This is a genomic window from Alicyclobacillus sendaiensis NBRC 100866 (genome assembly GCF_001552675.1).
GTDB classification, from domain to species: domain Bacteria; phylum Bacillota; class Bacilli; order Alicyclobacillales; family Alicyclobacillaceae; genus Alicyclobacillus; species Alicyclobacillus sendaiensis.
Window position 1 is genome coordinate 1 of record NZ_BCRQ01000007.1, and the last position, 56,548, is coordinate 56,548.

59 protein-coding genes, 1 tRNA gene and 2 pseudogenes (1 of these 62 cut by a window edge) are annotated in these 56,548 nt (G+C 64.1%); 21 read left to right on the forward strand and 41 right to left on the reverse strand.

The window, feature by feature from the left end:
- Positions 1-680, reverse strand: a 680-nt coding sequence (locus tag AS26_RS14540) for a hypothetical protein (RefSeq protein ID WP_217997424.1), incomplete at its 3' end; no start/stop codon positions are given.
- 179 nt (positions 681-859) lie between these two features.
- On the opposite strand from AS26_RS14540, the pseudogene AS26_RS14585 reads away from it, so the two are divergent.
- Positions 860-979, forward strand: a pseudogene (locus AS26_RS14585) (IS3 family transposase); the annotation flags it as partial.
- A gap of 1,407 nt (positions 980-2,386) precedes the next feature.
- A complete protein-coding gene (locus AS26_RS02405) occupies positions 2,387-3,499 on the forward strand; it encodes a nitric oxide synthase oxygenase (protein ID WP_062305828.1) in 1,113 nt (370 codons plus the stop codon).
- On the opposite strand, the gene AS26_RS02410 is transcribed toward AS26_RS02405, so the two are convergent.
- Both AS26_RS02410 and AS26_RS02415 read right to left on the reverse strand, forming a co-directional pair.
- A complete protein-coding gene (locus AS26_RS02410) occupies positions 3,496-4,392 on the reverse strand; it encodes a slipin family protein (RefSeq protein ID WP_062305830.1) in 897 nt (298 codons plus the stop codon). The genes AS26_RS02405 and AS26_RS02410 overlap by 4 nt on opposite strands.
- 71 nt (positions 4,393-4,463) lie before the next feature.
- Positions 4,464-5,342: a hypothetical protein gene (locus AS26_RS02415; protein WP_062305831.1), complete on the reverse strand. Its 879-nt coding sequence runs from the start codon at positions 5,340-5,342 to the stop codon at positions 4,464-4,466.
- Positions 5,343-5,749: 407 nt separating this feature from the next.
- Between AS26_RS02415 and AS26_RS02420 the strand changes: the two genes are divergently transcribed.
- Both AS26_RS02420 and AS26_RS02425 read left to right on the forward strand, forming a co-directional pair.
- Positions 5,750-5,834: transfer RNA gene (locus AS26_RS02420), tRNA-Leu, on the forward strand.
- 99 nt (positions 5,835-5,933) lie between these two features.
- On the forward strand, positions 5,934-6,467 hold the full coding sequence (locus tag AS26_RS02425) for a transcription repressor NadR (protein WP_062305832.1): 534 nt from the start codon (positions 5,934-5,936) through the stop codon (positions 6,465-6,467).
- A gap of 11 nt (positions 6,468-6,478) precedes the next feature.
- Here the strand turns inward: AS26_RS02425 and AS26_RS14590 are convergent.
- Positions 6,479-7,051: pseudogene (locus tag AS26_RS14590) on the reverse strand (MFS transporter); the annotation flags it as partial.
- Positions 7,052-7,104: 53 nt separating this feature from the next.
- On the opposite strand from AS26_RS14590, the gene AS26_RS14595 reads away from it, so the two are divergent.
- Positions 7,105-7,551, forward strand: coding sequence for a hypothetical protein (locus tag AS26_RS14595; protein WP_245629572.1), 447 nt, complete (start codon positions 7,105-7,107; stop codon positions 7,549-7,551).
- On the opposite strand, the gene AS26_RS02440 is transcribed toward AS26_RS14595, so the two are convergent.
- From AS26_RS02440 to polA, 4 genes are read right to left on the reverse strand one after another with little or no spacing between them, the layout of a single operon-like run.
- The gene (locus AS26_RS02440; RefSeq protein ID WP_062305837.1) at positions 7,548-8,207 is read right to left on the reverse strand and encodes a lytic transglycosylase domain-containing protein; all 660 of its coding nucleotides are present in this window, start codon (positions 8,205-8,207) and stop codon (positions 7,548-7,550) included. The two genes, AS26_RS14595 and AS26_RS02440, sit on opposite strands and share 4 nt — an antisense overlap.
- The gene (gene coaE, locus AS26_RS02445) at positions 8,156-8,788 is read right to left on the reverse strand and encodes a dephospho-CoA kinase (protein ID WP_083515955.1); all 633 of its coding nucleotides are present in this window, start codon (positions 8,786-8,788) and stop codon (positions 8,156-8,158) included. Before coaE ends, AS26_RS02440 begins: the two co-directional genes overlap by 52 nt.
- Positions 8,785-9,642, reverse strand: coding sequence for a bifunctional DNA-formamidopyrimidine glycosylase/DNA-(apurinic or apyrimidinic site) lyase (gene mutM, locus AS26_RS02450; protein ID WP_062305838.1), 858 nt, complete (start codon positions 9,640-9,642; stop codon positions 8,785-8,787). Before mutM ends, coaE begins: the two co-directional genes overlap by 4 nt.
- A gap of 13 nt (positions 9,643-9,655) precedes the next feature.
- On the reverse strand, positions 9,656-12,310 hold the full coding sequence (gene polA, locus AS26_RS02455) for a DNA polymerase I (protein WP_062305839.1): 2,655 nt from the start codon (positions 12,308-12,310) through the stop codon (positions 9,656-9,658).
- A gap of 602 nt (positions 12,311-12,912) precedes the next feature.
- On the opposite strand from polA, the gene AS26_RS02460 reads away from it, so the two are divergent.
- Positions 12,913-13,227: a chorismate mutase gene (locus tag AS26_RS02460; protein ID WP_062305841.1), complete on the forward strand. Its 315-nt coding sequence runs from the start codon at positions 12,913-12,915 to the stop codon at positions 13,225-13,227.
- 69 nt (positions 13,228-13,296) lie between these two features.
- Here AS26_RS02460 and mdh read toward each other — a convergent pair whose 3' ends face one another.
- The 11 genes from mdh to AS26_RS02515 all read right to left on the reverse strand — a co-directional run bounded on the left by mdh (position 13,297) and on the right by AS26_RS02515 (position 26,859).
- Positions 13,297-14,232: a malate dehydrogenase gene (gene mdh / locus AS26_RS02465; RefSeq protein WP_062305842.1), complete on the reverse strand. Its 936-nt coding sequence runs from the start codon at positions 14,230-14,232 to the stop codon at positions 13,297-13,299.
- A gap of 12 nt (positions 14,233-14,244) precedes the next feature.
- On the reverse strand, positions 14,245-15,543 hold the full coding sequence (gene icd, locus AS26_RS02470) for an NADP-dependent isocitrate dehydrogenase (protein WP_062305844.1): 1,299 nt from the start codon (positions 15,541-15,543) through the stop codon (positions 14,245-14,247).
- A 141-nt stretch (positions 15,544-15,684) separates the two neighbouring features.
- On the reverse strand, positions 15,685-16,983 hold the full coding sequence (locus AS26_RS02475) for a sensor histidine kinase (protein WP_062305845.1): 1,299 nt from the start codon (positions 16,981-16,983) through the stop codon (positions 15,685-15,687).
- A gap of 3 nt (positions 16,984-16,986) precedes the next feature.
- The gene (locus AS26_RS02480) at positions 16,987-17,667 is read right to left on the reverse strand and encodes a response regulator transcription factor (protein ID WP_062305847.1); all 681 of its coding nucleotides are present in this window, start codon (positions 17,665-17,667) and stop codon (positions 16,987-16,989) included.
- Positions 17,668-17,712: 45 nt separating this feature from the next.
- On the reverse strand, positions 17,713-18,696 hold the full coding sequence (trpS, locus tag AS26_RS02485; protein WP_083515956.1) for a tryptophan--tRNA ligase: 984 nt from the start codon (positions 18,694-18,696) through the stop codon (positions 17,713-17,715).
- Positions 18,697-18,869: 173 nt separating this feature from the next.
- On the reverse strand, positions 18,870-20,288 hold the full coding sequence (gene pyk / locus AS26_RS02490) for a pyruvate kinase (RefSeq protein ID WP_062305848.1): 1,419 nt from the start codon (positions 20,286-20,288) through the stop codon (positions 18,870-18,872).
- 96 nt (positions 20,289-20,384) lie between these two features.
- The gene (locus AS26_RS02495; protein WP_062305850.1) at positions 20,385-21,344 is read right to left on the reverse strand and encodes an acetyl-CoA carboxylase carboxyltransferase subunit alpha; all 960 of its coding nucleotides are present in this window, start codon (positions 21,342-21,344) and stop codon (positions 20,385-20,387) included.
- Positions 21,334-22,233, reverse strand: coding sequence for an acetyl-CoA carboxylase, carboxyltransferase subunit beta (gene accD / locus AS26_RS02500; RefSeq protein ID WP_062305852.1), 900 nt, complete (start codon positions 22,231-22,233; stop codon positions 21,334-21,336). The genes AS26_RS02495 and accD overlap by 11 nt, the downstream gene beginning before the upstream one ends.
- Positions 22,234-22,275: 42 nt before the next feature.
- Positions 22,276-22,473 carry a hypothetical protein gene (locus AS26_RS02505; protein ID WP_062305853.1) on the reverse strand — a complete coding sequence of 66 codons (198 nt, stop codon included), beginning with the start codon at positions 22,471-22,473 and terminating at the stop codon, positions 22,276-22,278.
- Positions 22,474-22,570: 97 nt separating this feature from the next.
- Positions 22,571-25,546: a DNA polymerase III subunit alpha gene (gene dnaE / locus AS26_RS02510; protein ID WP_062305931.1), complete on the reverse strand. Its 2,976-nt coding sequence runs from the start codon at positions 25,544-25,546 to the stop codon at positions 22,571-22,573.
- 5 nt (positions 25,547-25,551) lie between these two features.
- Positions 25,552-26,859, reverse strand: coding sequence for a DRTGG domain-containing protein (locus AS26_RS02515; RefSeq protein ID WP_062305855.1), 1,308 nt, complete (start codon positions 26,857-26,859; stop codon positions 25,552-25,554).
- A gap of 138 nt (positions 26,860-26,997) precedes the next feature.
- Between AS26_RS02515 and AS26_RS02520 the strand changes: the two genes are divergently transcribed.
- From AS26_RS02520 to AS26_RS02535, 4 genes are all read left to right on the forward strand, one after another.
- A complete protein-coding gene (locus AS26_RS02520; protein WP_062305857.1) occupies positions 26,998-27,888 on the forward strand; it encodes a YitT family protein in 891 nt (296 codons plus the stop codon).
- An 88-nt stretch (positions 27,889-27,976) separates the two neighbouring features.
- Positions 27,977-28,219, forward strand: coding sequence for a hypothetical protein (locus AS26_RS02525; protein ID WP_062305858.1), 243 nt, complete (start codon positions 27,977-27,979; stop codon positions 28,217-28,219).
- Positions 28,216-28,407 (forward strand): hypothetical protein, encoded by a 192-nt coding sequence (locus AS26_RS02530; RefSeq protein WP_062305860.1) that lies wholly within the window; start codon positions 28,216-28,218, stop codon positions 28,405-28,407. Before AS26_RS02525 ends, AS26_RS02530 begins: the two co-directional genes overlap by 4 nt.
- Positions 28,408-28,485: 78 nt before the next feature.
- Positions 28,486-29,157: a hypothetical protein gene (locus tag AS26_RS02535; RefSeq protein ID WP_062305861.1), complete on the forward strand. Its 672-nt coding sequence runs from the start codon at positions 28,486-28,488 to the stop codon at positions 29,155-29,157.
- A 302-nt stretch (positions 29,158-29,459) separates the two neighbouring features.
- On the opposite strand, the gene cysK is transcribed toward AS26_RS02535, so the two are convergent.
- Complete coding sequence (gene cysK / locus AS26_RS02540; RefSeq protein ID WP_062305863.1) at positions 29,460-30,383, reverse strand: cysteine synthase A; 924 nt, start codon at positions 30,381-30,383, stop codon at positions 29,460-29,462.
- Positions 30,384-30,471: 88 nt separating this feature from the next.
- Positions 30,472-30,924: an arginine repressor gene (argR, locus tag AS26_RS02545; RefSeq protein WP_083515957.1), complete on the reverse strand. Its 453-nt coding sequence runs from the start codon at positions 30,922-30,924 to the stop codon at positions 30,472-30,474.
- Positions 30,925-31,114: 190 nt separating this feature from the next.
- On the opposite strand from argR, the gene AS26_RS02550 reads away from it, so the two are divergent.
- Positions 31,115-32,359 carry a DNA polymerase IV gene (locus AS26_RS02550; RefSeq protein ID WP_281176935.1) on the forward strand — a complete coding sequence of 415 codons (1,245 nt, stop codon included), beginning with the start codon at positions 31,115-31,117 and terminating at the stop codon, positions 32,357-32,359.
- Positions 32,360-32,522: 163 nt separating this feature from the next.
- On the opposite strand, the gene AS26_RS02555 is transcribed toward AS26_RS02550, so the two are convergent.
- A complete protein-coding gene (locus AS26_RS02555; RefSeq protein ID WP_062305867.1) occupies positions 32,523-32,816 on the reverse strand; it encodes a hypothetical protein in 294 nt (97 codons plus the stop codon).
- A gap of 133 nt (positions 32,817-32,949) precedes the next feature.
- Between AS26_RS02555 and AS26_RS02560 the strand changes: the two genes are divergently transcribed.
- Positions 32,950-33,201, forward strand: coding sequence for a DUF3243 domain-containing protein (locus tag AS26_RS02560; RefSeq protein WP_062305869.1), 252 nt, complete (start codon positions 32,950-32,952; stop codon positions 33,199-33,201).
- Between the two features lie 114 nt (positions 33,202-33,315).
- On the opposite strand, the gene AS26_RS14155 is transcribed toward AS26_RS02560, so the two are convergent.
- The 3 genes from AS26_RS14155 to AS26_RS02570 are packed head-to-tail and all read right to left on the reverse strand — an operon-like array spanning position 33,316 to position 34,528.
- On the reverse strand, positions 33,316-33,474 hold the full coding sequence (locus tag AS26_RS14155; protein WP_157068431.1) for a hypothetical protein: 159 nt from the start codon (positions 33,472-33,474) through the stop codon (positions 33,316-33,318).
- On the reverse strand, positions 33,471-34,154 hold the full coding sequence (locus AS26_RS02565) for a metal-dependent hydrolase (RefSeq protein WP_062305870.1): 684 nt from the start codon (positions 34,152-34,154) through the stop codon (positions 33,471-33,473). The genes AS26_RS14155 and AS26_RS02565 overlap by 4 nt, the downstream gene beginning before the upstream one ends.
- A complete protein-coding gene (locus tag AS26_RS02570; RefSeq protein ID WP_062305872.1) occupies positions 34,151-34,528 on the reverse strand; it encodes a YlbF/YmcA family competence regulator in 378 nt (125 codons plus the stop codon). Before AS26_RS02570 ends, AS26_RS02565 begins: the two co-directional genes overlap by 4 nt.
- Positions 34,529-34,674: 146 nt before the next feature.
- Between AS26_RS02570 and AS26_RS02575 the strand changes: the two genes are divergently transcribed.
- Both AS26_RS02575 and AS26_RS02580 read left to right on the forward strand, forming a co-directional pair.
- A complete protein-coding gene (locus AS26_RS02575; protein WP_062305873.1) occupies positions 34,675-35,067 on the forward strand; it encodes a globin domain-containing protein in 393 nt (130 codons plus the stop codon).
- Complete coding sequence (locus tag AS26_RS02580) at positions 35,064-35,558, forward strand: helix-turn-helix domain-containing protein (protein WP_062305875.1); 495 nt, start codon at positions 35,064-35,066, stop codon at positions 35,556-35,558. The genes AS26_RS02575 and AS26_RS02580 overlap by 4 nt, the downstream gene beginning before the upstream one ends.
- Here the strand turns inward: AS26_RS02580 and queC are convergent.
- Together queC and AS26_RS02590 are read right to left on the reverse strand one after the other, a co-directional pair.
- On the reverse strand, positions 35,555-36,238 hold the full coding sequence (gene queC / locus AS26_RS02585; protein ID WP_062305876.1) for a 7-cyano-7-deazaguanine synthase QueC: 684 nt from the start codon (positions 36,236-36,238) through the stop codon (positions 35,555-35,557). The two genes, AS26_RS02580 and queC, sit on opposite strands and share 4 nt — an antisense overlap.
- Positions 36,239-36,296: 58 nt before the next feature.
- A complete protein-coding gene (locus AS26_RS02590; RefSeq protein WP_062305878.1) occupies positions 36,297-36,587 on the reverse strand; it encodes a hypothetical protein in 291 nt (96 codons plus the stop codon).
- A 223-nt stretch (positions 36,588-36,810) separates the two neighbouring features.
- Here AS26_RS02590 and ileS point away from each other — a divergent pair, with 223 nt between their 5' ends.
- Positions 36,811-39,939 carry an isoleucine--tRNA ligase gene (gene ileS / locus AS26_RS02595; RefSeq protein WP_062305933.1) on the forward strand — a complete coding sequence of 1,043 codons (3,129 nt, stop codon included), beginning with the start codon at positions 36,811-36,813 and terminating at the stop codon, positions 39,937-39,939.
- 190 nt (positions 39,940-40,129) lie between these two features.
- Here the strand turns inward: ileS and AS26_RS02600 are convergent, their stop codons facing one another.
- Together AS26_RS02600 and epsC are read right to left on the reverse strand one after the other, a co-directional pair.
- Positions 40,130-40,954 (reverse strand): alpha/beta fold hydrolase, encoded by an 825-nt coding sequence (locus AS26_RS02600; RefSeq protein WP_062305879.1) that lies wholly within the window; start codon positions 40,952-40,954, stop codon positions 40,130-40,132.
- A 135-nt stretch (positions 40,955-41,089) separates the two neighbouring features.
- Positions 41,090-41,953, reverse strand: coding sequence for a serine O-acetyltransferase EpsC (gene epsC, locus AS26_RS02605; RefSeq protein ID WP_062305881.1), 864 nt, complete (start codon positions 41,951-41,953; stop codon positions 41,090-41,092).
- Between the two features lie 207 nt (positions 41,954-42,160).
- On the opposite strand from epsC, the gene AS26_RS02610 reads away from it, so the two are divergent.
- On the forward strand, positions 42,161-43,549 hold the full coding sequence (locus tag AS26_RS02610) for a dipeptidase (RefSeq protein WP_062305883.1): 1,389 nt from the start codon (positions 42,161-42,163) through the stop codon (positions 43,547-43,549).
- A gap of 61 nt (positions 43,550-43,610) precedes the next feature.
- Here the strand turns inward: AS26_RS02610 and codY are convergent, their stop codons facing one another.
- The 3 genes from codY to AS26_RS02625 form a co-directional block, all read right to left on the reverse strand.
- On the reverse strand, positions 43,611-44,399 hold the full coding sequence (codY, locus tag AS26_RS02615) for a GTP-sensing pleiotropic transcriptional regulator CodY (RefSeq protein ID WP_062305885.1): 789 nt from the start codon (positions 44,397-44,399) through the stop codon (positions 43,611-43,613).
- A gap of 301 nt (positions 44,400-44,700) precedes the next feature.
- Complete coding sequence (locus AS26_RS02620; RefSeq protein ID WP_062305886.1) at positions 44,701-45,021, reverse strand: YerC/YecD family TrpR-related protein; 321 nt, start codon at positions 45,019-45,021, stop codon at positions 44,701-44,703.
- Between the two features lie 172 nt (positions 45,022-45,193).
- On the reverse strand, positions 45,194-45,745 hold the full coding sequence (locus tag AS26_RS02625) for a sulfocyanin-like copper-binding protein (RefSeq protein ID WP_062305888.1): 552 nt from the start codon (positions 45,743-45,745) through the stop codon (positions 45,194-45,196).
- 261 nt (positions 45,746-46,006) lie between these two features.
- Here AS26_RS02625 and AS26_RS02630 point away from each other — a divergent pair, with 261 nt between their 5' ends.
- Positions 46,007-47,731 (forward strand): multicopper oxidase family protein, encoded by a 1,725-nt coding sequence (locus AS26_RS02630; RefSeq protein ID WP_062305890.1) that lies wholly within the window; start codon positions 46,007-46,009, stop codon positions 47,729-47,731.
- 34 nt (positions 47,732-47,765) lie between these two features.
- Positions 47,766-48,239, forward strand: coding sequence for a hemerythrin domain-containing protein (locus AS26_RS02635; protein ID WP_062305891.1), 474 nt, complete (start codon positions 47,766-47,768; stop codon positions 48,237-48,239).
- Between the two features lie 92 nt (positions 48,240-48,331).
- On the opposite strand, the gene AS26_RS02640 is transcribed toward AS26_RS02635, so the two are convergent.
- Positions 48,332-48,517 (reverse strand): hypothetical protein, encoded by a 186-nt coding sequence (locus tag AS26_RS02640; RefSeq protein WP_062305893.1) that lies wholly within the window; start codon positions 48,515-48,517, stop codon positions 48,332-48,334.
- An 83-nt stretch (positions 48,518-48,600) separates the two neighbouring features.
- The gene (locus AS26_RS02645; protein WP_083515959.1) at positions 48,601-48,861 is read right to left on the reverse strand and encodes a helix-turn-helix domain-containing protein; all 261 of its coding nucleotides are present in this window, start codon (positions 48,859-48,861) and stop codon (positions 48,601-48,603) included.
- Positions 48,862-48,957: 96 nt separating this feature from the next.
- Between AS26_RS02645 and AS26_RS02650 the strand changes: the two genes are divergently transcribed.
- Both AS26_RS02650 and AS26_RS02655 read left to right on the forward strand, forming a co-directional pair.
- Entirely contained in the window at positions 48,958-49,509 is a 552-nt protein-coding gene (locus AS26_RS02650; RefSeq protein WP_062305896.1) for a GNAT family N-acetyltransferase, read from the forward strand.
- Between the two features lie 77 nt (positions 49,510-49,586).
- Entirely contained in the window at positions 49,587-50,063 is a 477-nt protein-coding gene (locus AS26_RS02655) for a helix-turn-helix domain-containing protein (RefSeq protein ID WP_062305898.1), read from the forward strand.
- 74 nt (positions 50,064-50,137) lie between these two features.
- On the opposite strand, the gene AS26_RS14600 is transcribed toward AS26_RS02655, so the two are convergent.
- Both AS26_RS14600 and AS26_RS14605 read right to left on the reverse strand, forming a co-directional pair.
- Positions 50,138-50,566, reverse strand: a complete 429-nt coding sequence (locus AS26_RS14600; RefSeq protein WP_245629570.1) for a hypothetical protein — start codon at positions 50,564-50,566, stop codon at positions 50,138-50,140.
- A 150-nt stretch (positions 50,567-50,716) separates the two neighbouring features.
- Positions 50,717-51,037, reverse strand: a complete 321-nt coding sequence (locus AS26_RS14605; protein WP_062305902.1) for a hypothetical protein — start codon at positions 51,035-51,037, stop codon at positions 50,717-50,719.
- Positions 51,038-52,246: 1,209 nt separating this feature from the next.
- On the opposite strand from AS26_RS14605, the gene proS reads away from it, so the two are divergent.
- On the forward strand, positions 52,247-53,698 hold the full coding sequence (gene proS / locus AS26_RS02675) for a proline--tRNA ligase (protein WP_062305907.1): 1,452 nt from the start codon (positions 52,247-52,249) through the stop codon (positions 53,696-53,698).
- A gap of 45 nt (positions 53,699-53,743) precedes the next feature.
- On the opposite strand, the gene tlp is transcribed toward proS, so the two are convergent.
- From tlp to AS26_RS02700, 5 genes are all read right to left on the reverse strand, one after another.
- The gene (gene tlp / locus AS26_RS02680) at positions 53,744-53,974 is read right to left on the reverse strand and encodes a small acid-soluble spore protein Tlp (protein ID WP_062305938.1); all 231 of its coding nucleotides are present in this window, start codon (positions 53,972-53,974) and stop codon (positions 53,744-53,746) included.
- A 155-nt stretch (positions 53,975-54,129) separates the two neighbouring features.
- Positions 54,130-54,348, reverse strand: a complete 219-nt coding sequence (locus AS26_RS02685; protein ID WP_062305910.1) for a hypothetical protein — start codon at positions 54,346-54,348, stop codon at positions 54,130-54,132.
- A gap of 15 nt (positions 54,349-54,363) precedes the next feature.
- On the reverse strand, positions 54,364-54,951 hold the full coding sequence (locus AS26_RS02690; protein WP_062305912.1) for a hypothetical protein: 588 nt from the start codon (positions 54,949-54,951) through the stop codon (positions 54,364-54,366).
- An 18-nt stretch (positions 54,952-54,969) separates the two neighbouring features.
- Positions 54,970-55,995: an alcohol dehydrogenase catalytic domain-containing protein gene (locus tag AS26_RS02695; RefSeq protein WP_062305914.1), complete on the reverse strand. Its 1,026-nt coding sequence runs from the start codon at positions 55,993-55,995 to the stop codon at positions 54,970-54,972.
- Position 55,996: 1 nt separating this feature from the next.
- Positions 55,997-56,548, reverse strand: partial view of an acyl-CoA dehydrogenase family protein gene (locus AS26_RS02700; protein WP_062305916.1) — the final stretch only. 675 nt of this gene lie beyond the right edge of the window; 552 of the gene's 1,227 nt are visible here — the last part of the coding sequence; the start codon falls outside the window, past its right edge — the gene reads right to left on this strand; the stop codon is at positions 55,997-55,999.

Here is a 56,548-nt window from a genome sequence, read left to right on the forward strand (position 1 = left end):
CGTATAGTTTCAGGAGATAAGCTGTGCAGAGTTCTCTGGTTTAAGTAGATTTGAAATCCTGACAAACATTTTCGACTGAATGCAGGGGGATTCCTGGATGGCCAGACAATGACGTAAGTAGTGATCGGTTGCAAAAACATCTCACTCGAGGCTAAGGCACCACGAGGCATACAGTATGGTTCACGCAGAACCCGAATACTGATTTCTTGGATTCCGAACCAGACCAACAAGTATGCAATGGCCACAGCTGCGTTCTCATAAAATGAAGAAGAAAATAAATAGACCAACATCGTAATTGGAAGCAGCCCAATCGTGCATAATATCAAAAAAGTATCCCAACACGAAGCAGAGACACCAGGCACCGATTGCAGCTTCCAGATTCGCTCGTACATTACCAATTCAACAGGTCTACGCCACGGAAATCGGTCCGCTGGAACCTCAGTCATTAAGATGAGAGCTAACCATCCAGGAATTCTTTTTCGAGCTAGGATGGGCTGAGGTACTTCACACTCTCCGTCATACGCTGAAATTTTTACGAACTTCGAGTCGAGCCTTTTGACAAATGCGAACCCCACCAGCATCGCAACCAATGTACCGATAATGCGCCATTGCAACGGAAGAATCTCAACAAAGAAAAACAACCTCATGCTCTGGCGCAAGACTCGGAATGCCTGAATCATTGTAAACGTGGTCCCCTCGGTGTATTCTACGGTCAGGTAGTTGATGCATGCGATCGGGAGCGGACACTTCCGATTTTTCCTGTGCTTATTTGCTTTCGATAATATCTATATATATACACTGGTTGTCAATACCGAATTTCTTATCCTGCCCTTCGACACCCCGGTTCCAACGCCCCACTGTATGCTCCAACTCGGAGCGTGGAAGCCAGTACGCCTCGCAAGCGTATCAGGACCGGCTCAGAGCCTATGGAATGACGGCGACCATGAGTCGGAAAGGGAATTGTTATGACAATGCTTGTACATAAAGGTCAGCGACACGTGGTAGCAAGTACCCGCAACGCCTCACGATCCCCAAATCATGAGGACCCTACGCTGCTGAACATGAGCGTGAGCATGTATACAGAAAAGCAGCAAACGGCTTGCACAACGAGACCATGCACGCAGAATTTCGGATATAATATCATTGGTCCATAATACCAAATATTCTTGGCGGTGAGATTGTGGGCTTGAAAGTAAAAGGAAAATACGCATGGAGAGTAACTTTGTTTCATTTAGTTATATGTACCTGCTGGGCACTTGTTGCGATAGATTCCATACAAGATAGGGATTTCGATTTTATGTTTTATTATTCCTTATGTATGTCTTTTTTCAGCATTTTAATGCTCTATCATTACTCGAAACCGATAGATATCGAGGTTTCTATGTCAAAATTTTATATTCGAAGAGCTAGGCTTGATGTCACATCGAGAATCAAAGAAATTGAATATAAAGAAAATAACACCATTCGTATAAAGTTCAATCCCCTCTACATACTTATAGTGAAATGCTCGAATCAACCGCAAATGAATGAGTTAAAGTGTCTGCTAGACGGCATGGGCAAACAATAAACATGCAACTGAGGTTTCAGACACGAAGCCGCCTGCCGCGATCGATGCAGCACCGCCGTGCTCACGTTTCCCGTAAACATTTCGGATGAGTCCGTTTCGTTCGTCATGTGCTGTCGCCTACAAGGAACTCTCCTGTTTCTTGGTGAACCCATTTTCGAGGTACCGGGGGCAACGCGATGGCTTGACGGTTACCTATCACGCCCACCGGATCCGAGCGTCTGTCGGACCTCATCTAGAAACCTCACCCATCCAAGGACGAATGTTCCTCATCGCATACCAATCTGTCATGCGAAACTCGACTGCTCCCGACGGTCGGGGTGTCGGTAGCTCCTTGATATCACATTCACTTTGTAAGACCTATTCATATGTGGGTTGAAAATCGTCCGTTTCGAAGACCATTTCCACTCCCGCACCCTTTCGGCTGATCGGTCTCTAAGTCGCGGTCGGGATGGGCCAACTGCAAATCGCCGATAAGCGACCCGTTCTTTGTTGTTTCGGCGGATCGCGTGGCAATACGTGTCCACATCACACGACACATACACATTTAGGAAGTTATCCACAGACAACCGCGTACCTACAAGCACCGGTAGAACATGCGGCGCGTGCCTGTGCATAAGTCCGACAAGGTGCACCGCATTAGAATCCCACATTCATCCATGCGTCTACATGTTCTGTCCAAATGTCGAAGTCGATGTGACAGGCTAACCCGAGATCGGCAGGAAGCGTGACAAAACGCCGACATCCTGCCGCCCCGCCGCTCGCGCCTTTTGAGCCGAGGACGCGCTCGGCTAGAATGGGTGAAGGACGGTGAAGAGGCGGATGAACCCCTTGTGGGACGAAGCGCGCACCTTTATCGAGGCGTGCTATCGAGAACTCGGAAAGTGCGAAGCGGATATTGAGCGTCGGCTGGACGAGGTGCGGCATCAAATCCAGCGCGATGGCACCTATGAGCACACCTTCGAAGAGCTGGAACACGGGGCGCGCATGGCCTGGCGGAACAGCAACCGCTGCATCGGCAGGTTGTTCTGGCAGTCGCTTCACGTCTTCGACCGAAGACACCTGAGGGAGCCGCAAGCCATGTTCGAGGCCATCTGCGAGCACCTCCGTTTTGCGCGAAACGGAGGCAAAATCCGCCCGACCCTCACGGTGTTCGCCCCCGCCTCGCGAGAACGGGAAGTGCGCATCTGGAACCACCAGATTGTGCGCTATGCCGGCTACGAGACGCCGCACGGCATCGTGGGCGATCCGGCCTCCGCCGCCTTCACCCGCGTCTGTCAAGATCTCGGGTGGCGAGGACAAGGCTCGCCGTGGGACGTGCTTCCCGTCGTGATCGCGGACGGCGGGGCGTTGGCTTGGTTTGAGCTTCCGCGCGATCTCGTCCTCGAGGTCCCCATCGAACACCCCGAACATCGGAGTATCGCCGACCTCGGCCTGCGGTGGTACGCCGTGCCCGTCCTGTCTGACATGGCACTCATCATCGGTGGCATCCGCTACACCGCCGCCCCGTTCAACGGCTGGTACATGGTCACCGAGATTGGCGCGCGCAATCTGGCCGATCCCTTTCGCTACAACATGCTTCCGGCCGTGGCCGACGCGCTCGGCCTCGACCGATCGAGCGACGCGACGCTGTGGCGGGATCGCGCGCTGGTGGAACTGAACGTCGCCGTTTTACACTCGTTCCGCAAGCACAACGTCACCATCGTCGACCACCACACGGCCGCGCGCCAATTCGCCTACTTCGAACAGCTGGAGCGCGACGCAAACCGGCGCGTCACGGGCGACTGGACGTGGCTCATCCCGCCGTTGTCGCCGGCGGCCACGCACATCTTCCACAGCGGGTATGACAACGATTTCGTGTTGCCGAACTTCGTGCGCCAGAGGCGACCCTATCCAGCCCCGCACTTGCGCATCGATCCGTCCGTGTTCCGTTAAGTGCGATCCCCGCTGCGGCGCAGCTCCTCCATGCGTTCGGCGTTGGCGACGCCGAGCCACGTGCCGAGATTCATCGCGTCCGAGAGCGCGCTTGGCACGACAATCATGGAGGCTTTCTCCTTCAACCCCTCGTACAAGATGTTCATGGCGCGCAGCTGAAGCGCGACGGGATCGCTGTGATAAAGCCGCGCCGCCTCGAGAAACGACTCGGCCACCTGGACCTCGGCCTGGCCCAGGATGACGCGGGCATTCCGCTCGCGCTCCGCCTGCGCGGCGCGCGACATGGCGTCCTGAAGGTTGCTTGGAATTTTGATGTCGCGGATTTGGACGCTCTGAATCGAAATGCCCCAGGGCCCGGTGCGCTCGTCGAGCAGGCGCTTCAGTTCGGCATCCATCGCCTCGCGGCTCGACAGCATGTCTTCCAGCATCATGCGCCCAATGAGATCGCGCAACGCTGTTTGCGCGGCCCAAGAGAGCGAATATTCGTAATCCGCAACCTGCAGCGCAGCCTTCTCCGCATCCACGACGGCCCAGAACAGCACCGCGTCGATGTTGACCGGGACCGTGTCCTTCGTCAGGGTCTGCTCCGCAGTGAACGTCGTCGAGCGCACGCGCAGATCGATCCAATCCGCAACCGTGTCCACAATGGGCAAAAGGAAGAAGATGCCTGGCCCAGCCAGTTGGCGAAACTTCCCGAGCCGAAGGACAACCGCCTTTTCCCATTGGTTGGCGACGTGGATGGACGCCGACAGGGCCCAACCCACCAAAAGGATCAGCAACCCAAGCGCGATGCCCGTCACGCGATGCGTCCGCCCGAGTCCCGCCCCTGTGGCGACGGCCCCGAGCACAAACACGACAAAAATCAACCGTTGCACACCGGCCACGCGCCGCATGCGCATCTCCTCCTTCCCGGCACAAGCCGGACGGCCTCATGCCGCAGGCCTCGTCTTTCGAGATCCCCGGCTCACGAAGGCGCGGCTTCCACAAACTCCACGATGCCTGCCGCGGCGTGGCGCTGCCACGGCGCGAAGGACCGCTCGATCACGACGGGCGGCATCACCTCGAGTCGCTGGACACCGCCGGAAGCGAGCACGAGCGCAGGTTGAAAGACAAGCCCCTCCTCCACCGTGCCTGGATGCGGCCGGAGCACGTACTCGAGCACCGCCGTCTGCCCAGGCTTCAGCGCGAAGGGCAACCTCACATCGGCCACGCCCCGCGTCCCAGCCACCCTCACTCGCACACCGGAAATGCCATCGTCGCCGGCTTGCCACAGTCCCAGAATGCGGACGGGCGCCTTCGTTCCATTGCGAAGCTGCAGTGCGACAACATTTTCCCGCATCACGAGGGGCTCCTGAATTTCGCTAGAGGCAAACGAGACATCGAGCCAGTCCACCGCCCCCCGAATGACACGGCAGGTCACCCGGCCATACGGAAGTATACGCTTCCATGGCCCGCCATTCACCAGAAAGCCGATTCGCTGATCCCGGTAGCTTCGTGGAAACCGGACGGAAAGGGCGAGTCGACACAGTTGGTACGTGGTCCGGTTTTCCAAGTCGAGTTCGTGCGTGAGCGTCGAGTCGACGACGTCAAACGCACCGGCCGGAACCGGCCCGACGTCCAGCGTATCCGGCGCGGTGGTTGAGGCCGTCCACAGGTTGTACGTGAGCATCAGGGGTTTCCCCGAATCGACGATAGCGTTCACACGCCATCCTCCTTGCGCCCACCACTCCGCCTCGCGGGCCCTCGGCTCCGCCCGTCGCGCCCAAAGCCACGCGCCAATGGCCAGAGCCACGAGCACCGCCACCACGGCCACGGCGAGCGCTCCTTCGCGACGCTCCCTCATGCCACACGCTCCTCGATGAGAAAATCGATGGCCCTTTGCGCATACGCATGCCGGTGATTGTAGATCATCGTAACCGTCCCTCTGCCACGTGTCCAGATCCGCGTTCGAATCCTTCCGCTGAATGGACCGGCGGCTCAAGGCGCGGGTTCATGGGCGGGCGTGACGCTTTGCCCGCGCCGATGGATTCGACGCCCGAGGGTTTTCGGTGGCTCGTCCGACTCGCGTTCAGTTCAGGTGGGATCGCTCTGTCTGTGACGGCAGGTAGATGTTCGCTGGGCGATCGGGCAAGCATTCGAAATGAGTGCGCCATCCTCCTTTCGGTTCGATTTTAGCTTAGTGATCGCGAGAGCTTGACACGGACGTCTTGGGCAACTATAATCATCATCGTGATTTGCTTTTGAAGCCATGTCGAGATGGCGGAATTGGCAGACGCGCACGTTTGAGGGGCGTGTGGGGTAACCCGTGCGGGTTCAAGTCCCGCTCTCGACACCAGATGAACACATGGCGGAAGGGTTCGGAGAGACTCCGAACCCTTTCTTCGTGTGGTAAAGATATATTCGGCATCTGCGTTCCGCAGGGAAGGGGGCAACCATGCCGACCGAGCGACAGTTGCGCCTGTTGAACATGCTTCAACGCGCCGACTCCCCCATACCGGGGCAGGCGCTCGCCGAGGCGCTCGGCGTCACGCGCCAGGTGGTTGTGCACGAGATCGCACTGCTGCGCGCAGCCGGCGAGCCCATCTACGCCACGCCCAAAGGGTACTGGCTGAATCGCGCGTCGTCGGCCCGTGAGACGGTCATTGCCGTCTCACACACGCCGGAACAGACGAAGGACGAGCTCTACACGCTCGTCGATCACGGCGTACGAGTGCTCGACGTGCGCGTGGAACACGCCATCTACGGGGAAATTGTCGGCCAGCTCCTCATCACCTCGAGGCGCGACGTGGACGTGTTTCTCGAAAAGGTGCGCGCGGAAAACGCCGCGCTCCTCTCGAGCCTCACCGGCGGATTTCATTATCATCGCGTGCAGTTTGACCGAGAGGACCAGCTGGTGGAAGCCTGTGAGGCGCTTCAGCGGGTGGGCATTGAGGTGATGACCCATCCCGCGAACGGTGAAGCGCTCTGACCCTCCGAGCCTCACGTCCTCCGGGCGACGTCATAGCCTCGGAAGAAAAGCCCATAGAGCGCCGTGGAGACGAGCTGCAGGCCAGCCGCCACCACAAACGGAAGGGCGAGGCTGCCCTCCTCCAACAGCCAACCCGATATCGTGGGCCCCACGGCGGAAGCCGCTCGAGTAAAAAACGAGTTCATGCTCAGCGAAAACCCGCGGCGCGCTTCGCCGGTGAGGCTCGCGCCGAGCGCGGATCGAGCGCCCTGCGTGCCGCGGCTCAGGGCGGATCGCACGGCGTAGATGACGAAGGCGAGCGCGAACGACGGCATGAATGGGAGCGCACACATCAAGAGCACTCCCGAGAGCCGAAGCCAGACCACCGCGCGGACCATGCCGACGCGATCCGCCAAATACCCTGAGAGGAGCGCCGCGAAGCCGGTGACCACAAAGGTCGCGGCCAATGTCCCGCCGATCTCGCCGCTCGTCGCCCCGAACTTCGTCGCAAACCAATAGGAGATCATCGGACCTACAAAGCCCACGCCAAGCCCGTTCAACAAGTTCACGAAGGCGAGCCGGGCGATGTCTCGGTTTTCGGCCTTGCGCCCGGGAGCGCGCCGAAAGCGCGTTCGCTCGGAGTCCGGCGGCTCTTGTCGTGGCGTGGGCGAGGCTTCCCGGCCCTCCCGCGACGGCTTGCCGCTGGTGCATTCCGCCTCCCGGCGCCAGCCACACCATGCACGCGCAGGCGAGCGACAAGCACGCGATGCCGCAAAACAGCGGCCGAAACGCGAGCGCGCCGGGCAGCGCGCCGCGCCAGACGCGATCCAGGCCTGCCAGCAGGCAGCCCGTCGCCACGCCGAAGAAGCCGATGGCCGTATTCGCGCTGAACACGCGGCTCCGCTGGTTCGGCGGGACGCTTCCGGCCATCCAAGCCTGTTCCACAGGCGTGAAGGGCCCGGCCGCGCCATTTTGTCCCCGACCGAGTCCCGTCAGCACAATGGCCGCCGACAGCAGCGCGGCATTGCGAGAGAGCGCGACCACGAGCGCCGCCTGCAGATACACCACCGTTCGACGCTGGCTCTCCACCTTCACCGCCTCCTAGCCCTTCGCAGGCAAGCGCCAGGCCGGATCTCCCCCGTAGATTTTTTTGTACAAATCGTAGTTGTAGAAGACGCGATCGACGAAGTGGCGCGTCTCCCCGACGGGGATCTCATCGATGTCCTGGAGCTTGCCGTTCCACACCCCGTCCCTGAGCCACTGCGATACGCGCCTCGGTCCCGCGTTGTACGCTGCGACGGCCGCCACGACGTTGCCGTGAAAATCGTCGATCAGGCTTTTCACGTACCAGCTGCCAATGAGGATGTTGTACTCCGGGCTCGCGAGCTTTTTCGCGTCTTTCGGCAGCTTGCGGAGCGCGCCGCCCGATCCCGACGTCTGATTCCGCAGCATCTCCGCGATCCACTCGGCCGTCTGCGGCATCAGCTGCATCAGCCCCACGGCGCCCGCGTGGGAGACATCCTCGGACCGGAACTTGCTCTCCACGCGAATGATGCTCGCGATGAGCAGCGGATCCACGTCCGCAAACCGAGCCGACTGCTGGATCTGGGCCTGGTACTGGATGGGATACATCAGCCGCCAGAATCCGTTTGTCGAGATGGTCACGAGGACGGCGATGAGCAGAACCCCCGCGATCAGCTGGCGAAGGCTCAGCGACAGGAAGAAGGTCCGCTTCGGCTTTCGGCCCGAAGTCTTTGCCATAGCGCCTGCACCTGCTCTCGCGTATATTCCAGCGGTCCATCGTTTTCAATCACGTGGGTGGCCACCGCCCGCTTCTCGTCGATGGGCATCTGGGCCTGGATGCGGCGGAGCGCTTCCTCCTCGTTCAGGCCATCTCGCTCCATCACGCGGCGCAGTTGCGTCGCGGGGCTCGCATACACCACCACGATCTCGTCCACAAATCGCTTCGCCGTGCCCTCGATGAGCAGCGGCACATCCCACACCACCGGCTCCCCCGGATGATCCCGCCAATAGTCGGTGGTCTCCTGCCACATGCCCTGCTGCACGCGCGGGTGCACGATCTGATTAAGCTTCAGCCGCTTCTCCTCGTCCCGAAACACGATGGCCCCCAGTTTTTTGCGGTCGAGCGATCCGTCCGGCTGCAACACACCTTCCCCGAACGCCTCGACGATCTCGCGCAAGCCTTCGCTGCCGGGCTCCACCACGCGGCGCGCCCACACGTCGGCGTCCACGACGTAGGCGCCGAGATCGCGCAGCATTTGAGACACCGTGCTCTTGCCCGTGCCAATGCCCCCGGTCAAGCCGATGATCTTCCCTCTCACGCGTGTACCCCCGTTCCTATCCGTGCGGCGGCTGAGGCTGGTTGACACGCCGGGCACACGTGCGTGCCACGCCCTCCAACCTTGATCTTCTGAATCGCACCGCCACATCGCGGGCAGGGCTGGCCTTGTCGCCCGTAGACCGCGAGCTGAATTTGAAAGCCTCCATGCCGGCCATAGCCGTCCCGAAACGACCGGACGGACGATCCGCCTTCGCGAATCGCGCGCGCGAGGACGTCGCGGATCTCCTCCAGGAGCCTATCGAGCGCTTCGGTGCCGATCCAACCCGCGGGCGTCAACGGGTGGATGCCCGCGGCAAACAGCGCCTCGTCCACGTAGATGTTGCCGAGTCCCGCAATCTGCCGCTGATCCAAGAGCAGGCTCTTGATGGGCGCGCGCCGCCCACGCCATCGGCGGCGGAGCACCTCGCCAGAAAGCGCCGGATCGAACGGCTCCGGCCCGAGCTCCACAAGCCCTTTCGGCAGAGGCTCGCCCGCCAGGACGGCGTCCATGGTGCCGAACTGCCGCACGTCCGCATAGCGCAGTTCGCGGCCCGAAGCGAGGCGAAAGACGACGTGCGTGTGCGGATCCTCGGGCTCCGACGGATCCGCCACGGCGTAGCGCCCCTCCATGCGCAGGTGAGAGACGAGGAGCCCGCGGTCCAACTCGAACAACAGATACTTGCCGCGCCGCCCCACGCGCCGAATGCCCTGCCCCTTCAACCGCTCGGCGAACATCTCCGGCGCCGGGTACCTCACGATGCGCGGCAGGCGAACGTCCACGCCGCAAATGACATCGCCCTCGACGCGTTCCGCGAGGTGGCGCCTGACCGTCTCGACCTCAGGCAACTCCGGCACGCCGCATCCCCCCTCACTTGGCGTCGTACCACGTCGGGCCGTAGGCGGTATCCACCTTGAGTGGCACCGACAGCGTCATGGCGTTTTCCATGTTGTCTCGGACAAGCACTTCGAGCGCGGCCAGTTCGTCCTTCGGGCATTCGAAGATCAGCTCATCGTGCACCTGGAGCAGCATGCGCGCGTCCATCTGCGCGTCGCGCATGGCCCGATCGATCCGCACCATCGCGAGCTTGATCAGGTCCGCGGCGCTTCCCTGAATGGGCGAGTTCATGGCGGTGCGCTCGGCGAAGCTCCGGAGCTGATAGTTGCGGCTGTGGATGTCCGGCAGATACCGCCTGCGGTTCATGAGCGTCGTCACGTAGCCGCGCTCGCGCGCCTGCTTGACGATCTCGTCCATGTACCGCTTGACGCCGGGAAACTTCTCGAAATAACTCTCAATGAATCGCTTCGCTTCCTTCTGCGGGATGTTCAGGTTCTGCGCGAGCCCGAAATCGCTGATGCCGTACACAATCCCGAAATTCACCGCTTTCGCCTGGCGGCGCTGAAGACTGGTCACCTGCTCTGGCGGCACCTCGAACACGTCCGCCGCCGTGCGCGTATGGATGTCCATGTCGCGGCGGAACGCGTCGATGAGCGCTTCGTCTCCGGACAGGTGGGCGAGGATGCGCAGCTCGATCTGCGAGTAGTCGGCGGCGAAAATCAGCCAGTCCTTGTATGTTGGCTCGAACACCTGGCGCAGCCTCCGCCCTTCCTCGAGCCGGATAGGGATATTCTGTAGATTGGGCTCGCTGCTCGACAGCCGGCCGGTCGCCGTGAGCGTCTGATGAAACCGCGTGTGCACGCGTCCCGTCTCTTTGCGGATGACTTTGAGCAGTCCCTCGACGTACGTCGACTGCAACTTCGCCAGCAGGCGGTAGTCCAAGATCTTCTGCACAATCTCGTGCATCGGAGCCAGCTTTTCGAGCACGTCGGCGCTCGTGGAGTACCCGGTCTTCGTCTTCTTCATCGCCGGCAACCCGAGCTTGTCAAACAGGATCTCGCCCAGCTGTTTTGGCGAATTCAGGTTGAAGGATGTACCGGCGAGATCGTAGATCTCCTGCGTGATCCGCTGAATGCGCTCCGCCAACTCCTGTCCAAACGCGATGAGCTTCTCGCGATTGACGTAAAACCCCGTGATCTCCATCTTCGCGAGCACAAACGCGAGCGGCAGCTCGACCTCTTGGTACAGCTGCTCCATCTCCTGCGAGCGAATCGTGTACGCCAAGGACTCGAAGAGCGAAGGCAACTGCGAGGCCGTGTACACCAGCCACTTCTCCCGCTCACCCTCCTTCATGGCGGGCAGCTCCTGGCCGCGCTCGCGCGCGAACACTTGGTTGAGCTCCACGTCGCCGTCTTGGGGATTGAGCAGATACGCCGCGAGTTTGGCGTCATGCCAGCCGCACTGCGACGTCAGCCCAATGCCGTGCGCGTCCAGCGCGAACGCCATCGACTTCAGATCGAACGCCACCTTCGGCCGATCCGACACGAGCCACGGCCGGACGTCGCTCAACTCCAGCCGCTCGCCGAAGCGAACGTAATACGCGCGCTTCGGCGTTGCGACGGCCATGCCGCGGATTTCCGCCCGGTGATAGTCCGGATCTGCAAGGTCCATCATGACGCCGACCGGTTCGGAGAACGCCGAGATGGCCTCCTGCCAGGCGCCCGCGTCCTCAATCACGTCGTAGGTGAAGGCATCCCAATCTGCGGCCGCGCCGTTCGAGGCTGCCGGCGAAGCGGGTGGCGTCGAATCGTGGCTCATTTCCTCGGAAATTTTGTCGACGAGCGAGCGAAAATCGAGTTCCCGGAACCAGGCGGCGGCGCGAGCGGGATCGGGCCCTTCGTATCGCAGCGCCTCGAGGTCCACGTCGACCGGCGCGTCGCACGCGATGGTGGCGAGGCGCTTCGAGAGGAACGCGTCCTCCCGGTGTTGCTCGAGGCGCTCTCGCAGCTTCTGGCCCTGGACTTCGTCGAGGTGATGGTACACGCCCTCGACCGAGCCGAAGGCCGACAGCAGTTTGAGCGCCGTCTTCTCGCCCACGCCCGGTACCCCAGGAATGTTGTCGGACGGATCGCCCATCAGGCCCTTCAAGTCGATGACCTGTGCGGGCCTGAGCCCTGGATACCGGCGGGCGACGGCCTGCTCGTCGAAGTGCTCCATCTCCGTGATGCCCTTGCGCGTGAGCAGCACGTGAATGCGGTCATCGACCAACTGCAAGAGGTCCTTGTCTCCCGAGACGACGCGGACGTCAAAGCCGGACTCCGCCGCGCGCTTGGCGATGGTCCCAATCACGTCGTCGGCTTCGTATTGGTCGATCTCGATCATCGGGATGGACAGCGCCTCCAAGGTGCGACGAGCCAGCGGAAACTGCTGCACGAGCTCATCGGGCGTCTCCTGGCGCGTCCCTTTGTACGCGGCGAAGTCCGCGTGACGAAACGTCGTCTTGGATTTATCAAACGCAACGGCCAAGTGCGTCGGCTTTTCGTCCGACAAGAGCCGCAAGATCATCGTGGTGAAGCCGTACACGGCGTTGGTGGGCGTGCCGTCTCTCGCGGTGAGCGGCGGCAACGCGAAGAATGCGCGATACAAGATGCTATTTCCATCGATCAGCACGAGTTTCGACGCTGGCATAGGCCACCCCAGACTTCGCGCCGTTTGGCGCACTGTTGTCCCGCTCCATTCTATCACATTCCCTTTGTCGGCCCGCGTCGTCTTGTGGCAGCGCGGAGAAGGTGATGGGCCCGACGCGTTGACACACTTCACCGAATTGATTATGATATTCTCAAAATTGATCGAGCGAAGGCCATGAAGGAGAGAGTACGTCCGCCGGGCGGTGCAGAGAGCCAGTGGAAGGTGAGAACTGGTCCGCGCGGCGGACGGAAGTTCACTCTGGAGCCGCCTGGTGAACCGGACGCGACGAGCGCTTCGCGCGGTCCGCAAGTAGCCAGCGCCGGTGGGCAAACCCCCACCGTTATCCCAAGGAAGTGAAAGGCGGGTGCCAGGCGCCCGTCGCAGGGTGGTACCGCGAGCGAGGCTCGCCCCTCACGGGGCGGGCTTTTTTCGCTTCATTCCCTGGACCCGAGGCCACGCGCCGCAGGGATTTCAGACGGTCCCTGCGCCGACGGCCCGCCTTTCGAATCAGGGTGGTACCGCGGGCGACGCCCGCCCCTCACGGGGTGGGCGTTTTGCGCGTTCATCCACGCCTATCTCACGCGCGAAGGGAGAGAGCCGAAGTGCAGGGCCCACACAGTGAGGACATCGGCGAGCTGCGCCAAGCCATTGATCGCATCGACGAGCACATCCTGACGCTCCTCGCTCGGCGATTTTCCATCGCGGACGAGATCGCCGAGCACAAGGCGCGGCAGGGTCAAGCCATTGTGCAACCCGAGCGGGCGCAACAGGTCCGCGCGCGGTACCTTCAGTCGGGAGCGCTGCTCGGCCTCAGCCCGACATTTCTCGCCGCGCTCTGGCAACTGGTGCACGACGAATCTTGCCGGCGGCAGGCGGAGCACATGAAGGCGCTCGAGCGCTCGGAGCAGAGCGGTTGATACAAAGCGAAGGGGCCGTCCCCGAAGTGCACTCGCACTTTCGGGACAGCCCCTTTCCAGGCACTCCCGTCACGAGATGACGGCGATCAGCTTCCGCACGGACTCGGCGGACTTGTCGAGTGCCGCCTTTTCCTCCGGCAAGAGCTCCAGCTCCAGGATGCGCTCGATGCCGCCCTTGCCAAGCACGGTGGGCACGCCGAGCGTCAAATCCCGGTAGCCGTACTCCCCTTCGAGGTACGCAATGGCGGGCAGGACGCGCCGCTTATCCTTCAGAATCGATTCCGCCATCTGCAGAAGTGAGGCGGCCGGGGCGTAATACGCGCTCGCGTTGCCCATCAGGCTGACGATCTCGCCGCCGCCGTTGCGAGTGCGCTCGACGATGGCGTCAATCCGATCCTTCGGGAGCAACTTCTCGAGCGGCACGCCGCCCACGTTCGCGTAGCGGACGAGCGGCACCATGTCGTCGCCGTGCACGCCGAGGACGAAGCCGTGCACGTCCTCCACCGACACGCCGAGTTCCATCGCCACGAACGTGTTGAAGCGCGCCGTGTCGAGGACGCCGGCCTGGCCGATGACGCGCTGCTTCGGAAACCCACTCGTCTTGTACGCCACGTAGGTCATGGCGTCGACCGGGTTGGAGAGGACGATGAGACAGGCGTCCGGCGAGTGCCGCACCACCTGCTCGGTGACCGACTTCACGATGCCCGCGTTGGTATTGACGAGATCGTCCCGGCTCATCCCGGGTTTGCGCGGGAGCCCCGCCGTGATGATGACGAGGTCCGATCCGGCTGTGTCCTCGTAATTCGACGTCCCCACCACGCGCGCGTCGCTGCCGAGGACAGGCATGGCCTCGAGCATGTCGAGCGCCTTGCCCTTCGTGGGATTTTCAAGAGACGGGATGTCCAGGAGCACCACGTCTCCAAGCTCCTTCGCCGCCAACAAAAGCGCCGTGGTGGCGCCCGTGAATCCGGCGCCGATCACCGAGATCTTCTTCCTCTCCAACATGGGAACCGCTCCTCAGCCCATATTTTTGATGATGTGATCGCCGAACTCGGAGCACTTCACCTCGGTCGCGCCCTCCATCAGGCGGGCGAAATCGTACGTCACGATTTTCTGCGCAATGGTCTTCTCCATCGCGCGGGTGATGAGGTCGGCAGCCTCCTGCCAGCCCATGTACTCGAACATCATGACGCCCGAGAGAATCACCGAGCCCGGGTTCACCTTGTCGAGCCCCGCGTACTTGGGCGCCGTGCCGTGCGTCGCCTCGAAGACCGCGTGCCCCGTTTCATAGTTAATGTTGGCGCCGGGCGCAATGCCAATGCCGCCGACCTGCGCGGCGAGCGCGTCCGAGATGTAGTCGCCGTTGAGGTTCAGCGTCGCGATGACGTCGTACTCGGCGGGCCGCGTCAGGATCTGTTGCAGGAAGGCGTCGGCGATGACGTCCTTCACAATGAGCTTCCCAGCCTGGACGGCTTCCTTCTGCGCGGCGTCCGCAGCTTCCTGGCCCTTCTCGGCCTTGATGCGGTCGTACTGCGCCCAGGTGAACACTTTGTCCGAGAACTCGCGCTCGGCAAGCTCGTAGCCCCAGTTCTTGAACGCGCCCTCGGTGAACTTCATGATGTTGCCCTTGTGGACGAGCGTGACGCTCTTGCGGTTGTGGCGCAGGGCGTACTCAATCGCGGCCCGGACCAAGCGCTCCGTGCCCTCGCGCGACACGGGCTTCACGCCGATGCCGGACGTCTCCGGGAAGCGGATTTTCTTGACGCCCATCTCCTTTTGGAGAAACTCGATGACCTTTTTCACTTCCGGCGTGCCCTCTTGCCACTCGATCCCGGCGTAGATGTCCTCCGAGTTTTCGCGGAAGATCACCATGTCTACGAGTTCAGGATGTTTCACCGGCGAAGGAACGCCCTGAAAATAGCGCACGGGACGCTGACAGACGTAGAGGTCCAGCTCCTGGCGAACCGCCACGTTCAGCGAACGGATGCCGCCTCCCACCGGCGTGGTCAATGGCCCCTTGATGCTGACGATATATTCCGACAGCGCAGTCAGCGTGTCCTGCGGCAGCCATTCGCCAAACATGTTGTAGGCCTTTTCGCCCGCGTACACCTCGTACCAGGCGATCTTGCGCTTTCCGCCGTAGGCCTTCTCGACGGCGGCATCGAAGACCCGCTGCGCGGCGCGCCAGATGTCCGACCCTGTGCCGTCTCCTTCGATAAACGGAATAATCGGGTGATCTGGCACGTTCAACTTCCCGCCCACCAACGTGATGGGTTCGCCCTCCGTTGGCAGCTGATATTTCTCGAACGTCGGCATGGCAGGCCCTCCCAATCTCGATGCATTCTCTCTCGATGACCGTGCGCAACAAGGAGCGGCGCAGCTCGCCGCCGCCCGCCCTTGTCTCGCCGTGCATCCTCACCCATCATATAGCACGCCGGGCCGCTCATGCAATCGCTCTCAGTGAGGGCGCAAGAGCGGCACGTGGAGCTCGACAAAAAATCGATCTTCGTCCGCGTGAATCCGCAGACGCCCGCGCATGCGGTGGACCAGGCGCTCGACAATCTGCAAGCCGACGCCGCGCTCCGGCGCGCGGAACCGCTCCCCATCCGCCGGCGCCACGTCGTTTTCCACCGCAAAGACGACCCACTGGCCTTGCCGGTACAGCGACCAGACGGCGGTCGACGAGCGCTTGGCGTGATCGACCACATTTTTGAAGAGCGTGCTCACCAGCCGCTCCCACTCGCCCCGATTCGTGTGGACGTAGAGCCCCTCCTCAGCCTGACCGCGCAGTTCGATGCCCTCCGCGCGCGCGATGGGCCGATACCGCTCGGCGATTTCAAGCGTGAGATCCGACACCGCCACGGGTTCGGGCGGATCGTCCACCAGGCCCGAGCGCAGCTTCGAGAGGTAGAGCATGTCGGAGATCATCTTCGACGCCCGCTCCAGCTCGCGCCGGATCTCGTTGGCCGCCTCCTCGGGGACGTCGCGGTTGGCGAGCATGGCGCTCGCGGTGGCGATGGGCGTCTGCAGCTCGTGGGAGAGCTCCAGCACCGCGTCTTGGTACGCCGCCCAGGTCTGAAAGGCGGGCTGGACGAGCCGCCGAGCCAGGACGAGATCGCCCGCGATGGCGAGCAGAAATCCGGCGCCGCCGATGAACTCCATGAGGTGGAGGGTGTGCGTCAACATGGAGCGCTCTTGCGTGATGAGACAGTACATGTAGAGCACCACGGTCGATCGCGTCGGCGTGAGGGCGGACGCATTCGCGATGTCGCGCACCGCCACCGTCAGCGCGGCGGTGGCGAGCGTCTCCCGGGCGGCGAACGCCTTGCCTGTGCGGGCGAACGACGTCTGAATCAAATCCGGCTCGACGGTGGGATCCGGCACGACGACGGTGTACAGCCGATACGGCTGATTGTCATACGTGAAGGTGACGAAATGTTTCAGCACCGCCTCGCCGTGGACAACGGAAAACGGGACGGGCGCGTGCGGCGAGTGGGCGACGGCCACCGGGCCCACGGCGTAGTAGAAGATGGTGTTGCCGAGATCGTCCCGGACCGGGGGGCCGAGGCCGTCCCGATACACGCTCTCCGTGAGCGCGCGCTCGACGGCCGGCACGGCCTCCGCCATGGCCTGTTCGGCGTCCCTGGCCACGTCGTTCGTCAACTCGTGGTACACGGCGAGCCCGACGAGGACGAGCAACAATCCCGTGCTCACGATGAGCAGGCTCGCCACGGTGACGTACATGCGCCGGAACATCGGTCACTCGCCCTCCGGCTGCAACGCGTAGCCCCGGCCGCGGATGGTGACGATGGCGTTCTTCCAGCCGATGTTCGAACACTTCCGTCTCAGGAAGTAAATGTAGGTGTCAAGCGCGCTGTCCGCAACCTCCGCGTCCGGCCCCCAGACCTTGGCAATGAGTTGATCCCGGGTCATGACCTGGTGCTTATGGCGGAAGAGCGCCTCCATCAGGGCGAACTCCTTGCTCGTGAGTTCCAGGGTCCGCCCGTCGTACTCGAGGCTGCGCGAACGCGTGTGCAGCTTCGCCCGGCCGTGCTCGAGCACCTCATCGTCGGTGAGCGCCGGCGAGCGCCTGACGAGCGCCCCCACCCGGGCGAGGAGCTCGTCGGGGTGAAACGGCTTGCCCAGGTAGTCGTCCGCGCCCTTGTTCAACCCGAGCACGCGGTCTTTCGGATCATTCTTCACCGTGAGCATGAGGATGGGCGTGGTGCATCCCGCCTCGCGAAGCTGCGTCAGCGCCTCAATGCCGTCCCCATCGGGCAGCATGTAATCGAGCACGATGCAGTCGTACGCGCCGCTCATCCCGTGTTCCACCGCCGCGAACACCGTGTCCACGGCGTCCACGGTGTAACCCCGCTGCTGGAACAGATGCACCAGCTCTCGCCGGAGCGCCGCCTCGTCCTCCACCACCAACAGCCGCATGTCGCATCCCTCCCTGCGCCCGCGCGGCGGGCGGCCCGGTGCGGCTCAGATCTGCAAGAAGCCGATCTTTCGCTGCACATCCCGGAGCGTGGTGGCGGCAATTTCGCGCGCCCGTTCCGCCCCTCGGCGCAACACGTCATCGAGCTCGCTCGATGCCATGAGCTCCCGGTAGCGAGCCTGAATGGGCGCCAGTCGCTCGATCACGACGTCGGCCAACTCCTTCTTGAACGGCCCGTAGCCCTGGCCTTCGAACCTCCGCTCGACCTCCTCGAGCGTCACGTCGGCACAGAGCGCGTAAATCGTCATCAGGTTGCTCACCGCAGGTTTCCGCTCCGGATCAAAGCGGACCTCGCGCTCCGAATCCGTCACCGCGCGGCCGATCTTCTTGCGAATGACATCCGGTTCATCCAGCATGGAGATGTACGCATTCGCGCTTTCGTCGCTCTTGCTCATCTTCTTGTCCGGGTTTTCGAGGCTCATGATGCGCCCGCCAATCTCCGGGATGTAGGGCTCCGGCACGACGAACGTGTCGCCGAAGCGCCGATTGAAGCGGCCGGCGACGTCGCGCGTGAGCTCCAGGTGCTGTTTCTGATCCTCGCCGACCGGCACGAGGTGCGCGTTGTAGAGCAGAATGTCCGCAGCCATGAGCACGGGGTACGTGAACAGCCCCGCTGTGACCACCTCGTGGCGGCTGGACTTGTCCTTGAACTGCGTCATCCGCTCCAACTCGCCGTGGTAGGTGAAACACTGCAGGATCCAGCCGAGTTCGGCGTGCTGGGGAACGTGCGATTGCACGAACACGGTCGCCTTGGCCGGGTCAATCCCCGACGCCAAATACAGGGCGGCCACCGAGCGGGTGTTGTGGCGAAGCGCCTCCGGATCCTGCGGCACCGTGATGGCATGCATGTCCACCACGCAGAATAGGCAATCCGCCTCGCCCTGCAGCTTCACGAAGTTTCGAATCGCCCCCAGGTAATTACCGATGGTCAGGGTGCCGGATGGCTGAACGCCCGACAACACGCGTTTCATGGACATCATTCTCCCAACTGTTCAAATTCGGTTCAAATCGACATGGCGCCCCAGGCCGGGACGCCCTTCGATGTGCGCCGCGCGCCATTCGCTCTCCATCATAAACGAAAGCGGAATTCCCCTTCAAAGCGAGGAATTCCGCGCTGCTCGCTCGAGCCTGCTCGACAAGCGCCTCAGACCGTGTGCACCTTCATGAAGTTCGTCGTGCCGGCTGTGCCCGCGGGAATGCCGCCCATGATAATGACGCGATCGCCCTTGTGCACGTAGCCCGTCGAGAGCGCACCTTGGACGGAGCTCGCGAGCAACTCGTCCGTCGTGCCCGCGACGTCTGACACGACGACGGGCAGCACGCCCCAGTAGAGGGTCAGGCGCCGCGCGACGTGATCGAACGGCGTGACAGCGATGATGGGCGTCATGGGCCGGTGCTTGGACACGCAGCGCGCGGTGTGGCCGGAGGTTGTGGCCGTGATGATGGAGACCACGTCGAGATCGGCCGCAAGCGTGCGCACGGCGTGCGCGAGCGAGTCGGACACGGTGTGGGTGACCTCCGTCCGGTGCCGGTACGACACTTCGTCGTGCGCGATGGCCGCTTCGGCGCGCTCGGCGATCTGCGCCATGGTGCGCACGGACTCCAGCGGATACCGCCCGGCCGCCGTTTCGCCCGAGAGCATGATGGCGTCCGTGCCGTCGAAGATGGCGTTGGCCACGTCGCTCGCCTCCGCGCGCGTGGGCCGCGGATTGCGCTGCATCGAATCGAGCATCTGCGTCGCCGTGATGACCGGCTTGCCGTACCGGTTGCAGATGGCGATGATCCGTTTTTGCGCGAGCGGCACCTCTTCTGTCGGGATCTCCACGCCGAGATCACCCCGGGCCACCATCATGCCGTCCGACACCTGGGCGATCTCGTCCAGACGATCCAGCCCCTCGCGCGTCTCGATCTTGGAGATGATCTCCGCCTGGTAGTTGTGCTCCTCGAGGATGCGCCGGACCTCGAGCACGTCCGCGGCCTTGCGCACGAACGATGCCGCGATCATGTCCACGCCGTGCTCGATGCCAAAGCGGATATCCGCCTTGTCCTTCTCCGTCACGCCCGGAATCCGAAGCGTGACGCCGGGGACGTTGATGCCCTTGTTGTCCTTCAGCACGCCGCCGTTGGTCACGCGGCAGTGAATGTTGTGGCCCTTGACCTGGATGACCTCGAGTCCAATGAGGCCGTCGTCAATGCGAATGGGCGCGCCGGGATACACGTCTTCCACGAGCCCCTCGTAGGAGACCCACACGCGCTCCTTCGTGCCGTATTCGACCGGATCGATGGTGAGGACGATCTCGTCCCCGTCGCTGAGCTCCACTTGGCCGCCTTGGATCTTGCCCGTGCGAATTTTCGGTCCCTTGATGTCGAGCATGATGCCGACGTGCTTGCCCACGCGGGCCGACGCCTCGCGGATCCGCCGGATGCGCTCGGCGTGCTCCTCGTATGTACCGTGGGAGAAATTGAGTCGGGCGACATCCAAACCGGCCTCAATCAGCTTGGTCAACATGTCGAGCGATTCGCTCGCTGGGCCGATGGTGGCCACAATCTTCGTCTTTCGCATGCCTAACCCTCTCTTCACGAAACTTTCGACCTCGCCCGGTGCGCAGGCGCGCACACAAAGGAAGAAGCGGAAAGTCCGGCGGCGCCGGACACCGCTTCACGGCCGTTCGACGTAGATTCCCATTTGCCGATACTTATGGTAGCGCGCCTCGAGCAGTTCATCAATAGGCACGGACAAAAGCTCGCGCAACCCCTCCACGACGACTTCCCGCACCTTGCGCACCATCCACTCCGGGTCCTTCTGCGCGCCGCCCATCGGCTCCTCGATGATGCGGTCGATCACGCCGAGATCGAGCAGATCCTTCGCCGTGAGCCGCATGACCTCGGCGGCCTTCGGCCCGAGCTTGGCGTCCTTCCACAGAATCGCGGCCGCGGACTCCGGCGCAATGACGCAGTACCACGCGTAGTCGAGCATGTAGATGCGGTCCGTGATCCCGAGCCCGAGCGCGCCGCCGCTGCCGCCCTCGCCCGTGACGATGGACAAGGTGGGCACGCGCAGGCCAGCCATGGCGAGGAGGTTCTCCGCGATGGCCACGCTCTGCCCGCGCTCCTCGGCCGACATGCCCGCGTAGGCGCCCGGCGTGTCGATGAAGAAGATGACGGGCCGGCCGAACTTCTCGGCCTGCTTCATCAGCCGAAGCGCCTTCCGGTAGCCCTCCGGATTCGCCATGCCGAAGTTGCGGCGGATGTTCTCCTTCGTGTCTCGCCCCTTCTGATGGCCGATGACCGTCACGGGTTGGCCCGCAATAAGCCCGACGCCGCCGACAATCGTGAGATCATCCGCAAAATGGCGATCGCCGTGCAACTCCACGAACTCGTCGCAGAGCCCACGGATGTAATCGAACGTGGTGGGCCGCCCAATCTGGCGAGCGAGTTGGACGCGCTGCCACGGCGTCAGGTTGGCGTACGTCGACTCGGTCAGCTCCTTCAGGCGCTCCTCGAGCTTGTCGACCTCGCCTTGCAGGTCAATTTCGTTCTTTTCCATGAACGACTTGAGCTCGGCGATCTTCGCCTTCAGCTCGGCGATGGGCCGCTCGAAATCCAGCTCATTCGCCATGCGCCCACCCCCGAGCGGTGTGAATGCGCACCAGCGCCCCTAACGTCTGGCGCATCTGCTTTCGGTGCACAACCTTGTCGATCATGCCGTGCTTTAAGTTGAACTCCGCCGTCTGAAAATCGTCAGGAAGGCTCTGCCTCATCGTCTGTTCCACGACGCGCCGGCCCGCAAATCCGAACATCGCGCCCGGCTCCGCGACGATCACGTCGCCGAGGCTCGCGAAGCTCGCGCTCACGCCGCCCGTGGTGGGATGCGTGATGACCGAGATGAACAGGACCCGCGCCTCCACCATGCGCGTCAGCGCCACGCTCGTCTTGGCCATCTGCATGAGGGACAGAATCCCCTCCTGCATCCGCGCGCCGCCGGACGCCGTGAACAGAACAAGCGGGCGCTTGCTCTCCGCGGCTCGCTCCATCGCCCGCGCGATGCGCTCGCCCACCGCGGAACCCATGCTGCCCATCATGAAGCCCGGATCCATCGCGCCAATGATAATCGGCACGCCGTCGAGCTCGGCCTCGCCGGTCACCACGCCCTCGAGCAGGCCGGTGGCGCGCATGGCGGCCTCCAGCTTCTCCTCATACTGAGGAAAGCCGAGCGGATTCGTCGAGGCGAGCCGCGCGTCCATCTCGCGGAAGGTCCCTTCGTCCACCGTGATTTCGATGCGAGTGCGCGCCCCGATGCGAAAATGGTGGTTGCACTCCGGGCACGTGTACAGATGCTTCTGCAACTCCTTCGCCAAGAGCAGCGCGCCGCATCCGTCGCACTTTTGCACGAGGCCCTTGGGCACGTCTCGCTCCACCGCAGGCCTCGCCGGCCGCGCCTCAGGCGCCTCTTCACCCGTCCCCACCGTGACGTATTGGCGCCGACGGTTGAACAGATCTTTTAACACAACCCCACCTCTTTAACCCCGGATCACCCCAAAAGCGGGCCGTCACGACAACGACGAGTGCAGGATGTCCCTGAGCACCTCCTGCGCCTCGTCGAGCTCGCTCTCTGGAATCAGGATCTCGTATTGCTCTTTTGCGCCGCGCGCCTTCTTCACCTTGACTAGGAAGCCTTCTTCCGTCATCCTCAGGCGAATTCGCTCCGCCTGCTGCGATGTCGGTGCGATGTAGATGACCGTCCACATGGCTCATACGCTCCTAGCAAGCATCATGTTCGCTCTTGCCCGCATTATACCATGTCTGTCCGACAGGCACATGCACAAACCAGGGCAAGCGCGAGCGTCACTTCAGCCGGACGTTGCCGAGCCCCACGCGCTCCTCGAGCGCGGCCACCAAATCCTGCGTCACCTCCACGCGATAGCGCGGGCCGAGCAGCCGCGCCCGCCCCGTGGATGCGTCGTACAGCGCGACCTCCGTCTCCCCGGGCGACATCGCGAGCAATCGTTGAATCTCGCGCAACACCTGCCCGCCGCCCCGGCTGCGGTACCGAATGTACAGGCGCTTCGCCGAAGGGACGGGGCTTTTCCCGCTCGCCTCGGCGCTCTTTTGCTCCGCCTCGACGAACAGGTCCAGTGCGGCCCACTGCCGGCTCTCCTCCGCGCGAACAAGCGCCTCCTCGAACATCTGGCGGCGCACGTCGCGCGAGGCGTTCTCCGGAAAAAAGTCGTCGAGCGCCCCCGCCGCAAAGAGGCTGTCGAGCGCCTTGCGGTTGACGATGCGGGGCTCGATGCGGCGGAGAAAGTCGACCAGCGACGCAAACGGCTTCTCGGCCCTCAGGGACAGGATGTGATCGACCGCCGCCTCCCCGACGTTTCGAACGGAGACGAGGCCCGCGCGAAGGCTCCCGTCCTCCTCCACCGTGTAGCCCCGCTCGCTCCTCAGGACGGACGGAGGCCGGACCTGGATGCCGTGGCGCCTCGCGTCCTGCTCGTACAGCCGGATCTTCTCCGGCGCCCCCATCGAGAGCGTGAGGAGCGCCGCCAAAAAGTCCGGCAAAAAGTGCGCGCGCAGGTACGCCGTTCGGAAGGCGAGCACCGCGTACGCCGCCGCATGTGAGCGATTGAACCCATAGTCCGCGAAGCGCACGATGAGATCGTACACCTCGCGCGCCGTCTCCTCGCTGTAGCCGCGCCGAACGCACCCGTCGACGAAGCGGGCGCGCTCCTCATCCAGAATCTCGCGCTTCTTCTTCGACACGGCCCGCCGCAAGAGATCCGCCTCGGCCAGCGAAAACCCCGCCATCTGGCTCGCAATCTGCATGATCTGCTCCTGATACACAATGACGCCATACGTGTCCGCCAGAATGGGCGCGAGGTCCGGATGCGGATACGTGACCGGGCGCCGCCCATGTTTCGCGTCGCAAAAGACGGGGATGTTCTCCATCGGGCCTGGGCGGTTCAGCGAGATGACGGCGATCACGTCGTCCAGGCTCGTAGGGCGGAGCTCCCGCAGCACGCGCCGCATGCCGGCCGATTCCAGCTGAAACACGCCGTTCGTGTCGGCGCGGGTCAAGAGGGCGTACGTGGCCTTGTCGCCCTCGTCCACCTGCCGCCAATCGATGGAGACGCCCGTGCGCCTTCGAATCGAGTCAAGACAGCGATCGATGAGCGTCAGCGTCTTGAGGCCGAGGAAGTCCATCTTCACAAAGCCCAGCGCCTCGACGTCCTCCATCGGATAGGCCGTGACCGGCGTGTCGTCCGCGGCGAAATCGAGCGGGATCCAGTCCGCGATGGGCTCGGGAGAGATGATGACGCCCGCCGCGTGAATGGACGTGTGATGCGGCAGGTCCTCAATCCGCTTGGCCGCCTCAAACAGCCGCGCGGCGTCCGGGCTCTTGTCGACGATCTCGCGGAAGGCCTTGGACTCCTGATACGCGTGATCGAGCGACGCGTGCACCACGCCCGGCACGAGCTTGGCGAGCCGATCCACGAGCGCCGGATCGGCGCCCGTCATGCGGCCCGCGTCCCGCAGCGCCGCCCGCGCCTGGAGCGTCCCGAACGTCCCGATTTGCGCGACGCGATCGCGCCCGTACTTCTCGATCACGTAGCGGATGACCTCGCCTCGCCGCTCGAACTCGAAGTCCGTGTCGATATCCGGAAGCGACACGCGCGCGGGATTCAGGAACCGCTCGAACAGGAGCTTGTGCCGGATGGGGTCCACGTCTGTGATGCGAAGCGCGTACGCCACGAGGCTGCCCGCCGCGGATCCCCGGCCAGGCCCTGTGGAAATGCCCTGTTGATGGGCGTGCCGAATGAAGTCCGCCACGACGAGGAAGTAATCGGCGTACCCCATGCGGCAGATGACGTCGAGCTCGCGCTCGAGCCGCTCCTCCACCTCGGGCGTCATGGCGGGGTATCGCCTCGCGGCGCCCGCGCGCGCGGCCTCGCGCAGCACCTCTTCCGCGTCGCGCCCGCCCTTCGTGGGGTAGCGCGGCATGCGCACCTGGTACAGGGGCAGGTCGAGCGCGCACATCTCTGCAATTTCGGCCGATCGCGCCAGCGCCTCAGGCAAGTTGGCGAACCGATCCGCCATTTCATCCTTCGTCGCAAAGTGAAAGGCGTCCGTCCCAAACCGCTCATGGGCATCGGCCTGCGCGAGCTGCGCGTACGCCCGATGCCAGGGCGCGTCCTCGCGCGCCAGATAGCGGACGTCGTTCGTCGCCACGAGCGGCACGTCGTAACGCTTGGCGAGCTGAATGAGCGAAGGCAGCCCCTCGCGCTCCCGCCGCAGGCCGTGATCCTGCACCTCGACGAACAACTGGCCCACGGGCACGGCGTTCGTCATCTGCATGAGCCTTTGCTCGGCCGCTTCCATCTCGCCTCGAGCGAGAAAGTCGAACAGGCGCGACTCCGGGCCGCCGCAGAGCACCACGAGTCCATCCGAGCATTCGGCGAGCTCGCGCAGCGTGACGTGCGGCACCGCTCGTTTCCAGCGCGCGGTGGTCGCGAGACGGGTGAGCTTGCGATACCCTCCCATGCCCATCGCGAGCACCACCACGCTGTCGAGCGACTCGGCCGCGCGCGCAGGCGCAGGCCCCTCTTCGCCGACGGCGAGCGACACCTGCATACCGAGAATGGGCGCCAGTCCCTCCGCGCGCGCAAGCCGATAGAAGCTCAGGGCCCCATACATCGCGTTCGTGTCCGTGATGGCCACGGCCGACATCTCGCAGGCCTTGGCGGCCCGAACGACGTCCTCCACGCGCAACAGGCTCTCGCGAAACGAAAACGCGGAGTGCACGTGCAGGTGCACAAAGTCCACCGTGTTCACCTCTCGATCCACTGCGCGGTGACGAGCGCCTTCGCGAACACGTCGCTCTTGTCCGCGATCTCGACCTCCACCTTGGCATATCGCCGCCCGTCGTTCAGCACGCGCGCCCGCGCGTCGATGGTCGTGTCGACCGGCACGGGCCGAAGCACGTACAGCGTCATGTTCTCAATCAACATGTCCACGTGCCGCGCTCTGCGCAGGCAGACGCGCGCCGCCTCCTGAATGATGGTCGTGAGCGATCCCGTCGCGATGGTGCCGCCCGACGTGGTCATCTGCGGCGTGACCTGGCCGCGCAGCACAGCCGAGCCGTCCGGCGTCTGGACGACGTTGAAGTCCCGCACCACCACGTCTTCGACGGTCTCCCCGACCTGCGGCTGCCGGTTCATGATCTGCAGCGCCCGGATCACGTCCTGGCGCGTGATCACGCCGATCACGTCCTTGTCCTTCACCACGGGCATGATCTCGAAGCCTTCAAACGCCATTCGGTGCGCGGCCGACGCGATGGTCGTCTTCGGCGTCACGGACACCGGATTGCGCGTCATGTAGCGGGAGACTGGGGCGTCGAGCTCCGCATCCGCCACGTCGCGCGGGCTGATGATCCCGACGAGCCGGCCGTTCGCGTCCACGACCGGCATGCGGGAGTGGCCGGACTCCTCGACGAGGTGGTAGTACTTGCGCACGGTGTCGTTGGGCCGAAGGGTCACGAGCGGCTGATTTTGCAGCACGTCCTCCACGTAGAGGATGTCCTTTTTGATCAGCCGGTCGTACAGCGCGCGGTTGATGAGCGACGCCGTCGTGAACGTGTCATACGAGCACGAGATGAGCGGCAGCTGATACTCGTTGGCGAGCTTCTCGACCATCGGCGAGGCGGTGAAGCCTCCCGTGATGAGCACCGCAGCGCCGCTCTTGAGCGACATGCGCTGGACCTGCTCCCGGTTGCCCACAATCATGAGACACCCGGGGCTCAGATAGCGGCTGATGGACTCCGTGCGCATGGCGCCGATGACGAAGCGGCTGAGGGTCTTGTGCAGCCCCTCTTTCCCGCCGAGCACCGTGCCCTCCACGATGCGCACCACTTCCGCGAAAGTCAGGCGCTCAATTTGCTCCTTCTCCTTCTTTTCCACGCGCACCGTGCCAATGCGGTCCAGCGTGGACACGAAGCCCTCCGCCTCAGCTTCTTTGATGGCGCGGTACGCCGTCCCCTCGGACACGTTCAAGACCCGCGCAATTTTGCGGACGGAGATCTGGGATCCAACCGGCAGGGATCGGATGTACTCCAGGATTTGCTGATGTTTAGTCGTCACGGATCCTCCTCGGACCGCTTGGCGGTCCCTCGCGGCTTAGCATCTAGCTTGATCATAGCTTTCACGGACCTGTCGTCAATTGCCTCCGAAATCCGTGTAGAATGGTGGCAAACCCTGTGCGACGAGGAGACGTGAGTCATGCGCGTATACGACGATGTGCGCCGCATGGTGGGCATGCGCGGCGCCTCTCACCCCGCGCTCGATTGGACCTGGCGCATCGCAGTCATCCTGTTTTCGGATCTCGTGGGCGCCGTCGCGGTCAACAACTTCCTCACCCCTGCCCACATCCTCGCCGGCGGCGTGACCGGCGTGGCCCAGATCCTCCACCACTACGTCCCCGCGCTCGGCGTGGGCACCATGTACTTCGTGTTCAACATCCCGCTCTTCGTCCTCGGATACCGATACCTCGGGCGCCGATTCATCTTTCAGACCGGCATTGCCATCCTCGGCTTCTCCGCGCTCGCGGACTTTGTCCGCCTTCATTTTTCCACACCGACCGACCCGCTGCTCATGGGCCTGTATGGCGGCGTGCTGACGGGGCTGTCGTCGGGGCTCGTCATCCGCGTCGGCGGGTCCATGGGCGGCACCGACATCGTGAGCCTCGTTGTGCACCGGCTGACGGGGCGCAACATCGGCTCCGTGAGCTTCGTGATGAACGCCGCCATCGTCCTGTTGTCCATGCTGGTGTTCGGCGTGCCCGCGGGGTTGTACACCCTCGTCAGCATGTACGCCGCCTCCCGCGTCGTCTCGGGCCTCATGCACTTTCAGCAGCGGAAGACGGCGCTCATCGTGACCTCGAAGCCGAGCGAAGTCGCGAGCGCGATTGGCCAGCGGCTCGTGCGGGGTTCCACCGTCATGCGCGCGTACGGCGCCTACACGCAGCGGGAGCGCGGCGTGCTGCTCTGCGCCATGACGCACCTTGAAATTGCGGATCTCAAGGAAATCGTCCAATCGCTCGATCCCGATGCGTTCATCACCATCCTCGATACGACCGAGGTCATTGGCCGATTTCGCCAAAGCGCGCCGTGATGCGGCCATCAGGTTTAACTTTTCATCTCTGCGAGCAAACTTGTAAGGAAGTTTAGTCTCCAGACACTCGCAGGGAGGTCGATGGCCTTTGAAGATCCCGTTGACCGTCGTCGCGGCCCTCGCAGCATGGGCGGTGGGGGTGTGGCCGAGCGTCGACGCGTGGGCTGACGCGTCCATCCTTCATCACGCCTTGGCGCACATCCTCTTTCTCGTGTCGGGCGGCTTGTTAGGCTTCGAAGCCGCGCGCTATGCGGCGCACAGCGCGCTCAGCCGGCTGCCCGAGGAGCGCGAGTACGGAACATCCGAAGCCGAGGAGGTGGCGAAGTCGTGAAGGTTTCGCCCTGGTTGTACGCCGGCATCGCGTACGTCGGCGCGGCCGCGCTGGCGGCGACGTATTTGCCGGGCGTGATCGACGACGCGCTGCCGGTGGCCCACTTCTCGCAGCACCTCGCCATCACGGCGGCTGCGTTTCTCACGGCCTACGGCGTGGAACGGCTGCGACAGTCCGCCGGAAAGTGACGGAGCACACGAGGGACCCCCACAGTTTCGCCTCGACGTGACGAATGAATGTGGTAACCCATCATCGAGGTGAGTGCTGTGACTCGGGGTCTTTTCCTTGCCATCGCGGCATCCGCTGCGAGCCTCATGTCCCTGTGCGCAGTGCCGGCAGCGGAAGCGGGCACCACCCCGAACGCCGTGCTCTTGGCCGTGGTGGCCAACACCGCGGGCAACGGCACGGGCGGTGGGGCGCGGCCGAACATCCACCAGATCATCACGCAGTTTGAGCAGGCGATTGCGCCGTACGAGGCCATCCATCCGACGCATATTGCCCATCCGCCGTTACCCACCCAGTCCCTGCCCACATCGCCTGCGGCCATTGACGACGCGCTCCAGCAGGCTCTCCAGGCCTACAAGCAGGCCACGCAGAGCGACAAGCAGGCGCAGATGCAGCTGCAGACGGCATTCAACGCGTACATCAACGCGCTGCAGTGGTTCGTCCAGGTGGGCGATCTCGACGTTCTCACCCATCAGACGCCCGATTCGACGGCCGTCGTGTCGTATTTGCAGGATGCGCTGTACACGCAGGCGGAGGTGTCTGCCGACTTCCGAGTCCTTCAGCAGGCCCACGCCAATGGGAATAACGGCGAGCTGCTCGCCGCGCTGCTCGACATGACGCAACTGGAGCAGCAGAAGGTGTCGGATATCAAGAACGCCACCAAGATTTTGGCCAAGATGACGAGCACGCTTCAAGCTGGTCTGTCGGACTAGGCCACGGGCGCCGCGCATGCGGCGCCTTCGCATGGTATCCTCGCTCGTCCCTGCGATGGACACCCCGAAGGGGGTATGTCACCGCGAGTTTCCTCGTGATGTCACGCCATCCTCAAAGAAACAAAAACCCCCGCCTCGCGCGTGAGACGGGGTTTCCCGAAGACCGGGCAGTCAGGGATAGGTACAGTGTAGAACAAGGTCAACTACACCACACCGTCAGTATATCCGGTCGGATCGTTTGACACATGAGTCTTGAGACCTATCTTTGCAGCGCCCGCGCGGGAATGGCTATGCAATGCGCGTCAGCTCTGGTACAAATCGGACGAGAGATACCGCTCACCGGTATCTGGCGCCATGCAGAGCACGCGTGCCTCCTTCGGCAGCGAGGCCGCGATGCGCAGGCCGTGAAAGACCGACGCCGCCCCGGACGCTCCGAGCAGAATGCCTTCTTCCGCAGCAACCCGGCGCGCCATCATCTGGGCGTCGTGATCGTCAATGAGCAGGATCTCGTCGAACGCCTCGCGGTTCAGGATGCTCGGGACAAATCCTGGCCCGGTGCCGGGGATCTTGTGCGGACCCGGCTGACCGCCCGAAAGAACGGGCGAGCCCTTCGGTTCGACGACGTAGATCTTGATGCCGGGGATGCGCTGTTTCAGCACCTCGCCCGTGCCCGTCACGGTGCCGCCCGTGCCCGCGGTCAACACGAGCGCGTCGAGCTTGCCCTCGAAGTCCTCGAGGATCTCGAGCGCCGTCGACTTGCGGTGGGCATCTGGATTGGCGGGATTGTCAAACTGGGCCGGAATGAAGCTGTGCGGGATGCGCCGAGCGAGTTCCTCGGCGAGCTCAATGGCGCCCTTCATCCGCTTGGACTCCGGCGTCAGGTGCACCTCCGCCCCGTACGCCTTGAGCAGCTTGACCCGCTCCTCGGTGGCATTCTCAGGCATCGTGATGATGCACCGGTAGCCTTTGGCGGCACAGACCATGGCGAGGCCGATGCCTGTGTTGCCTGACGTGGCCTCGATGACCGTGCTCTTGCCGGGAATGAGCTTGCCCTGGCGCTCCGCCTCCAAAATCATGTTCAAGGCCGGCCTGTCCTTCACGCTGCCGGCCGGATTCTTGCCTTCGAGCTTCACGTAGACGCTCGCGCCGTTCGGATCCGGCAGGCGGTTCAGGCGAACGACCGGTGTGTGACCGACGAGATCGAGGATGGAATTGTACAAAGGCATGGCCAATCTCCTCACGCGCCGCGGCGAGGGCCGCAGCAGAAATATACCAACTTCTATAGTATAACTCGGAAAACGCGAAACGCCAGCCTCAGCCGATGTTCAAAGTCTCGTTGAGCAGGCGAATGGCGGCCTCTTCGTCCTGGCACACGAGCAGCATCGTGTCGTCTCCGCAGATGGTGCCCAAGAGCCCGGGCGGATCCAGCGCGTCCATCAGCGCGCCGATGGCGTGCGCGTTCCCGGGTGCGACTTTGATGACGATGAGGTTTTGAGCGCGCGCGTGCGAGATGAACACCTCCGCCAGCCGCCGTTGAAGCGCGTCCACCGACACCTTGTTCACCGCGGTGGGCAGGGCATACTTGTACTTGCCGTTCGAACCCACCACCTTCACCAGCTGCAGCTCTTTGATATCGCGCGAGATGGTGGCCTGCGTGACGGGAAATCCCGCCTCCTCGAGCGCGCGCACCAAGTCCTCCTGCGTCTCAATCTCGTTTTGGCTCACGATCTCGCGAATGCGCATCAAGCGCTGTTCCTTGCTCTGCACAGACAGTCTCCTTTTCATGGCGCTCTCGTCTCGCCTCAATGTTCCCACCAGGGATTTTAGCGCATCCCTCCGCGCGTAAGCCGAAGATTTCGCCGTGGGCGTGGGAGAGCGTTCGAGAAATTCACAAGCGAACCCCCCGCGCTTGCGGTACACTGATGCCTAGAGGTGATTTCGCATTTCGCAGCGGCAAATCCTGCACATCGACATGAACGCCTTCTACGCTTCGTGTCACGCCGCCCGCGAGCCAGCTCGCTACGCAGGCAAACCCATCGCCGTCGCGGGCGATCCCGCCACGCGCCACGGCATTGTGGTCACGGCGAGCTACGAGGCCCGCGCCCGCGGCGTCAAGCCGCCCATGCCTGTCCACCAGGCCCTGGCCCGCTGCCCGGAGCTCATCCTGGTCCGGCCCGACTTTTGCCTGTACCGCGCGTACGCGCGCAAGGTGTTCGCCATCGTGCGCGAATTCACGCCGGATGTCGAGATCACGAGCATCGACGAGTGTTACGCGGACGTCACGCGCGTGCCCGGCGGAGACCGGCCGGTTGAACTGGCCCGCGCGATTCAGGCTCGCCTGCTCGAGTCGCTCCGACTACCGTCGAGCATCGGCGTGGCACCCAACAAGTTTTTGGCTAAGATGGCGAGCGACATGAAAAAGCCGATGGGCATCACGGAGCTTCGCGCGGACAACATTCGCAGCTTACTCTGGCCGCTCGCCATCGAGCATATGCACGGCGTCGGCCCGAGCACCGCCAAGCGGCTCCGGCGCCTCGGCATCGTCACCATCGGCGATCTCGCCGTGCAGTCGCTCGACATCCTCGCCCGCGCGCTCGGGCCGCGGGCCGCCGAGCTGAAGGCGCGCGCCAACGGCATCGACCCGCGCCCGCTCGAGACGCAGCCTCAACCGCCGAAGAGCGTCGGCCACTCCATGACGCTGGCCAAAGACGCGCGGACCTTCGCCGAGGTGGAAGGCGTCGTGATGGATTTGTGCGATCGCGTCGCGTCGCGCATGCGCCACTACAGCCTGATGGGCCGGGTGGTCGCCGTGACCCTGCGGGATCGCCACATGCGCACGTCGCGCCATCAGGATACCCTGCCGACCTACGTGCGCCACACGGGTGAACTTTTTCAGGCCGCGAGGGCACTGTTTCAACGGATTTGGCCGTCGGAGCCGGTACGGCTGGTTGGGGTGTCGGTGGAGGGCTTGGTGCCGCGCGACGGACAGGGGGTTCAGCTCCACCTGTGGGACGCGGCGCCTATCACGGCTGAGCCGAGGGACGCGCGGCTGGAGAAGCTCGAGCGCGCCATCGACGAAGTGCGGGCCAAGTTCGGGCCGAGCGCCATTCGCCTGGGCCGCTCGCTTTCCGGACAACAGGACGACGTGCACGCGCGCGGCACGTCGCTCGAACGACTGGATGACGAGGAGGAAACCCCGTGACGGATCCTTTGCACGGCAACCTGGACCCGATTGTGACCATTCTGGCGTGCCTCGTGCTGGCCATCGGCCTGGTGGCGTGGACAAGCAGGCGGTCGTGACGAGCCGCCTGCCCACCTCCCGTTGGCGCATGCGGACACCCGGCAAGAAGGCCCACCGCAGTCCTTCATCCCCGCGCGCGCAGCCGGATGCGCCCCGGCCGCTCTTCCCGCGCCGCGCTCTGATACGCTTCTTCTTCCAATTGCCGAGCCCGCTCGCGATCCGCCCCGAGCCAAAAGTACAGATTTGCCCCGATGTACAGCGCCAGCAGAAGCAGCCAGAGGGCCGAGAACGTGCCCGCGAGGCCGTGCTCCAGCTTCGGCAGGCGCGGCACGCCGTACGCCGCCAGCGCGAGCGCCGCAAGCCCGTAAATGGCCGAGTACATCCGCACCTGTCTCGGCACGCCCACTTTTCTCCGCATACCGTCCTCCTCCTTTGCCTGTCCGACATATATGCGCCGGCCTTTCCAAACATGCGCGGCGCCAGGCCGCATGACCCTCCGGGCATCGGGGAACATTGAGCACGAGACCACCGCAGATGAAGGAGGATGAACCATGGGCGTCATGGAGACCTTTGAGAACTGGAAGCAATTCCTCGGGGAACACGTCGATCGCGCCAAGGAAGTGGGTCTGAGTCAAGATCAGCTCGCAAACATCGCCACAAAGGTTGGCGAGTTTTTGGCGAGCAAGGTCGATCCCAAGAACCCTGAGCAACAGCTTCTGAAGGAAATGTGGAACGTGGCGGACAACGAAGAGCGCCGCGCCATCGCGAGCATCATGGTGAAAATGGCGGATCGCGCGCACTGACAAACAGGCGCCGTCCGGGCCGCGCGCCCGAGGCGGCGCCTCGTCTTTTCAGGTGAGCGCGGCCCAGGCGAGATGCCCGGCTCCCTCCCACCAGGTGACCCAGTGGGCGTCGGTCTACACGAACACGGGATACGGGGCCGGGTTAGTGGGCGAATTGGGCTTCGGGTTCGCGTTCAGCTCCAGGACCGGCGCCAGCTTTGCATGCTGAGGAGACCACGTGAAAAACGGCAGGCGCCGCTTTCGCGGAACCTGCCGTCCATGTTCACGGATCACAGCTCGAACGTCTCGCCAATTTTGAGCTCCAGCGCGTCGATGCCGCGGGCCTTGCAGTCCGCGACGAACTTCGCGCCGTCCTGGGCGATGAGCGGGAACGTGTTGTAGTGCATCGGAATGACCTTTTTCGCCTTGAGCCACTCCGCGGCGATGAGCGCATCGTCCGGGCCCATGGTGAAGTTGTCGCCGATGGGGAGGAGCGCAAGATCGATGGTGTTCAGCTCGCCGAGGATCTTCATGTCGCCAAACAGCCCCGTGTCTCCCGCGTGATAGATGGTCTTGCCCTCGAGCGTCAACAGGAACCCAACCGGCGGGCCGACGTACACCAGGCCGTTCTCCGTCTCCACGCCCGAGCCGTGGAACGCGAGCGTGACCTTGACGCGGCCGAACGGGAAGTCGCGCTTGCCGCCGATGCCCATCGGATGGACGTTCAGCCCTTTGCTCGCGTAGTAGACGGCCAACTCGTTCGCCGCAATGATGGTCGCGTTGTTGTTGCGCGCGATGGCCTCCGCGTCGAGGACGTGATCGGAATGGCCGTGCGTGAGGATGACCCACTGGACCTTGATGTCCTCCGGCTTCGCCACCGCGTTCGGATTGCCGCTCAAGAACGGATCGATGACCAGGCGATGCTGCCCGCTTTCAATGACGAAACAGGACTGGCCATGGTACGTCAATTTCACGACTCTCGCCCCACTTCCCTCATGATTTCGTCGAGCGGCGCAAGGCGGACGTCTTCCAACGGCTCCGAGACGATACGCTGGACGTCCACCCACAGCCGCTGCAGTTCGAGATCCGCCTCCAGGTACGCCCGCGCGTCCTGATTCAACTGGACGATCTCGAGCAACTTGCGCAGCTGCTCCCATTCCTCCTGCGCAGGCTCTTCGCCGCGAATGCGCTTCACCTCGAGCTGGTATTGGCGCCGGTAGAAGTCGAGCACCATCTGCTTCGTCGCCTCGTCCCGCTCGATAGCCTCTTTGGCTCGCTTCGCGCGCTGGTAAGGCTCCCACTCGCGAATGGCCCGCGCCAGGGCGTGCGCATGATCATACGGGTTCACGCGCCGTCCCTCCTTGCTGTACGGGTCTATTATACCGCCGGAAGAAGTCGTGGAAAAAGCTTGGGAGCGAGGTCTTGCCACAGGCGGGTTCGGTGCGCAACCCCTTCGCTTTCGGTATACTGTTCGGGAGAGGAGGGGGGACCTTTGTGGCAGCCACAACCCTTTACGAGGCCGTCGGCGGCGCGAGCACGTTTCGCAAGCTCGTCGAGGCCTTTTACGATCGCGTCGCACAGGACGAACTCCTGCGCCCGCTGTTTCCGCCGACGTTTGACGAGGTCAAAGCGCGACAGTACTGGTTTTTGACGCAGCTGTTCGGCGGCCCGAGGCTCTACACCGAACGCCGGGGTCACCCCATGCTTCGGGCTCGGCACCTGCGATTCCCTATCACCGTCCGCCACGCGAAACACTGGCTCCGATGCATGGCCGAGGCCATGGAGGAGGCCGGCATTCCGCCCGCTGCGCGCGACGCGATGCTTGAGCGCCTCGGCGCCATCGCGCTGCACATGGTGAACACGCCCGGAGAGGAGGGGGAAGCATGACGCCGTCCTCGCCTGTGCCCCCGCTCGGCGAGCGCATCGCCCAACTGCGGAAAGAGCGAGGCCTCACGCAGGCCAAGCTCGCGGAGCGCGCCCACCTTTCGACGAGCGCCATCGCCATGTACGAGACCAACCGGCGACAGCCGGACGAGCGGACCCTCGCGCAAATCGCCGCAGCGCTCGGGGTGGAGATGGCGCAGATTGCGCCGCACCTGGCCGCTGAAGCCTCCCTTCAGCAGGCGAAGACCGCGCAAAGCGAGCGCCACCCAAGCGACAGGGTTCGGCAGCCGGTGCCATCCAACCCGACCGAGCGAACCGCCGACGCGCCCGGCGTGACGCAGCTCGTCCTCTCCAAGGACGAGGCTCGGCTCATCCTCTTTGTCCGCATGCATCCCGACGCCATGCCGTTTCTGCAGTCGTACGTGACGGCGGATGCCGACAAGCGCCGCCAGCTGGAGCGGGCGTGGCGGCTCATCCAGGCGTTCCAAGGCTAATCGTTGAAGCCTGGGCGGTACGGGATGGGATCCTTCGCGCCCGCCTCCGCAAACCCCTTCAGGCGCAGACGGCAGCTGTCGCACTCGCCGCACGCCACCTCGCCGCCCTGGTAGCAGGACGTGGTGAGCTCGTACGGCACGCCGAGCTCCAGCCCCCTGCGCACGATCTCGCCCTTGGTCCAATGCAACAGCGGCGTCTCGATGCGAATGGGCCGCCCCTCGACGCCCGCCTTCGTGCCGATTCTCAGCACGTGCTCCACGCCCTCGATGAACTCCGGCCGGCAGTCGGGGTAGCCGCTGTAATCGAGTGCGTTCACGCCGATGTAGATGGCCTCCGCGCCGATGACCTCCGCATACGACGCCGCGATGGCGAGAAACAAAAGATTCCGCCCGGGCACGTAGGTCACCGGAATCTCGCGCGAAACGCCCTCCGTCGGCACGTCGATGGACTCGTCCGTCAGCGCGCTGCCGCCGATTTGGCGCAGAAAGTCAATGGACACGATGCGGTGGTCCTTGACGCCGTAGAACGCCGCCACCTTTTTCGCCGACTCGAGCTCAATCCGATGCCGTTGCCCGTAGTCAAAGGTGATGGGACAAAGCTCGTAGCCCGCCGCGCGCGCGATGCCCATGCACGTCGCGCTGTCGAGCCCTCCGCTCAAAATCACCACAGCTTTTGCCATGCCCACACGCCCTTGTCGCGAAGCAGTCCCCGTGCCCGGCTTGTCCGGCCCGAAAGCTTCAGCAGCCCACCGGCGCCGTTTCCCCGAACACGAAGCCTTCCTCACTGTAATCCAGCACGATGCCCTCGAGCAACTTGACGAGCGCCTGCGCCACCGTCACCTCGACGTCCCCGTCCGGCCCGCTCACGCGGAGCGTGGAGTCGAGCGGCGTGGACAGGTCGTCGATGACCACCTGAAACCGCGGCCCCCCGCACCGATACGCGCGGTCAATCCGCACAAACTCCCCCGGCCTAAGCTCCTCCCGCGCGAGGCGAAGGAGCGCCCGCGCCGCCCGCTCGCTCACCTGCACCTCTCGTCCCCTCGCTTCCCTGTACAATCTCTGCACTCCACAGTATACTATACGTCGAAAATAGGAAACGGACGATCGCGGCCGCGCCACGTTGCGGCGGCCCAAACACTCGTCCTCGCCGGACGAGTGTTTTTGTTGCATCTTCGCCGACACACCCCAAGCGTAGGCGAAGCGCATGACCACTTGGAATCGTTCGCACAAGGAGTGAACCACGCAGATGGCGATGCGGAAGGTCGATGCCAAGGAACCGGCCACGTCGCGCGAACAGCGCGTGCTCGAATTCTGGAAGCAGGAGAACATCTTCCACAAGAGCGAGAAGGCGCGCGAGGGGCGACCGGAATGGGTGTTCTACGAGGGGCCGCCCACGGCCAACGGACTGCCCCACCCCGGCCACGTGCTCACGCGCGTGTTCAAGGATCTGTATCCCCGCTACCGCACCATGAAGGGCTACCACGTCATGCGCAAGGCGGGATGGGATACGCACGGTCTGCCCGTCGAGATCGAAATTGAGAAGAAATTCGGCATGAACGGCAAGAAGGACATTCAGGCGTTCGGCATCGAGCGCTTCGTCCAGGCGTGCCGGGAGAGCGTGTTCAAGTACGAGGAGGTCTGGCGCGAGCTCACCGAGCGGCTCGGCTACTGGATCGATCTCGACCACCCCTACATGACGCTCACCGACGACTACATCGAGTCCGTGTGGCACCTGCTCAAGATCATCTACGACAAGGGATGGCTCGTCGAAGGCCACCGCGTGAGCCCGTATTGCCCGCACTGTGAAACGACGCTCTCGAGCCACGAGGTGGCGCAGGGCTACAAGGACGTCAAAGACCTGTCCGTTACGGCCAAGTTCCGCGCGGCGGACGACGTGGACGGCCGCCCGACTTACTTCCTGGCCTGGACCACGACGCCTTGGACGCTGCCGTCGAACGTCGGCCTCGCCGTGAACGAGGATTTGACCTACGTGCTCATCCACAAGGCGAAGACCGACGAAAACGTCTGGGTGGCGGAGGGCCTCCAAGGCCAGTTTGTCGAGGAGGGCGATCGCGTCATCGCACAGAAGCGCGGCCGCGATCTCGTCGGCAGCGCGTACACGCCCGTCTTTCCGTACGTGGTGCAGGAGGGCAAGAAGCACATCGTCATCGCGTCGCCGCACGTGACGGACGAATCCGGCACGGGCATCGTCCACATGGCGCCCGCGCACGGCGAGGAAGACTACAAGGCGTGCCAGGCGGCGGGGCTCATCTTTGTGAACTTCGTCGATGAATCCGGGCGTTTCACCAAGGACGTCGCCGATTACGAGGGCCGGTTTGTCAAGGACGAGGAACTGAACGTCGATCTCGTCAAGGATCTCGCGGCCCGCGGCCTCGTGTACGAGAAGCACAAGCACGAGCACAGCTATCCGCACTGCTGGCGCTGCGACACGCCGCTCATCTACTACGCGATTCACTCCTGGTTCATCCGCACGACGGAGTTCAAGGACGCGCTCATCGCCAACTCGCAGTCGGTCAATTGGATCCCGCCGCACATCCGCGACGGGCGCATGGGCAACTTCCTGGAGAACGTCATCGACTGGAACTTGTCGAGATCGCGCTACTGGGGCACGCCGCTGCCCATCTGGCGCTGCGACGCGTGCGGCGAGATCGAGTGCATCGGATCCAGGGCGGAGCTCGAGAAGAAGGCGGGGCGCCTGCCGAAGGAGCTGCACAAGCCGTACATCGACGAGCTCACCTGGCCGTGCCGCTGCGGGCGCGGCACGATGGTGCGCGTGCCGGAAGTGATTGACGTGTGGTTCGATTCCGGCTCCATGCCGTTTGCGCAGCTCCACTATCCGTTCGAGAACCAGGACCTGTTCGAGCGGTTGTACCCGGCGGACTTCGTCTGCGAGGCCATCGATCAGACGCGCGGCTGGTTCTACAGCCTGCTCGCCATCTCGACGGCCGTCACGGGCAGGGCGCCGTACAAGAACGTGCTCGTCCTCGGCCACGTGCTCGACGAGCAGGGCAAGAAGATGTCGAAGTCGAAGGGGAACGTGATCGATCCGTTCGAAGCGTTCGACAAGCACGGCGCGGACGCGGTGCGGTTTTACTTCGTGTCGAACACGCAGCCGTGGAACTCGCAGCTGTTCTACCACCGCGCGGTGGCGGAGGCCAAGGCGAAGTACATCGACCTGTTGCAGAACATCCACCAGTTCTACGCGCTGTACGCCGGGATCGACGGGTTCAACCCGTACCAGGTCGAGCAGGTGCCGGTGGCCGAGCGGCCGCTCATGGATCGCTGGCTCATCGCGCGCCTGCACCAGACCATCCAGGGCGTGGACGAGGCGTATGAGCGCTACGACGCCACGCAGGCGGCGCGGCTCCTGCAGGCGTTCGTGGACGAACTGTCCACCTGGTACGTGCGGCGCAACCGCGATCGCTTCTGGGCGGACGGCATGGGACGAGACAAGGTGGCGGCGTACCTGACCTTGTTCGAGGCGCTGAAGACCGTGGCGCTCCTCACGGCGCCCATCACGCCGTTTTTGGCCGAGGACATCTACCAGAACGTCGTGCGCCTGGGCGGAGACGCGAAACACGTGCCCGAGAGCGTGCACCTGTGCGACTTCCCGGCGGCGGACGCGGCGCTCGTGGACGAGGCGCTCATTCGCGAGATGGCGCTCGTGCTGCGCATCGTGGAGATGGGGCGGCACCTGCGCAACGAGAGCAAGCTCAAGACGCGCCAGCCGCTCGCGGCGCTCTACGTGCCGAAGGCGCAGCAGGACGTGATCGCCAAGTTCGCGGACGTGATTCAGGACGAGTTGAACGTGAAGGAGATTCGCTTCGTTGATCTCGACGACATCGCGCGCCCCATGCTGTACCTGAACCTGAACGCGGTGGGCAAGGCGTTTGGCCGCAAGACGCCGATGTTGAACGAGGCGGCGAAGAACGCGGACGAGACGCAGATCCGCGCCTTCCGGGAGACGGGCGCGGTGGAGCTTGCGGGCGAGACGCTCACGCAGGAACACGCGGAAATCCGGTACGAGGCGAAGTTCGAGGGCCTGGTCACGGTGGACAACCGGCTGTTTGTCGGCCTCGAGACGCGGCTCACGCCGGAGCTCGTTGAGGAAGGCTACGTGCGCGAAGTCATCTCGAAGATGCAGATGATGCGCAAGGAGGTCGACTACGGCGTCACGCACCACGTGCGGTTTTACGCGGAGGGAGATCCGGAGCTGCTCCAGGTCATCGCGCGGAACCGGGCGCGCATCGACCAGACCGTGCTCGTGCGCGAGTGGAGCGACGCGCCGCTCGCCGACGCCGACCTGACGAAGGAGTGGGACGTGAACGGCAAGAAGCTCACGCTGTCGGTGGCGCGCTGAGCGGGACGGGCGGGGATTGTTTTCCTCGCCCTTTTTGTTTCACGGGCCGCGTTCGCAAGGAGGATGAGATCCATGCCCTTTGCGTTGAAGCGCGGCCGCGTCACCTTGGCCTGCGCCGCGCGCGATCCCGTCCGGAATCACGCGCGCGTGCTGCCGCAGGATCTCGAGTCGTGCGAACCCTGAACGCCCTTCAGCCCGCGCCCAAAGCGCCGTCCCCACCGGTGTCCAAAAACGCGAGCACGTCGCGGAGGACGGCGCCGCCCGCCTGCATGGCAAACCCGTGCCCGCAGCCCGCATACAACTTCAGCCTCGAGCCGGCCAGGCGATGCGCAAGGCGCTCGCCGTTCACATAGGGCAAGACGCGGTCCTCGAGCCCGTGCATCACGAGCGCAGGGCACGACAAACGAGGGAGCCTGTCCCAACTCCCCTGCCACCGATCCACGGCGTCGAGCTGCGCCTGGTACACCGCCTCTGGCATGTCCTCCCGCAGCAACAGGTGGAAGGCGCTGTGCAGATAGGCCTCGTTCTTCGCGCGAAACGCCTCGGGAAAGAAGAGCCGCATGTACCACGCCGCGCGCGCGGCCAACTCGGCCGGGCGGGATCGCATCTCGCGCTTGATATCGTCGGACTGGATCATCTGCGGCCCGCCGCACGAGGTGGCGCCGAGCACGAGGCTCGCAACAGCCTCCGGATGGCGCAGCGCGAGCTCCTGCGCAATCATGCCACCCATGGAGTAGCCCAGCACGTGCGCGCGCTCGACGCCCGCCGCAGCGAGCACCGCGCGCGCGTCGTCCGCCATCTGCTCGAGGGTCCACCCGGTCTTCGGATCTGCCTCCGACTGGCCGGCGCCGCGGTTGTCGAAGGCGATAACGGTGTGCTTCTCCGCCAGTCGCCGCAAAAATCCCGTGCCCCACCAGCGGATGTTTCCGCCGACGCCCATGATGAGCAGAAGCGGCGATCCTTGCCCTCGGACCTCGTAGTACAGGCGGGCATCGCTCCGTTCGACAAACGGCATGGCTCAACCTCCCCACATGGCCACACAAAAAAAGGCACACCCATACCTGGGTGGCCCAATATAGGGGTAAAGGGGTACTTCAACTGTAACACATGTCCAATCGGAGTGCCACACATTTGGCAAACGCGCCGCGCATCAGGACCGGGCGTTGCGCGTGCGCACGACGCTCTCCGCCTCGTAAACGACCTTGCTGTACGGCGGGACGGACTGTGTCACCCACGCGTTTGAGCCAATCACGCTGTGATGCCCGATGACCGTTTCGCCGCCGAGCACCGTGCAGTTGGCGTACAAAATGACGTAGTCCTCTACCGTCGGGTGGCGCTTCACATGCCGCTGGTACTCGCCTTCCTCGTCCTTCGGGAAGTACAACGCGCCGAGCGTGACGCCCTGGTAGATCTTCACGTGATTGCCCACTACGGCCGTCTCGCCGACGACGATGCCTGTGCCGTGATCGATCATGATGCTCCGCCCGATGGTGGCGCCAGGATGCAGATCCACCCCGGTCACGCGGTGCGCGTACTCCGTCATCATGCGGGGCAGGAGCGGTACCCCGTGGCGGTAGAGCACGTTCGCCGCGCGGTAGACGAGGAGCGCGAAGATGCCGGGATAGGTGAGGATGACCTCGTCGCACCCCGTCGCGGCCGGATCGCCATTCACGGTCTCGGTGATGTCCTCATACACGAGGCTCTGAAGTTGCGAGAGGTATTCGATGTACTCGTCCGCCGTCTCCCACGCCCGCCTTTGCGTGTCGGCCGTGCCGGAGGACAGGCAAGACTGGTACGTCGCCCGGTGCACCTGCTCGGCGAGCTCAGCGCGCAGGCGATCCAGGGTATGGGAAAGGTGCTTGCCACCTTCAGCGTCGAAGTAATTCGGGAGAATGGCCGCGCGCGTCCACTCGATGATCTCGCGAATGGCCCGCGGCTCTGGATGACAGATGCGCCCCTTGAACATGCAGACGCTCTGCTGCAGCAGATGATTCGCGATTGCTTGGGTGTCCATGCCGATCTCGTCTCCCCTCGCCAGCGGCTCTCGCGCTTCGAAAGTCAGTATACACCTGTGGCGGATCGCAAAAAACTAAGTATACATTAAGGGATAATGGGAATTGCGCAATCCCCCGACCCGCCCTCCTCCCATGTTGTTCCCATCGCCCGCAAATTACGCTATGCTCGAACTGGAACTCAGGATCGAGAGAGGAGTCGTGACACGTTGGAGGCCATTCGCGAGGTCGAGACCTACCTGGCGCAGGCGCGCGACGCGCTGCTCGAGGAGCTGAAGGAGCTCCTATCCATCCCGAGCGTGAGCGCCTTGAGCGAACATCGCGGCGACGTCAGGCGCGCCGCAGAGTGGATCGCTGAAAAGCTGCGATCGGCCGGATTCGAGCACGTGGAACTCATGGAGACGGACGGCCACCCGCTGGTGTACGGCGACTGGCTGCATGCGGACGGCAAACCGACCGTGCTCGTCTACGGCCACTACGACGTGCAACCCGTCGATCCCCTCGAGCTCTGGGAGTCGCCGCCGTTTTCGCCCACCGTGCGCGGCAACAAGCTGTACGCGCGCGGCGCGAGCGACGACAAGGGCCCCACGTTTCTGCACATCGCGGTCCTCACCGCCATGCTGAAGGTGCACGGCCGCCTGCCCGTGAACGTGAAGTTCTGCATCGAAGGCGAAGAGGAAATCGGATCCGCTCACCTGCACAGTTTCCTCGAGCGGACGCGGGACAAGTTCCAGGCGGATCTGGTCCTCATCTCCGACACCACCCTGGTGGGGCCCAATCAGCCCGCCGTCGTGTACGGCCTGCGCGGCCTCGCCGCGGCGCAGATCGACGTCCGCACGGCCACCTCGGACCTCCACTCCGGCCTCTACGGCGGCGCCGTGCCGAACGCGGCCCGGGCCGTGGCTGAACTCGTCGCGAGCTTCCACCGGCCGGACGGCAGCGTGGCCGTCGAGGGCTTTTACGATCGCGTCCGCCCGCTCACCGAAGCGGAGCGCGAGGAGTTCGCCAAGCTCGGGCACGACGAGGACGAGCTCAAGCGCTCGCTCGGTCTCGCGGATCTCTGGGGAGAACCCGGGTACACCGCGCTCGAGCGGATGTGCGCGCGGCCGACGCTCGAGGTGAACGGTATCTGGGGCGGCTTCCAAGGAGAGGGGACGAAAACCGTCATCCCCTGCGAGGCGCACGTGAAGATCACGTGTCGGCTCGTGCCGGATCAGGATCCCCAGGAGATCCTCGATCTCGTCGAACGGCACGTGCAAACACACGCGCCAAAGGGGGCTCGCGTCACGTTTGTGCGCCAGGACGGCGGCAAGCCGTACGTCGCACCGTATGACCACCCGGCGCTTCAGCTCGCCGCGCAGGCCTATGAGCACGCGTACGGCCAAAAGGCGGTGTTCACGCGCATGGGCGGCTCCATCCCGGTGGTGGAGACCTTCTCGACGCTTTTGCACATCCCCATCGTCATGATGGGCTTCAGCCTGAGCGACGAGAACTTCCACGCGCCAAACGAGCACTTCTCGCTCGACAACTTCGACAAGGGCCTGCGGACGCTGACGTATTACTACCACCAGCTTCCGGCGGCCATGGGCGGACACTGACCCACCACGCAAGGAGGCGGCCGATCCCGTCGCGGGACTCGGCCGCCTCATCTCATCCGCCTCATCGCTCGAATTGGCGGTTGATCTCCTCTTCCACGTAAGGATTCAGGATGCGGAGGTGCGTGCCCTTCATGCCGAGCGAGCGGCTTTCGATGGTGCCCGCGCTCTCCAGCTTGCGGATGCTGTTGACAATCACGGAACGCGTCACGCCGTGCTGATCCGCAATTTGGCTGCTCACGACAATGCCCTCCGGCGAGTTGCGGACGGCGTCCAGCAGGTACTTGGCCGCCTGCAGCTCGGAGAAGCTGAGCGATTCCACCGCCAGATGCGCGAGCGCGCGCTGCCGGCTCTCCTCTTCCTTCTGCTGCTGCCGGGAGTGCACGATTTCGAGGGCCACGACCGTCGCCGCGTACTCCGCAAGGATCTGGTCGTCCTCGTTGAACGGCCGCTGGGACCGCGCAAACAAAAGCGTGCCCTGGCGTTCGCGCGCGCCGATGATGGGCGTGATCATCAGGTGCTTGGAGCGGAACGACTCGTTCTCCTCCGGAGAGAACACGTAGAGAGGTTTCTTCTGCTCATCCGTCAGATTGGCAATCGTCTGCTCGATGCGCAACAGGTGTTTGTTGAAGTCGCCCGGGAACCGCTGTTCCCGCGTCATGATGTTCAGCCACTCCTCGGTCAGCTCGTGTTCCGCCACGCCATAACCGAGGATCTTGCCCTTCCGCCCGACGATGTAGACGTTGGAATGCATCAAGCGGCTCAAAAATTCCGCGACTTCTTGAAATTCCACCTGCTCGTTCGAGCGGTGCAGCAGTTGACCCAGTTCCTGTACTTGTTCCAACAAACTCACGATCTCGTCACCTTGTCCTTCCCCGGCGTCCGCCGGTTTGTTGTACCTTCCCTGACCGCCACTGCACGAGGGCGGCGGGATCTCCCACGCACTCCGGCATTCACAGAATTGTCTCTGATGTTCAAATTATCGTCATAACACAGACAATTTATCCACGCGTAAAGAGCTTACTAGACCTTTGTCCACTTGTCAAATGAACAAACTGCGACAAACACTCCGCGCCTACGCGGATGTCTGCCGCAGCCCATCGCCCGCTAGGACCAGTTTGCACCAAAGTCCGGTCCGTATGCAAGTGGAGTCCTTAGGATTTTCCAGATCCGCTCTCGGACGGCTTGCCGTACAGCCGGTCCAAGATGATGCGATACCCGTCCGCTCCGTAATTCAAGCAGCGCTTCACGCGGCTGATGGTCGCCGTGCTCGCGCCCGTCGCCTCCTCGATGGCGTGATACGTGGCGCCCTCGCGCAGCATCCGCGCAACGGCAAAGCGCTGGGCCAGCGACTCCACCTCGCCGACCGTGCACAGGTCCTCGAAAAAGCGGTAGCACTCGTCCTCGTTCTGAAGCGCCAGGATGGCGCGGAACAACTCGCGCACCTCGGATTCGTTGAGCCTCTCGAGCGCCATGTGCTTCATCCTTTACTGCTGTGACGTACCAAAGTCAGTGTAGCAGAATGGCGCTTTCGTGACCAGGCGCTGACATCGCCTCGCTCCTCGACGGCCAAGCGGGCGCCTCACTCGTCGACGGCAAGGTGGATCGGCGCGGGCCCCGAGGCCCGGTACCGCCGAGATTCGACGCTTACGGCGATCCGCCCGTGGACGATCCGCCAGTGCTTAGCGACGGCGACTTGGCTTGCGCGGAGACCTCGAGCTTGTCCCACATGCCTGCGAGCGCGTGCCCAGGCACCGCGCACACAAGCGCATAGGTCCCCGCGCGCGAAGCTGTGAAGGTCACCGTCTCCTCGTCGCCCTTCGAACTGCCTTGCGAGGGATTCGCCGTCGACGCGCCGGGAAATGCGACGAGGCTTGCGTCGAAGCTCGGGCGGTCGTGATCGGCGAAAGGTACGACCATGGCGCTGTGCGGCGTAAAACTCGCGTTGCGAAAGGCGATTTCCACCCGCCAGCCCAAAGGGACCACGAGCGTCATCGCGCCATTCGCATATCCGTCGAAGTTCATTCCGCCATTGGCCCCGCCATCGCCCGCCACCACCACCCACTTGACGAGGTGCTGCGAAGCGTTCCACGTCGCGAGCGGCGCCTGGGGCCTCGAGGGCGATGGGGATGTTGCACCGCAGCCGACGGAGGCCAGGGCCACGGCAGTCAGGACACCGGCGAAGACTGCTCGTTTCACTTCGTCCGCCTCCCCTAGGAGAGATTGATGGGGTCCATGGTACCACGCGGCGGGCGGGAGCGCACCTTCCGCGCCGGGCCCCACGGGCAAGCTGGCGGAGGGCAGCACGCGAGGCGGCCGCGTTCGTGAAGCTTTACAAATCGGCGAACTCAAGGCCATGAACCTCGCACGCGCAGCTTGGGCGCGTTGATTCGCGCCAAGCCCAGGCGTATGATGGCGCACGACGGCATGGGACGGCAGGCCCTTGAGAGGAGGGATGACATGCGACGCGCGGTGAAAATCGGCGCGGCCCTCGGCGCTGCGGCGCTTGTGGCGGCGCTCGGCGGCGTGCTTGCGGTTCGCGAACTGCGGCCGGCCACGGCGAGTAACGACGCCCCGCTCGCCCGCGTTCCGGGGCCGCACGGGACGTACACGCCCGTCAGCGCGCTTCAGCCGCACGTCCCAAAGGGCGCGCGGATCGATCGCTACACCTTGACCGCCGAATACCGGACCCTGACGATAGGCGGCAAGACGCTGCGGGCGATGACCTTCAACGGCACGGCGCCCGGCCCGCTGCTCGTGGCGCACCAAGGCGACGTGGTGGAGGTCACGGTGCACAACCACCTGTCGGCGCCTTTGACGGTGCACTGGCACGGCATCCCGGTGCCAGGCGCCGAGGACGGAGTGCCGGGTGTCACGCAGAATCCCATTGCGCCCGGCGGATCGTACACGTACACGTTTGTGGCGAAGGAACCCGGGACCTACTGGTACCATTCGCACGACTACAGTTTCGAAGAGGTGGGCCTCGGGCTGTACGGCGCCATCGTCGTCCTGCCCAAGCAGCCGCTGTATCCGGCCCAGCGAGACTACACATTGGTCCTGCACGAGTGGCCGAGCGCCTCCACGGCACAAGCCATGATGGAAAGCCTATCGTCCGGCCGAAGCGGCTTCAGCCCGGCGGGTGGCATGGGTGGCATGATGAATGGGGCGAGCCCGATGGGCGGCATGGGCATGATGGCGTCCTCCGGAGGGAACGCCGCGGGCGGATCGAACTCGATACAACACGTCCTGCCGGGGCCGCCGCTTCAGCTGAACGGCTTTTCGCCGACCGCCGACGACGTTGCGGCGCTCGACGAAATGGCGGGCATGTACGGCGCCTTCACGGTGAACCAGAACGCGGACGGAAACACCGTCCTGCCCGCCAAACCGGGCGATCTCGTCCGGCTTCGCATCGTGAACAGCGGCAACATGACGCACCTTTTGACCATCGTCGGCGCGCCGTTTCGCGTGGTGGCGCTCGACGGACACGACATCGCCAACCCCGGCTGGCTGAAGGGCGTGCTGCTCCCGGTTGGGGCCGCCGAGCGTTACGACATCGAGTTTCGCGTGCCCGCGTCCGGCGCCGCCTACCTCGTTTCGGCCGATCCCGACGCCACCGCTCGCGCGGAGCTTCGCGCGGACATCGGCGAGCCGGGGGCGTGGTCCGCATTCCAACCCGTTCCCGTGGCCACCTTGGAGCGCGAGCCGTGGTTTGACTTCACCGACTACGGGCGCGGGAGGCTACCCGGCGAGGCCGTTTTCCGCCTGCATCAGGCGTATCAGGTCCGCTACGATATGAAACTCACCGTCGGCATGTCCATGAACGGCATGGTCTACGCCATCAACGGCCGCGTGTTCCCGAACATCCCGCCCATCGTGGTCCACGAGGGCGACGCCGTGATGGTGCACATCGTGAACGACAGCCCGTACATTCACCCCATGCACCTGCACGGCCACGACTTTCAGGTGTTGACCCGCGACGGGCGGCCGGTCAAGGGAAGCCCCATCTTCCTCGACACGCTCGACGTCTTTCCGGGCGAGTCGTACGACATCGCGTTTCGCGCCGACAACCCAGGCCTTTGGATGTTCCATTGTCACGATCTCGAACACGCCGCAGCCGGCATGGACGTCATGGTGCAGTATGCGGGCGTGACGGATCCCTATTCGATGAACGAGATGTCGGAATGATGGGGCCCGCGAGCCCGACAAGGGAGGACGAAACATGGGGAAACGCCGCCACGAGGCGCTGCAGCCGCTGTCTCGCCATCACCACTACGCGCTGGTGGTCGCCATGCACCTCACCCGCCAGGAGCAGCCCACGGAGGCGCTTGTGGAGGAATTGCGCCAATTTTGGGAACGAGGAGGCCAGGACCATTTCCGCGAGGAGGAGGAGATCCTGCTCCCCGCGTACGCCAAATACGGTTCCGTCGATCGCGACGAGATCGCGCAGATGCTGCTCGATCACGTCAAGATCCGGAGCCTGGTGAGCCGCGCGCTCGAAGACGGCGACGCGTTGGTGCTCGTCGAATTAGGGACGGCACTCCGGGCGCACGTCCAGCTCGAGGAGCAGGTGATCTTTCCGCTCATCGAAGAGACACTTCAAGAACCGGACCTGACGCGCCTGGCGCCGTTCTTCGAAGAGCATCGGGCAGCGTCCCCGTATGCACGCCCCGACGAACCCACGGCGGACGCCTGATATGACCGCGCGGCGCGCAGTCCCTGAGGCGGCGGTGTGGGCATGCGCGGCGCGCCACCACGGCGCCTCCGGACACTCGCCCGCCGCGCCACTCACCGCTTCAGCGTCCGAATGACCTCGAGCAGATGATCGATCTCGTCCACGCGCGCGCGCCGCTCCTCCGCGCCGCCCTCGAACGCGTCGGGATTGGCCTCCTCGAGCTTGTGCCGCCGGTGCTCGAGCGCCCTCGTCACGTGCCGGATGGCATCCTGGTAGCCGCGTTCGGCTTCGGTCTCCACGGTTCACCCATCCCCCCCCACGGGCCTGAGTCGGCCCATCTCTTGCCACGAGCATACCGCAGATGGAGGGATGTGCGCACCCGTCACGCTTCGTCAGGCGAAGGCGGCGCGTCGTCCGCCGAAGACGGCGAAGCCGGTTGGCGCGGCGCATCGCCCCACAAGTCGCTCAGGCTGACGCCGAGGGCCTCCGCAATGAGGCCGAGCTTGGCCGCGTTGCTCCCGCGGGCGCCGGACTCGATGGCATAGATGTAGCTGACGCTCACCCCCGCCCGTTCGGCGAGTTCGCGTACTGACAGGCCGCGCAGTTTGCGGTAGTATCGTAAGCGCTGGGCAAGTTCCGCCACGCGCACCACTCCGTTACATTTCTACGATTGAGAAAATCATATCAGAATTTGTGTCTGGGCGGTAGTGGGATTTTTCGATAGAAGAAGGGGATCGAGATGCCTCACCGTCCCTATCGCCTTCGCGTGAACGACTGGAGCGCGCTTGAAGACCTGTACCTGCGCTTCGCGGAGGATCCCGGCTGGCCCCAAGAGGCCCGTGCGCGCCGCGCGTGGGAACATCTCGTACAGACTTGGCAGGTGGGGGCGTGGCTCGGGGATGCGCAAGTGGCCGTGGCGGACCATGGCGGCGAGCCGGTGGGATTTGCGGCGGTGACGCTCGCCCTGGACGAGCCGCAGCTCGGCCGCGCTATGGAGGTCGGCACCTTCGTCGCGCCCGCGCACCGCGGCCGCGGCGCGAACGACGCGCTCAAGATCTGGTCCGCGCAAGCGGCCGTGCGCCTCGGCGCCGCGTGGCTGACGGCGTGCATCCCCGTGCACAACGCGCGCGCGCGCCGCGCCTTCGTCAAAGTCTTTCCGGGCGCCGAGGTGTACGAACACCCGGAGAGCGCGGGACCTTGGCGGGAATACCTGAAGCGGCGCGCGTTCGCCGCGGGCGAGCCCGTGCGCCTCTACGTCGTCCACCTGTCCAATTTCTCGCACCTCAGGTGATTGATCTCTTGTTCCGTTTTGTCTACCTTTGTGTAAAGGTCACACATTTGTAGACGCCGCGGAAGGGAGCTAGGCCCATGAGCCTTGGACAGCGCCTTCGCCGCCTGCGCGAAGAACGCGGGTTGACGTTGGCCCAGGTCGCGTCCGCCGCCGGGCTTTCGGTGAGTCACTTGAGCGCCATTGAGAATGGCACGCGCCGCAACCCTTCGTTTCACATCGTGGCGCGCATCGCGCGCGTGTACGGGGTTCCCGTCGACTCGTTGGTGGAAGACGAAGCGGCCACAGGCGCTGTTCAGGAGACGAACCAGGCACCCTCGAGCCCGTCGACCCCCTACCTCGAGATGGCGCGGCGCCTGGCAGAAGCCGATGCGCTGGCACACCCGGCGAGATTGCTCGAGGTCATCGCCGCGCTCCTTCGCGAACGCGAGCAGGCTTACGAAGCGGGCACCTCCGGTTCACGGAGCGGAACTGAGCAAAAGGAAGAGGACGCGAAAGAAAGCAAAGCGGCGAAGCGCAAGCCCGCGCCGGCGGACGGCCGGGACAAAAGCGATTAACGTCCGCCATGCAATCCGGCACGGGACCCGCGGCGACTGCGCGACGCGAGGGCCGCGTCTCGCCCGAAGCGCCCCTATTCGTCCCCTGGCTCGACGAGGACAATCCATGTCACGCTTCGCTCAGGATTTTTCTTCTGCGGTCGGCTTTCGGTTTTCCAGCCGTTCTTGCCAAACAATTCGTTCATCGCACTCGATACCAGTTGATGCGCCCGTTCCGCTGTATTCACCACGAGATCCGGAAGCAGCTGTTCAATGCGGTTCCTCACGTTGATCCACGTATCTCCGGTGCTCCGCATCCGGTTCATGAACGCTTCGTCACTTTCCAGCTCAGCGCACACGTTCCGGAGCAGAGCCTCTTGCAGATCTTCGCCTCTCCTCGACTCGTACCCGCTCTCTTCCGCCTCCCTGGCTTGACTCGCCTGGTCGTCCACGGATTCGGGATAGCGTGTCGCGCGCCGCTGCCTCGCGGCCATCTGCCGAAGTCGGTCCGCAAACGTGGACAAGGGCTCGCGGTCATAGGTCGGATCGGTGACTTGGTGCAATTGTTCGAAGGATAGGACGCGGATTGGAATCGGGTCCCCCTGGCTGAGGATCTCGTTGGAGATGCTCCCTGGCTGCTGGGTGATGAAAATTGCGCCGAGATCGTACTTTCTTCACCCAGGCGATGTACGGCCCTTCACCCGACGTGTACGACGACGCGCCGAGGACGGACTGGGCTTCTTCGACCACCGCGATGGTGGGATGGTCTTGGCATCTTTCTCGGTGAAGTGCCGCTGGTTGTGCTCGAAGATGCGCTGCAGGACGATTCCGGACAGCACCAGGGCCTGCGAGCCGCGGACCTGTGACACGTCGACGATGCACAGCTTGCCCTTGTGAAGCGCGTGCAAGAGCATGTCCAAGAACGCGCTCGACGGATCGTGCAGTATCTGCACGACCTGCACCATGTTGGCGCGCGTCGCCATGGGTTCGCGCAAGCACCGCCTGTTTCAGTTGTTCGACTTCGTCGAGATCGCCTAGGCCTCCTCGAGAGAAGCGTACAGGTCGACCTCCAGCGCGGCGCGGCTGCGGACGAACTGGAACTGATCCGCCTGTTTTCGCCCGTTGGATGCGCTGCCGGCATCGGACAGGCGGCACTCCTTCCACGGCGTGCCGCGGAGGCTCGCGCGCAGGACCTCGATGGACGCGGGCAGCGAGGAGCGGCCGAGTTGCGGATCCGACGCGTAGTCGACGTGGTGCGGACCGCCGAGTTGCGAAGCCAGTGGTCCGAGACGTACGTCTTCATGTCGAAATAGGGCGGCGAGGTGATGACGTACCGAAAGCGCATCGCAAAATCCTCCGGAGCGAGCGCGCGGCTGTCCGCCAGCCGAATGTGGCCAGGCACCTTGGCCGGGAGTTCGGCCAGGAGATACCGGGCGCGCCGCTCAATCACGTCGGGCACATCCACGTACACGGGCTCAAGCCCCTTCCGCCGCCAGAACCGGACCGCGGCGTCCGGCTTCGTGGCGTACGTCCGCGGCATTTGGTTGGACAAATACGGCGGCAGCCCTTTGTTGCGCGGCCCGTGCAGCACGCCGAGCACCAGGGCGCGCAAAAGAACATCCTCCTCCGCCTCGGCGCCCGCGAGCATGGCTCGACACCTGTTGACGACACCCTCGGCGGTGGCCGAGACGAGCTTCGCCTGGGCAATGGCCGCCGCAATGGGGTTGACGTCCACTCCGACCGTCGGGAACCCCAAAACCCGCGCCGCGTAGTTCGTCGTGCCTCGCCCGCAAAACGGATCGAGCACCCAGCCCGGCCGCGCGCCCCGGAGCACCTGGAGCGGGAAGGAGAGCGGAAACATCGTGTAATACGGGCTGATGGCGTTGAGCCGCGCCCACGATGAGACGTCCGCGGTTGCGCGAGTTGGTCCAAGTCGGGAAGCAAACCCGCGTCCGTCGGCTGAGGCAGAGACTTCATGTCCTTTCACGTTCTCGCTTTCCTGTTTCGCCATGCGTAGATTCCTTTCCCTTTTCGACATTTCTCCTCCAATTCCTCTTCTCCCTCTCCCGCTTCGACATCTGGCCTTACGTTTCCCTTGCGCGATCTCGTCGGTACGATGCGCGGTGGCCAGGCGATGCCGCCGAGTTGACTGCGCCGCGCTGGCTTCGTAACATGGCACCGAGGACATGCATAGGAGGACGGGTATGGCGAAACAGGACAAGCAGTTTGTCAAGGAGATCACCCCTCAATCCGAAGACTTTTCCCGCTGGTACATCGACGTGCTCCAGAAGGCGGAGTGGATGGACTACGCGCCGGTGCGCGGGTGCATCGTCATCCGGCCGGACGCGTATGAGATCTGGGAGCGCTGCCAGCGCGAGTTGGATCGGGAGTTCAAGCGGACGGGCCACCGCAACGCGTACTTCCCGCTCTTCATCCCCGAAAGCTTCTTTGAAAAGGAAAAGGAGCACGTGGAAGGCTTCAACCCTGAGCTGCCCTGGGTGACCGAGGCGGGCGGCGACATTCTCGAGGAGCGGCTCGCGGTCCGGCCGACGTCCGAGACGATGTTTGGCCACATGTACGCGCAGTGGATTCAGTCGTACCGAGATCTGCCGCTCCTTTTGAACCAGTGGGCCAACGTCGTCCGCTGGGAAAAGCGCACGCTCCCGTTCCTCCGGACGAGCGAGTTTCTGTGGCAGGAGGGTCACACCGCACACGCCACGGAGGAAGAGGCGCGCGAGGAGACCATGCGCATGCTCGGCATCTACGCCGACTTCGTCGAGTCGTTCCTCGCGATTCCGGTCATCCGCGGCCAGAAGACGCCGAGCGAGAAGTTCGCGGGCGCGGTGGAGACCTACACCATCGAGTCCCTCATGAAGGACGGCCGAGCGCTGCAGACCGCCACGAGCCATTACCTCGGCCAAAACTTCGCCAAGAGCTTCGAGATTCAGTACCTGGACAGGGACAATCAGCTGAAGTACGTCTACACCACGTCGTGGGGCATGTCCACGCGCATCCTCGGCGCCATCGTCATGGTGCATGGGGACGATCGCGGCCTGGTCCTGCCGCCGAAACTCGCGCCGACCCAGGTCGTCATCGTGCCGATTGGACCGGCCAAAGCGCGTGAGGCCGTGGTCGCGAAGGCGCGGGATCTGTTCGAGGCGCTCCAGCGCGCCGGCGTCCGCGTCCACATGGACGATCGCGACGACGTGAGCCCCGGCTGGAAGTTCAACGAGTACGAGCTGCGCGGCGTGCCCATCCGCATCGAAATCGGTCCGCGGGACCTTGAGGCGTCTCAGGCCATGTTCGCCCGCCGCGACACCGGCGAAAAGTTCGCCGTCCCGCTCGATGGCGCGGTGGAGCGCGTGCAGGCGCTGTTGTCCGACATCCAGCGCGACATGTTCGACGCGGCCAAGCGCCGCCTCGAAGAAAACTCGCACGTGGCCGAGTCGCTCCAACAGTTGGTGGACCTCATCCAGACGAAGCGCGGCTTCGTACTCGCGGGCTGGTGCGGGGACGAGGCGTGCGAGCGCGCGGTGAAGGACGCCTGCACGGCCACCAGCCGCTGCATCCCGTTCCATCCGCCGGCCCACCCCGAGACCTGCGTCACGTGTGGCAAGCCCGCCAAGCACGCGGTTTGGTTTGCGAAGTCGTATTGAACAAAAAAGAGCTGCCGATGCGGCAGCTCTTTTTTGCTTGTGCGCTTATTGCAGGCGATCCCGCGCGTGCGCCTCGTCGCGGATCTCCTCGCGAAACCCATCGATGGCCCGGCGCCTGCGCTCGTTTTTCGCCACCAGGTTGCGCACGTCCTTCGGGTTCATCTCGTCGGCGTGCGCGGCGAGGAAATCCTCCGCCTCGTGCAGGTTTTCCATCGTGTTGTGGATGGCCTCCTGCAGGCGCTCCACGTTGTCCGCGCGGTTGTCCGGATTCGGCATGCGCCATCCCTCCCTCGCAGATTCACACTCGCTAATCTGCTCGGCGAGGGCTCGCCCCATGAGCGAAAGCTGTTGGAAAACGGCCCGCGCTCGCCGCGCTTGGGCCGATTCCCCCGCGCGCCGCGGGCGACCGGCCAAGCGCGCGGACCGCACCCTCACTTCGGCTCCTTGCGGTCCTTTGACGCGCGCTCTTCAAACGCGGCGTATCCCGCCATCGCGCCCATCAGCATACAGATGAAGCCGATGACGTAGCCGATGAGCCAAAGCGCGGAGTGCGTCTTGTAAAACGCCGTGCTCGTCACCACGATGAGCGCGCCGAGCACGCCGATGGCGTACAGGTACCTGCGGGCCTTGGCGTCCGGCCGATTGGGCATGACATCGCGCCCCTTTCATTGAACCTCCGCGAGCCAAGGATAATAAATCACGTCGCCGTTCTCAAACTGCGCTGCGAGCCGCTCCTCGTGCAGCCAATGAGGGTCATACCGGGCGCCGTCGCGCCGGGCGTCGGCGAGGACCTGAGCCCGCGTGCGAAAGGCGCAGTCGCCCGATTCTGGATGCCAGGTCATCTGCCACCACTGGCCATCGTGTTCGAACCAGGCGATCTGCCACGCGTCATTCCGCCAGTAATAGGACGTGACGATATCCGTGGCCGGGTGCGCGAGCAAAAGCTCGTACGCCCGCGCGCGGGCGCTTGCCGGATCGCGCAGGATGAAATCGATCCACGCGTGCCGCTCGGCAGGGTCGAGCGAGGGCTTGAAGTGGCGAAACGCCTGCAACAGCGCGTACCGCACCCCCGCGAGCTGAATGGATGCCTCCTCCGCCTCGCGCAGGCGGCGCAGCCAGGTGTGGAGGTCTTCCATCGACGCTCCCTCGCGCACGGGCAGATCCATCGCTCGCTCGGCGAGGCACAGGCGCACGTCCCGGTAGAGACTCATGCACCCCTTGGCCAACAGTTCATGGGCGACATCCACGGGCACGCCATCTCCCCCCATCCGCTACGGCGCATCGAAGACCACGACGTCGCGCCCAAACCATGGGTTTTGCAGGGCATCCGGCGCCTCCTCCAGCGACACGCGCCGCCCCACCACGACGTCCGGCTGCACGCGCCCCTCCGCCGCCATGGCGAGAAGCGCCTCCACGTCCTCGCGCCGCGAGCCGAAACTGCCGACGAGCGCCGCGCCCTTCCTCGCGAGCTTCGCCATCGACACGCCGATCTCGTCCACAGGCATCGCCACCGTCACCACCTTGCCGCCCGGCCGCAGCACCTCAAGCGCGAAGCGGATGCCCTCCGCAAAGCCGGAGGTGTCGAGCACCACGCCCACGCCGCCTTTGGCCATGCGCCGCAGCCTGCGCGCCGCGTCCCTTCCGTCCCCCGCGAGCGTCACAAATTCGTCGGCGCCCGACACGAGCGCGAGCGCGCCCGCGTCCTCGCGCCGGCTCAACACCGCCACCTGGGGCACGCCGAGCGCCTTCGCAATTTGCACGGCCGCGAGCCCAAGCCCGCCCGTGCCGATGACGAGCACCGCCTCCTCCTCGACCGCGCCGGCCGACACGAGCGCCCGATACGGCGTCGCGTAGGCGTCCACCAGGATGGCGGCCTCGGCCGCATCCAGCCCCTCTGGGCGGCGAATCGCGTTTTGTGCCGGCACCGCGACGTACTCCGCGTCGCCGCCCGGCCGCGTGAAGCCGATGACCCCTTGGCGCGGGCACAGGTGTTCTTCTCCGCGCGCGCACGCCGCGCACTCGCCGCACGGCACAAACGGGTGCACCACCACCGGGTCGCCCACGGCCAAGCCCGAAGCACCTTCGCCGAGCGCCGCCACGCGGCCCGCGATCTCGTGGCCCAGGACGACCGGGTACGACGTGCCAAACGGCGCCCCCTCGCACCGGATGAGCTGGCGGTCGCTCCCGCAGATGCCGCACGCCTCGACGCGAATCAGCACCTCACCCGGCCCCGGCGCGGGCTCGGGCACATCCGCCACGCGCAGCCCGCCCTCCGGGTCAAACACCAGCGCGCGCATGTCACTCCGCCCTCTTCTGTGCGCGATCGCGCCTGCGCGCCTCGGCCAAGAGCGCCTCGGCGATGGTCATCTTCTGCATCTCGAGCGTGCCCTCCTCGAACCAGAGCGAGCGCGCGTCCCGGTACAGCCGCTCCACCGGGCTTGTCACCGCGTAGCCGATGCCGCCGTAGAGCGAGAGCGCGCCGTCCGTCACCTCGCCCACCATGCGGATGGCGTTCGCCTTCGCGATGGCGGCTTCCAGCGAGATGTCGCGGCCCTGATCGTACTTGTACGCCGCGTCGAGGCAGAGGAGCCTGGCCGCCTGAATCGCAATCTGCATCTCCGCGAGCCGCATCTGCACCGCCTGCCGGCTCGCGAGCGCCTTGCCGAACGTCGTGCGGCGCCGGACGTGATCGAGCGCGCGGTCGAGTGCCTCCTGCGCGAGCCCCACGGCGCTCTGCGCGATGCACGCGCGACTCTGATCCAAAAAGCCGCGCACGGCCACGCCAAACCCCTCGCCAATCTCGCCGAGCACCTCGTCCTCGCCGACTTCGCAGTTGTCAAACTCAATCAC

What these genes read in the sequence shown, in the direction of transcription:
- AS26_RS02405 (WP_062305828.1), top strand. Translation starts at nt 2,387, where the DNA reads ATGAACCCCTTGTGGGACGAAGCGCGCACCTTTATCGAGGCGTGCTAT.
- AS26_RS02410 (WP_062305830.1), bottom strand. Translation starts at nt 4,392, where the DNA reads ATGCGGCGCGTGGCCGGTGTGCAACGGTTGATTTTTGTCGTGTTTGTG.
- AS26_RS02415 (WP_062305831.1), bottom strand. Translation starts at nt 5,342, where the DNA reads ATGAGGGAGCGTCGCGAAGGAGCGCTCGCCGTGGCCGTGGTGGCGGTG.
- AS26_RS02425 (WP_062305832.1), top strand. Translation starts at nt 5,934, where the DNA reads ATGCCGACCGAGCGACAGTTGCGCCTGTTGAACATGCTTCAACGCGCC.
- AS26_RS02440 (WP_062305837.1), bottom strand. Translation starts at nt 8,207, where the DNA reads ATGGCAAAGACTTCGGGCCGAAAGCCGAAGCGGACCTTCTTCCTGTCG.
- polA (WP_062305839.1), bottom strand. Translation starts at nt 12,310, where the DNA reads ATGCCAGCGTCGAAACTCGTGCTGATCGATGGAAATAGCATCTTGTAT.
- mdh (WP_062305842.1), bottom strand. Translation starts at nt 14,232, where the DNA reads ATGTTGGAGAGGAAGAAGATCTCGGTGATCGGCGCCGGATTCACGGGC.
- icd (WP_062305844.1), bottom strand. Translation starts at nt 15,543, where the DNA reads ATGCCGACGTTCGAGAAATATCAGCTGCCAACGGAGGGCGAACCCATC.
- AS26_RS02475 (WP_062305845.1), bottom strand. Translation starts at nt 16,983, where the DNA reads ATGTTCCGGCGCATGTACGTCACCGTGGCGAGCCTGCTCATCGTGAGC.
- AS26_RS02480 (WP_062305847.1), bottom strand. Translation starts at nt 17,667, where the DNA reads ATGCGGCTGTTGGTGGTGGAGGACGAGGCGGCGCTCCGGCGAGAGCTG.
- trpS (WP_083515956.1), bottom strand. Translation starts at nt 18,696, where the DNA reads ATGAAACGCGTGTTGTCGGGCGTTCAGCCATCCGGCACCCTGACCATC.
- pyk (WP_062305848.1), bottom strand. Translation starts at nt 20,288, where the DNA reads ATGCGAAAGACGAAGATTGTGGCCACCATCGGCCCAGCGAGCGAATCG.
- AS26_RS02495 (WP_062305850.1), bottom strand. Translation starts at nt 21,344, where the DNA reads ATGGCGAATGAGCTGGATTTCGAGCGGCCCATCGCCGAGCTGAAGGCG.
- AS26_RS02505 (WP_062305853.1), bottom strand. Translation starts at nt 22,473, where the DNA reads ATGTGGACGGTCATCTACATCGCACCGACATCGCAGCAGGCGGAGCGA.
- AS26_RS02520 (WP_062305857.1), top strand. Translation starts at nt 26,998, where the DNA reads ATGCGCGTATACGACGATGTGCGCCGCATGGTGGGCATGCGCGGCGCC.
- cysK (WP_062305863.1), bottom strand. Translation starts at nt 30,383, where the DNA reads ATGCCTTTGTACAATTCCATCCTCGATCTCGTCGGTCACACACCGGTC.
- AS26_RS02555 (WP_062305867.1), bottom strand. Translation starts at nt 32,816, where the DNA reads ATGCGGAGAAAAGTGGGCGTGCCGAGACAGGTGCGGATGTACTCGGCC.
- AS26_RS02560 (WP_062305869.1), top strand. Translation starts at nt 32,950, where the DNA reads ATGGGCGTCATGGAGACCTTTGAGAACTGGAAGCAATTCCTCGGGGAA.
- AS26_RS02580 (WP_062305875.1), top strand. Translation starts at nt 35,064, where the DNA reads ATGACGCCGTCCTCGCCTGTGCCCCCGCTCGGCGAGCGCATCGCCCAA.
- queC (WP_062305876.1), bottom strand. Translation starts at nt 36,238, where the DNA reads ATGGCAAAAGCTGTGGTGATTTTGAGCGGAGGGCTCGACAGCGCGACG.
- ileS (WP_062305933.1), top strand. Translation starts at nt 36,811, where the DNA reads ATGCGGAAGGTCGATGCCAAGGAACCGGCCACGTCGCGCGAACAGCGC.
- AS26_RS02600 (WP_062305879.1), bottom strand. Translation starts at nt 40,954, where the DNA reads ATGCCGTTTGTCGAACGGAGCGATGCCCGCCTGTACTACGAGGTCCGA.
- epsC (WP_062305881.1), bottom strand. Translation starts at nt 41,953, where the DNA reads ATGGACACCCAAGCAATCGCGAATCATCTGCTGCAGCAGAGCGTCTGC.
- AS26_RS02620 (WP_062305886.1), bottom strand. Translation starts at nt 45,021, where the DNA reads ATGGCGCTCGAGAGGCTCAACGAATCCGAGGTGCGCGAGTTGTTCCGC.
- AS26_RS02630 (WP_062305890.1), top strand. Translation starts at nt 46,007, where the DNA reads ATGCGACGCGCGGTGAAAATCGGCGCGGCCCTCGGCGCTGCGGCGCTT.
- AS26_RS02635 (WP_062305891.1), top strand. Translation starts at nt 47,766, where the DNA reads ATGGGGAAACGCCGCCACGAGGCGCTGCAGCCGCTGTCTCGCCATCAC.
- AS26_RS02650 (WP_062305896.1), top strand. Translation starts at nt 48,958, where the DNA reads ATGCCTCACCGTCCCTATCGCCTTCGCGTGAACGACTGGAGCGCGCTT.
- AS26_RS02655 (WP_062305898.1), top strand. Translation starts at nt 49,587, where the DNA reads ATGAGCCTTGGACAGCGCCTTCGCCGCCTGCGCGAAGAACGCGGGTTG.
- proS (WP_062305907.1), top strand. Translation starts at nt 52,247, where the DNA reads ATGGCGAAACAGGACAAGCAGTTTGTCAAGGAGATCACCCCTCAATCC.
- tlp (WP_062305938.1), bottom strand. Translation starts at nt 53,974, where the DNA reads ATGCCGAATCCGGACAACCGCGCGGACAACGTGGAGCGCCTGCAGGAG.
- AS26_RS02685 (WP_062305910.1), bottom strand. Translation starts at nt 54,348, where the DNA reads ATGCCCAATCGGCCGGACGCCAAGGCCCGCAGGTACCTGTACGCCATC.
- AS26_RS02695 (WP_062305914.1), bottom strand. Translation starts at nt 55,995, where the DNA reads ATGCGCGCGCTGGTGTTTGACCCGGAGGGCGGGCTGCGCGTGGCGGAT.